This is a genomic window from Williamsia sp. Y721 (assembly GCF_059683565.1).
Genome location: NZ_JCASNH010000004.1, coordinates 459,875 through 517,545, shown reverse-complemented (window position 1 = coordinate 517,545; position 57,671 = coordinate 459,875). Strand labels below are relative to the sequence as shown.

General features: G+C 64.6%; 52 protein-coding genes, 1 tRNA gene and 2 pseudogenes (2 of these 55 running past the window's edge). 26 read left to right on the top strand and 29 right to left on the bottom strand.

The window, feature by feature from the left end; genetic code table 11:
• Both eno and AC56PL_RS21915 read right to left on the bottom strand, forming a co-directional pair.
• Positions 1-66: the 5' end (the start) of a phosphopyruvate hydratase gene (eno, locus tag AC56PL_RS21920; RefSeq protein ID WP_497155145.1), read on the bottom strand. 1,221 nt of this gene lie to the left of the window's left edge; 66 of the gene's 1,287 nt are visible here — the first part of the coding sequence; it begins with the start codon at positions 64-66; its stop codon lies beyond the left edge, outside the window.
• A gap of 145 nt (positions 67-211) precedes the next feature.
• The gene (locus tag AC56PL_RS21915; RefSeq protein WP_495518409.1) at positions 212-901 is read right to left on the bottom strand and encodes a lytic murein transglycosylase; all 690 of its coding nucleotides are present in this window, start codon (positions 899-901) and stop codon (positions 212-214) included.
• A 371-nt stretch (positions 902-1,272) separates the two neighbouring features.
• Between AC56PL_RS21915 and efeU the strand changes: the two genes are divergently transcribed.
• Genes efeU through efeB form a run of 3 tightly spaced genes read left to right on the top strand, consistent with a single transcriptional unit; the run spans position 1,273 to position 4,729 of the window.
• Positions 1,273-2,154: an iron uptake transporter permease EfeU gene (efeU, locus tag AC56PL_RS21910; RefSeq protein WP_497155144.1), complete on the top strand. Its 882-nt coding sequence runs from the start codon at positions 1,273-1,275 to the stop codon at positions 2,152-2,154.
• Between the two features lie 32 nt (positions 2,155-2,186).
• Positions 2,187-3,404 carry an iron uptake system protein EfeO gene (efeO, locus tag AC56PL_RS21905; RefSeq protein ID WP_497155143.1) on the top strand — a complete coding sequence of 406 codons (1,218 nt, stop codon included), beginning with the start codon at positions 2,187-2,189 and terminating at the stop codon, positions 3,402-3,404.
• Positions 3,404-4,729, top strand: coding sequence for an iron uptake transporter deferrochelatase/peroxidase subunit (efeB, locus tag AC56PL_RS21900; protein WP_495517999.1), 1,326 nt, complete (start codon positions 3,404-3,406; stop codon positions 4,727-4,729). Before efeO ends, efeB begins: the two co-directional genes overlap by 1 nt.
• A gap of 78 nt (positions 4,730-4,807) precedes the next feature.
• On the opposite strand, the pseudogene AC56PL_RS21895 reads toward efeB, so the two are convergent.
• Positions 4,808-5,440: pseudogene (locus tag AC56PL_RS21895) on the bottom strand (nucleoside triphosphate pyrophosphohydrolase); the annotation flags it as partial.
• 34 nt (positions 5,441-5,474) lie between these two features.
• A complete protein-coding gene (mfd, locus tag AC56PL_RS21890) occupies positions 5,475-9,095 on the bottom strand; it encodes a transcription-repair coupling factor (RefSeq protein ID WP_495518000.1) in 3,621 nt (1,206 codons plus the stop codon).
• Between the two features lie 120 nt (positions 9,096-9,215).
• On the opposite strand from mfd, the gene AC56PL_RS21885 reads away from it, so the two are divergent.
• The 4 genes from AC56PL_RS21885 (at position 9,216) to AC56PL_RS21870 (ending at position 13,063) form a co-directional block, all read left to right on the top strand.
• Positions 9,216-10,754, top strand: a complete 1,539-nt coding sequence (locus AC56PL_RS21885; protein WP_495518001.1) for an alkaline phosphatase family protein — start codon at positions 9,216-9,218, stop codon at positions 10,752-10,754.
• 57 nt (positions 10,755-10,811) lie between these two features.
• Positions 10,812-11,705 (top strand): oxidoreductase, encoded by an 894-nt coding sequence (locus AC56PL_RS21880; RefSeq protein ID WP_497155142.1) that lies wholly within the window; start codon positions 10,812-10,814, stop codon positions 11,703-11,705.
• Positions 11,702-12,226, top strand: a complete 525-nt coding sequence (locus tag AC56PL_RS21875) for a GNAT family N-acetyltransferase (RefSeq protein WP_495518003.1) — start codon at positions 11,702-11,704, stop codon at positions 12,224-12,226. The genes AC56PL_RS21880 and AC56PL_RS21875 overlap by 4 nt, the downstream gene beginning before the upstream one ends.
• 69 nt (positions 12,227-12,295) lie before the next feature.
• Positions 12,296-13,063 (top strand): DODA-type extradiol aromatic ring-opening family dioxygenase, encoded by a 768-nt coding sequence (locus AC56PL_RS21870; protein ID WP_495518410.1) that lies wholly within the window; start codon positions 12,296-12,298, stop codon positions 13,061-13,063.
• A gap of 11 nt (positions 13,064-13,074) precedes the next feature.
• Here AC56PL_RS21870 and AC56PL_RS21865 read toward each other — a convergent pair whose 3' ends face one another.
• A complete protein-coding gene (locus AC56PL_RS21865; protein WP_495518004.1) occupies positions 13,075-13,746 on the bottom strand; it encodes a TetR family transcriptional regulator in 672 nt (223 codons plus the stop codon).
• A 119-nt stretch (positions 13,747-13,865) separates the two neighbouring features.
• On the opposite strand from AC56PL_RS21865, the gene AC56PL_RS21860 reads away from it, so the two are divergent.
• Positions 13,866-14,090: a hypothetical protein gene (locus AC56PL_RS21860; RefSeq protein WP_495518005.1), complete on the top strand. Its 225-nt coding sequence runs from the start codon at positions 13,866-13,868 to the stop codon at positions 14,088-14,090.
• Positions 14,091-14,109: 19 nt separating this feature from the next.
• On the opposite strand, the gene AC56PL_RS21855 is transcribed toward AC56PL_RS21860, so the two are convergent.
• Positions 14,110-14,181, bottom strand: a tRNA-Gln gene (locus AC56PL_RS21855).
• Between the two features lie 147 nt (positions 14,182-14,328).
• On the bottom strand, positions 14,329-15,084 hold the full coding sequence (gene fabG / locus AC56PL_RS21850) for a 3-oxoacyl-ACP reductase FabG (protein WP_497155141.1): 756 nt from the start codon (positions 15,082-15,084) through the stop codon (positions 14,329-14,331).
• A 157-nt stretch (positions 15,085-15,241) separates the two neighbouring features.
• Here fabG and glmU point away from each other — a divergent pair, with 157 nt between their 5' ends.
• Genes glmU through arsC form a run of 3 tightly spaced genes read left to right on the top strand, consistent with a single transcriptional unit; the run spans position 15,242 to position 18,076 of the window.
• The gene (glmU, locus tag AC56PL_RS21845) at positions 15,242-16,744 is read left to right on the top strand and encodes a bifunctional UDP-N-acetylglucosamine diphosphorylase/glucosamine-1-phosphate N-acetyltransferase GlmU (protein ID WP_497155140.1); all 1,503 of its coding nucleotides are present in this window, start codon (positions 15,242-15,244) and stop codon (positions 16,742-16,744) included.
• Positions 16,741-17,721: a ribose-phosphate diphosphokinase gene (locus tag AC56PL_RS21840; protein WP_497155139.1), complete on the top strand. Its 981-nt coding sequence runs from the start codon at positions 16,741-16,743 to the stop codon at positions 17,719-17,721. The genes glmU and AC56PL_RS21840 overlap by 4 nt, the downstream gene beginning before the upstream one ends.
• Before the next feature lie 13 nt (positions 17,722-17,734).
• Complete coding sequence (arsC, locus tag AC56PL_RS21835) at positions 17,735-18,076, top strand: arsenate reductase (glutaredoxin) (protein WP_497155138.1); 342 nt, start codon at positions 17,735-17,737, stop codon at positions 18,074-18,076.
• A gap of 85 nt (positions 18,077-18,161) precedes the next feature.
• Here arsC and AC56PL_RS21830 read toward each other — a convergent pair whose 3' ends face one another.
• Positions 18,162-18,644, bottom strand: a complete 483-nt coding sequence (locus AC56PL_RS21830) for a limonene-1,2-epoxide hydrolase family protein (RefSeq protein WP_497155137.1) — start codon at positions 18,642-18,644, stop codon at positions 18,162-18,164.
• A gap of 228 nt (positions 18,645-18,872) precedes the next feature.
• Between AC56PL_RS21830 and AC56PL_RS21825 the strand changes: the two genes are divergently transcribed.
• Positions 18,873-19,496 (top strand): 50S ribosomal protein L25/general stress protein Ctc, encoded by a 624-nt coding sequence (locus tag AC56PL_RS21825; RefSeq protein WP_495518011.1) that lies wholly within the window; start codon positions 18,873-18,875, stop codon positions 19,494-19,496.
• 3 nt (positions 19,497-19,499) lie between these two features.
• On the opposite strand, the gene AC56PL_RS21820 is transcribed toward AC56PL_RS21825, so the two are convergent.
• A complete protein-coding gene (locus tag AC56PL_RS21820) occupies positions 19,500-20,501 on the bottom strand; it encodes a DMT family transporter (protein ID WP_497155136.1) in 1,002 nt (333 codons plus the stop codon).
• An 82-nt stretch (positions 20,502-20,583) separates the two neighbouring features.
• Here AC56PL_RS21820 and AC56PL_RS21815 point away from each other — a divergent pair, with 82 nt between their 5' ends.
• The 5 genes from AC56PL_RS21815 to AC56PL_RS21795 all read left to right on the top strand — a co-directional run bounded on the left by AC56PL_RS21815 (position 20,584) and on the right by AC56PL_RS21795 (position 25,272).
• Positions 20,584-21,189: a TetR family transcriptional regulator gene (locus tag AC56PL_RS21815; protein WP_495518013.1), complete on the top strand. Its 606-nt coding sequence runs from the start codon at positions 20,584-20,586 to the stop codon at positions 21,187-21,189.
• Positions 21,186-21,761 carry an aminoacyl-tRNA hydrolase gene (pth, locus tag AC56PL_RS21810; protein WP_495518014.1) on the top strand — a complete coding sequence of 192 codons (576 nt, stop codon included), beginning with the start codon at positions 21,186-21,188 and terminating at the stop codon, positions 21,759-21,761. Before AC56PL_RS21815 ends, pth begins: the two co-directional genes overlap by 4 nt.
• A 99-nt stretch (positions 21,762-21,860) precedes the next feature.
• Positions 21,861-22,877 carry a beta-ketoacyl-ACP synthase III gene (locus AC56PL_RS21805; RefSeq protein WP_495518015.1) on the top strand — a complete coding sequence of 339 codons (1,017 nt, stop codon included), beginning with the start codon at positions 21,861-21,863 and terminating at the stop codon, positions 22,875-22,877.
• 104 nt (positions 22,878-22,981) lie between these two features.
• On the top strand, positions 22,982-24,631 hold the full coding sequence (locus AC56PL_RS21800) for a peptide chain release factor 3 (RefSeq protein ID WP_495518016.1): 1,650 nt from the start codon (positions 22,982-22,984) through the stop codon (positions 24,629-24,631).
• On the top strand, positions 24,631-25,272 hold the full coding sequence (locus tag AC56PL_RS21795; protein WP_497155135.1) for a hypothetical protein: 642 nt from the start codon (positions 24,631-24,633) through the stop codon (positions 25,270-25,272). Before AC56PL_RS21800 ends, AC56PL_RS21795 begins: the two co-directional genes overlap by 1 nt.
• Positions 25,273-25,301: 29 nt before the next feature.
• Here the strand turns inward: AC56PL_RS21795 and AC56PL_RS21790 are convergent, their stop codons facing one another.
• The 12 genes from AC56PL_RS21790 to AC56PL_RS21735 all read right to left on the bottom strand — a co-directional run bounded on the left by AC56PL_RS21790 (position 25,302) and on the right by AC56PL_RS21735 (position 39,832).
• Positions 25,302-27,344 (bottom strand): neutral/alkaline ceramidase, encoded by a 2,043-nt coding sequence (locus AC56PL_RS21790; RefSeq protein WP_497155134.1) that lies wholly within the window; start codon positions 27,342-27,344, stop codon positions 25,302-25,304.
• Positions 27,345-27,368: 24 nt separating this feature from the next.
• Positions 27,369-28,676, bottom strand: coding sequence for a D-arabinono-1,4-lactone oxidase (locus AC56PL_RS21785; protein WP_497155133.1), 1,308 nt, complete (start codon positions 28,674-28,676; stop codon positions 27,369-27,371).
• Entirely contained in the window at positions 28,673-29,917 is a 1,245-nt protein-coding gene (locus AC56PL_RS21780) for an alanine racemase (RefSeq protein ID WP_497155309.1), read from the bottom strand. Before AC56PL_RS21780 ends, AC56PL_RS21785 begins: the two co-directional genes overlap by 4 nt.
• Before the next feature lie 44 nt (positions 29,918-29,961).
• Positions 29,962-30,600, bottom strand: coding sequence for a TetR family transcriptional regulator (locus tag AC56PL_RS21775; RefSeq protein WP_495518412.1), 639 nt, complete (start codon positions 30,598-30,600; stop codon positions 29,962-29,964).
• 210 nt (positions 30,601-30,810) lie between these two features.
• Complete coding sequence (locus AC56PL_RS21770) at positions 30,811-31,455, bottom strand: transglycosylase SLT domain-containing protein (protein WP_495518020.1); 645 nt, start codon at positions 31,453-31,455, stop codon at positions 30,811-30,813.
• 765 nt (positions 31,456-32,220) lie between these two features.
• On the bottom strand, positions 32,221-33,222 hold the full coding sequence (locus AC56PL_RS21765; RefSeq protein ID WP_497155132.1) for an enoyl-CoA hydratase/isomerase family protein: 1,002 nt from the start codon (positions 33,220-33,222) through the stop codon (positions 32,221-32,223).
• Positions 33,223-33,237: 15 nt separating this feature from the next.
• Positions 33,238-35,055 (bottom strand): ATP-binding cassette domain-containing protein, encoded by a 1,818-nt coding sequence (locus AC56PL_RS21760; RefSeq protein ID WP_495518022.1) that lies wholly within the window; start codon positions 35,053-35,055, stop codon positions 33,238-33,240.
• Positions 35,052-35,990: a 4-(cytidine 5'-diphospho)-2-C-methyl-D-erythritol kinase gene (locus tag AC56PL_RS21755; RefSeq protein WP_497155131.1), complete on the bottom strand. Its 939-nt coding sequence runs from the start codon at positions 35,988-35,990 to the stop codon at positions 35,052-35,054. Before AC56PL_RS21755 ends, AC56PL_RS21760 begins: the two co-directional genes overlap by 4 nt.
• Positions 35,991-36,014: 24 nt before the next feature.
• Entirely contained in the window at positions 36,015-36,869 is an 855-nt protein-coding gene (gene rsmA / locus AC56PL_RS21750) for a 16S rRNA (adenine(1518)-N(6)/adenine(1519)-N(6))-dimethyltransferase RsmA (RefSeq protein WP_495518024.1), read from the bottom strand.
• 48 nt (positions 36,870-36,917) lie between these two features.
• Complete coding sequence (locus AC56PL_RS21745) at positions 36,918-38,039, bottom strand: resuscitation-promoting factor (protein ID WP_497155130.1); 1,122 nt, start codon at positions 38,037-38,039, stop codon at positions 36,918-36,920.
• A 46-nt stretch (positions 38,040-38,085) separates the two neighbouring features.
• On the bottom strand, positions 38,086-38,985 hold the full coding sequence (locus AC56PL_RS21740; RefSeq protein ID WP_495518026.1) for a YchF/TatD family DNA exonuclease: 900 nt from the start codon (positions 38,983-38,985) through the stop codon (positions 38,086-38,088).
• 1 nt (position 38,986) lies between these two features.
• Positions 38,987-39,832 (bottom strand): PhzF family phenazine biosynthesis protein, encoded by an 846-nt coding sequence (locus AC56PL_RS21735; RefSeq protein ID WP_497155129.1) that lies wholly within the window; start codon positions 39,830-39,832, stop codon positions 38,987-38,989.
• 148 nt (positions 39,833-39,980) lie between these two features.
• On the opposite strand from AC56PL_RS21735, the gene AC56PL_RS21730 reads away from it, so the two are divergent.
• A complete protein-coding gene (locus AC56PL_RS21730) occupies positions 39,981-40,829 on the top strand; it encodes an alpha/beta fold hydrolase (RefSeq protein WP_497155308.1) in 849 nt (282 codons plus the stop codon).
• A 35-nt stretch (positions 40,830-40,864) separates the two neighbouring features.
• Here AC56PL_RS21730 and AC56PL_RS21725 read toward each other — a convergent pair whose 3' ends face one another.
• The gene (locus AC56PL_RS21725) at positions 40,865-41,296 is read right to left on the bottom strand and encodes a TIGR03668 family PPOX class F420-dependent oxidoreductase (RefSeq protein WP_497155128.1); all 432 of its coding nucleotides are present in this window, start codon (positions 41,294-41,296) and stop codon (positions 40,865-40,867) included.
• 61 nt (positions 41,297-41,357) lie between these two features.
• Between AC56PL_RS21725 and metG the strand changes: the two genes are divergently transcribed.
• From metG to AC56PL_RS21710, 3 genes are read left to right on the top strand one after another with little or no spacing between them, the layout of a single operon-like run.
• A complete protein-coding gene (gene metG / locus AC56PL_RS21720; RefSeq protein WP_497155127.1) occupies positions 41,358-42,911 on the top strand; it encodes a methionine--tRNA ligase in 1,554 nt (517 codons plus the stop codon).
• A gap of 13 nt (positions 42,912-42,924) precedes the next feature.
• On the top strand, positions 42,925-43,497 hold the full coding sequence (locus AC56PL_RS21715) for a methyltransferase domain-containing protein (protein WP_495518030.1): 573 nt from the start codon (positions 42,925-42,927) through the stop codon (positions 43,495-43,497).
• Entirely contained in the window at positions 43,484-44,683 is a 1,200-nt protein-coding gene (locus AC56PL_RS21710) for an aminodeoxychorismate synthase component I (protein WP_497155126.1), read from the top strand. Before AC56PL_RS21715 ends, AC56PL_RS21710 begins: the two co-directional genes overlap by 14 nt.
• Before the next feature lie 43 nt (positions 44,684-44,726).
• On the opposite strand, the gene rsmI is transcribed toward AC56PL_RS21710, so the two are convergent.
• Positions 44,727-45,578, bottom strand: coding sequence for a 16S rRNA (cytidine(1402)-2'-O)-methyltransferase (gene rsmI, locus AC56PL_RS21705; RefSeq protein ID WP_495518032.1), 852 nt, complete (start codon positions 45,576-45,578; stop codon positions 44,727-44,729).
• 97 nt (positions 45,579-45,675) lie between these two features.
• Here rsmI and AC56PL_RS21700 point away from each other — a divergent pair, with 97 nt between their 5' ends.
• Positions 45,676-47,226 (top strand): dolichyl-phosphate-mannose--protein mannosyltransferase, encoded by a 1,551-nt coding sequence (locus AC56PL_RS21700; protein ID WP_497155307.1) that lies wholly within the window; start codon positions 45,676-45,678, stop codon positions 47,224-47,226.
• A 29-nt stretch (positions 47,227-47,255) separates the two neighbouring features.
• On the opposite strand, the gene AC56PL_RS21695 is transcribed toward AC56PL_RS21700, so the two are convergent.
• The 4 genes from AC56PL_RS21695 to AC56PL_RS21680 form a co-directional block, all read right to left on the bottom strand.
• Positions 47,256-48,938 carry a BCCT family transporter gene (locus AC56PL_RS21695; protein WP_495518033.1) on the bottom strand — a complete coding sequence of 561 codons (1,683 nt, stop codon included), beginning with the start codon at positions 48,936-48,938 and terminating at the stop codon, positions 47,256-47,258.
• Positions 48,939-49,048: 110 nt separating this feature from the next.
• Positions 49,049-49,423 carry a GntR family transcriptional regulator gene (locus tag AC56PL_RS21690; RefSeq protein ID WP_497155125.1) on the bottom strand — a complete coding sequence of 125 codons (375 nt, stop codon included), beginning with the start codon at positions 49,421-49,423 and terminating at the stop codon, positions 49,049-49,051.
• Between the two features lie 2 nt (positions 49,424-49,425).
• Positions 49,426-50,646, bottom strand: coding sequence for an arginine deiminase (gene arcA, locus AC56PL_RS21685; protein ID WP_495518415.1), 1,221 nt, complete (start codon positions 50,644-50,646; stop codon positions 49,426-49,428).
• Positions 50,647-50,674: 28 nt separating this feature from the next.
• A complete protein-coding gene (locus AC56PL_RS21680) occupies positions 50,675-51,883 on the bottom strand; it encodes an MFS transporter (RefSeq protein ID WP_497155124.1) in 1,209 nt (402 codons plus the stop codon).
• Between the two features lie 153 nt (positions 51,884-52,036).
• Between AC56PL_RS21680 and AC56PL_RS21675 the strand changes: the two genes are divergently transcribed.
• Entirely contained in the window at positions 52,037-52,870 is an 834-nt protein-coding gene (locus AC56PL_RS21675; RefSeq protein ID WP_495518036.1) for an oxygenase MpaB family protein, read from the top strand.
• 29 nt (positions 52,871-52,899) lie between these two features.
• Positions 52,900-55,050 (top strand): molybdopterin-dependent oxidoreductase, encoded by a 2,151-nt coding sequence (locus AC56PL_RS21670; protein WP_497155123.1) that lies wholly within the window; start codon positions 52,900-52,902, stop codon positions 55,048-55,050.
• An 18-nt stretch (positions 55,051-55,068) separates the two neighbouring features.
• Here the strand turns inward: AC56PL_RS21670 and AC56PL_RS21665 are convergent, their stop codons facing one another.
• On the bottom strand, positions 55,069-56,070 hold the full coding sequence (locus AC56PL_RS21665; RefSeq protein ID WP_497155122.1) for a TauD/TfdA family dioxygenase: 1,002 nt from the start codon (positions 56,068-56,070) through the stop codon (positions 55,069-55,071).
• Between the two features lie 233 nt (positions 56,071-56,303).
• On the opposite strand from AC56PL_RS21665, the gene AC56PL_RS21660 reads away from it, so the two are divergent.
• Positions 56,304-56,786, top strand: coding sequence for a VOC family protein (locus AC56PL_RS21660; RefSeq protein ID WP_495518039.1), 483 nt, complete (start codon positions 56,304-56,306; stop codon positions 56,784-56,786).
• Positions 56,787-56,909: 123 nt separating this feature from the next.
• Here AC56PL_RS21660 and soxR read toward each other — a convergent pair.
• Positions 56,910-57,353, bottom strand: a pseudogene (gene soxR, locus AC56PL_RS21655) (redox-sensitive transcriptional activator SoxR); the annotation flags it as partial.
• A gap of 51 nt (positions 57,354-57,404) precedes the next feature.
• On the opposite strand from soxR, the gene AC56PL_RS21650 reads away from it, so the two are divergent.
• Positions 57,405-57,671 carry the start of an NADPH-dependent FMN reductase gene (locus tag AC56PL_RS21650; protein WP_497155121.1) on the top strand. 267 nt of this gene lie beyond the right edge of the window, so only the first 267 of its 534 coding nucleotides appear in the window; the start codon lies at positions 57,405-57,407; the stop codon falls past the right edge of the window.

Sequence of the window (57,671 nt, the reverse complement as noted above, 5' to 3'; positions counted from 1 at the left end):
CTCGACTGTCGGGTTACCCCGCGAGTCCAGAATTTCGCGGGCTCCGACCTGATCGATGCTGGCCACGGCTCATCTCCTTCAGATGTTGATCACTGCACGTTCACGCCCGCACCGAGAGGTGGCGCGTATCGCCTTAGAGCCTAATGCCCAACGCAGCCAGATAACGATTGACGCACCGACGCCGATGCAGATGCGATCTGCCCGAAAAGCCTCAGTACGCGACGTTCACCGAATAGGCGTTTGCGTGATCTCGGACGTCGAGGACGTACTGCATCGAGTTGTTGTAGACCTTGACCGCTTTCTCCCAGCCTTCGGGCGTGGTCAGGTCGCCGCCGGAGACGCAGAGGTAGCGCGCCGCGGACAGGGCTGCGTCGTCGATGTTGTCGACGTCGACCACACCATCGCCGTTGGCGTCGACGCCGAAGCGTTCCCAGGTTGCCGGGATGAACTGAAACGGGCCCATCGCCCGGTCGAGCCGATCGTCACCGTCGAGCACACCGCCATCGGTGTCGGCGATCTTGGCGTTGCCTGCCGTCCCGTCGAGCGGTACCCCGCGGATCTCCGGCGAGACGTCGCCACTGGCGGCGATCTGCGCACCGCGATATTGACCGTGTTTGCTCTCCACGCCGGCGATCCCGGCGAGTGTTGTCCAGGTGATGCCGCATTCGGGGTGTTGCTGACGTTGGATCTCCGCTGCATTGCCGTAGGCCTCCAGAGCGACCAGCGGGATCCGGCTCTGCTCGGAGATCGGGGTCGCCCACTCACGCACCAGTTCAGCGGTGCGGCCGGGCGCGTTGATGTCGAAGTAGGGCACCGGCGCACCGGGGTTGGGTGGGATGCCGTCCGGGATCACCACCTCTGGCTTGGACGGTAGATCGAGGCATCCGGCACTCGCCGCCATCACGCCGACGATGGCGCCCACGACCGCAACCCGTCGGGCAATCGCTCGCCGACCACTTCGCGGCTCTCGCCGACGCCCACACACCACCGTCATCCTCACTTCGTCACCATCGACCCGCCACGTTGTGCGGGACCACCATTCCACTGTGCCCGACCGGCCCGCGCTTGCTCGGTATCGAATCGCCGAACGACACGCCGACCTTCGATCAGCTTTGTCCGATTTGCCCGAATACGCAGGTCCCAGGGGTGGGGCATAAAGTCCCCAACATGTCCCAACTCCAGAATTACCGCTCTGAGTTCCCCGGATTCCGTTGTACAGTCGCGTCTTAGGCAAACCGACCCTAACCAGACCCAAGCACAGAGGGAGCACAGTTGTACGTCGCTGACGGCAGTTCGGCACCCTCGGTGGCGACCCAGTTGTTCGGGAGCGGACTGATCGGTCTTCGCGAGGGACTCGAGGCCGGGATCGTCGTCATGATCCTGGTCGCGTTCTTGGTGAAGTCGGGCCGGCGGGACGCCCTCAAATGGGTCTGGCTCGGCGTGGGGGCCGCGATCGTGATGGTGCTGACCATCTTCACCGTGATCCATTACGGCACGTCGACGGTGACCGGACTGACCGCAGAAGCCATCGCAGGCGTCACCTCATTGGCAGCAGTGGCCATCGTGACCTTCATGGTGCTGTGGATGCGCACCGCCGCCGCGTCCATCTCCGGCGAACTCAAGGACTCGATGGCGCGCGCGCTCGAGGTCGGCGCGGGTGCGGTGGTGCTGTTGTCGTTTCTGGCCGTGGGACGCGAAGGGGTCGAGACCGCGTTGTTGATGGTCGGGTACGCCGAGAACACATCGGGCAGCAACTGGCCACTCGTGGGATTGGTCCTCGGAGTGGTCGCCGCCGTCGTTGTCACCGTGTTGTTGTACCAGGGCACCGTCCGGATCAACTTCCAGAAATTCTTCACCTACACCGGTGCATTTCTGGTCGTTGTCGCCGCGGGCATGCTGGCGTACGCGATCCGGGCACTGCAGACCGTCGGCTGGCTCCCCGGATTGTCGAACACGGCCTTCGACATCACTGCACATTATGACCAGTCATCCTGGTACGGAACGATTCTCGCCGGCATCTTCAACTTCCGGCCCGACCCGACGGTGCTCCAGGTGATCGGCTGGGCCGCCTACCTGCTGATCGTGATGGCCTACTTCCTCTGGCCCCGTAAACCGGCCGCGACCAGACCGCAACAGGCTCCTGTCACCGTCTGATCCACCACCTTTGAAGAAAGGCTCCACCCCACATGAACCCAACCCGATCCGCGAAGGCCGTGGCGTTGCTGTGCGCAGCCGTCGTCGGCCCCCTCGTCTTGGCGGCCTGTACCGAGAAGGCCGAGGCCTCTGACGGCGATATCGCCGTCACCTCGACGGATTCGAGCTGTGATCTGGCCACCACGGATGCCGAGACAGGGAACGTGTCGTTCAACGTCACGAACAACGGCAACAAGATCACCGAGTTCTACGTGTACGGCAACAACAATCGCGTGCTCGGTGAGGTCGAGAACATCGGACCGGGACTGACCGGCAAACTGACCGTCGAGATCGTGGAGCCGGGCACCTACGAGACCGCCTGCAAGCCGGGCATGGTCGGAACCGGTATCCGTGAAGAGCTGAACGTGACCGGCGAGACCAAGGAGAAGGCGAAGGTTCCGGCCGATGTCGAACAGGCCAAGGCCTCCTATCTCGACTACGTCCGCGGGCAGGTCAACGGTTTTGCCGATCAAACCGCCGTGTTCGTCGCGGCGATCAAGGCCGGCGACCTCGAGGCCGCGAAGGCGCAGTTCGGTCAGACGCGTACCTTCTACGAACGCATCGAGCCGGTTGCCGAGTCGTTCCCCGATCTCGATCCCGCGATCGACATGCGCTGGGATGACACCGAAGACGGCGCACAGCCGTTCACCGGATTCCACCGCATCGAGCGCTTCCTGTGGGCACCGCAGACAAGCGACATCGGCGAGAATCCGGGCGATGTGACCCAGGCCGACTACGACAACGCCCTGGCGACCGACAACAAGGCCGAAGCCGACAAGGCGGCCGATGAATTGCTGGCCAACGTCAACGCACTCAAGGCCGAGGTCGACAAGCCAGACTTCGTCTTCGAGACCGGCTCGTTCGTGAAGGGCCCGCAGGCATTGATCGACGAGGTCGCGGCCACCAAGGTCGGCGGCGAGGAAGACCGCTACAGCCACACCGACCTCTGGGACTTCGCAGCCAACGTCGACGGATCCGAAACCCTCATCGCGGCAATGCAACCCATCATCGCGGCCAAGAACCCCGAGCTGATGGACAAGATCACCGCGCAGTTCGCGGCCGTGCGCGCCTCCATCGAGGAGTACCAGACGGCGGACGGGTATGAGTCCTACGACCAGGTCCCGGAAGATGCCCGCAAGGCGTTCTCCGATCAGATCGATGCACTCTCGCAGTCGCTGTCGCTGGTACCCGGGCTGGTGATGACGCAATAGTGACCGAACCAGAGGGCACCGCACCCACCCCTGATCAGCAGACCGAGCGCACCGGCGTCAGCCGACGCGCGTTGCTCGGCGCTGCCGGTGTGGGTGCGGCCGCCGTTGCTGCGGTCGGGGGTGTGGCCGTCGGCCGCGCCACCGCAGCCGAACCGAGCGCCGATCCGGCCGATCACATCGTCCCGTTCTACGGACCACGCCAGGCCGGCATCGTCACCGAGGCCCAGGACCGACTGCATTTCGCGTCGTTCGACGTCATCACCGACAACCGCGACGAACTGATCGACATGCTCAAACGGTGGACCGCGGCCGCAGAGCGCATGACCAGGGGTCTGGACACCGTCGAAGGCGGTGCGCTCGGGATGGGCGACTACACGCCGCCTGCCGACACCGGCGAGGCCCTGGGTTTGTCGGCGTCATCACTGACGATCACCATCGGGTTCGGACCGGGGCTGTTCGGCCCCAGTGCCGCAAACCCCACCGGTACAGACAGATTCGGCATCGCCGACCGCAAGCCGGCCGCGCTCACCGACCTCCCGGCGTTTGTGGCCGATGCCATCGAGCGTTCTCGCAGCTTCGGGGACATCGGTGTGCAGGCCTGCTCCGACGACCCCCAGGTCGCCGTCCACGCCATCCGAAACCTGGCCCGGATGGGGTTCGGGGTGGTCAGTGTGCGCTGGTCCCAGCTGGGTTTCGGACGTACGTCGTCCACCACCACGACGCAGGCCACACCGCGAAACATGTTCGGGTTCAAGGACGGAACCGCGAACATCAAATCCGATGACACCGAGGCGCTCGACGCTCACGTCTGGGTTGCCGAGCGCGACAACCCTCCGGCCGCCCAGTGGATGACCGGTGGTTCGTACCTGGTTGCCCGGCGGATCCGGATGGACATCGAACCCTGGGACCGGGCGATGCTGCTCGAACAAGAACAGATCGTCGGACGTTTCAAGGGCAACGGGGCCCCGCTGGGCAAGGTCGACGAGTTCGACGAGATGGACTTCAACATCGGCGACGGCGCAGGCCCACTCGTGCCTCGCAATGCCCACGTGCGCCTTGCTCATCCGGACAATCTCGGGGGTGTCCGGATCCTGCGTCGCGGTTACAACTTCACCGACGGTTCCGACGGGTTCGGGCACCTCGACGCGGGTCTGTTCTTCATCGCCTACTGCCGCGACGCCCATACCCAGTTCGTCCCGATGCAACGAGCGCTGGCGTCCAAGGACGCGATGATGGAATATCTCATGCACACCGGCACGGCTCTGTTCGCCTGTCCCCCAGGCCTGTCCGAGGGTGAATACTGGGGCCAGCACCTGTTCGAATAACGCCCTCACACCCCGATTGTGCGCCCTTGTGGCGAGCATTTCCCCAGGTGAGCGCCGCCAAAAGGGCACACTACTGGGTCAGCGAGGGAAGTGTGTGCGCCAGTCGTCAGCGGTCTTCGGGGCGGTGGCCTCGGCGATGCGGATGTCGGCCATGAATGCCAGAACGTTGCGGCGCAACTGATCTTCGACGCTGGGTCCGTCGGCGGTGATTCGCACCTCGGTGACTTCGGTCGGGATCAGTTCTGCTGGAAAGTCCGCCGCGGCAAGCCTTTCGAGAACCTTCTGGGTCAGCGCGAGTGACGGCTGATTGGTGGCGATACCGTCCAGCACCGATCCCCGCGCCTTTTCGGCGGCCTTCCGCGACTCCCACTCGTCGAGCTGGGCCTGCAGATCGATGCGCTCGCCACTGAGTACACCCTGGGTGCGCGCCGACACCTTGTTGGTGAAAGCCCTTGCCACATCGTCGATGTCGAACGGGTCTTCGGCGCGGTCAGCGGCGATCCGTGCATGGAACAGCACCTGCAACAGGATGTCGCCGAGTTCTTCGAGCAGATGATCACGGTCGCCGGAGTCGATCGCATCGAGGAGTTCGTAGGTCTCCTCCACCAGATAGCGACGCAACGACTCGTGGGTCTGATCACGCTCCCACGGACCGTCGAGGCGAAGTCGGTCCATCAACTCGACCGACGCCAGTAACTCCCAGCCGCTCGGTTGCCTGCCGGACGCGTCGACGTCCTTGGCCTGATCAGACATCGGCACCCTGCCCGGCATCGACACGCATGTTGACGCTGCCCGGATTGCGGCCGTCGATGACCAGCAGCAGATCCGCGACCACCTGAACCAGTTCGACGTCACGCACCCGATCGCTGCCCACTCCACCGGTCCGCGGAATCGGGATCCCGACGACCCCGGTGGTGCCGCGGTACGTCGCCGACGGATACAGCCGCTTGAGCCGAACTTGTTGCGAGTCGAGCAGTTTCAGCGGCGAGACCTTGAACTGGTTGCCCGCGATCCCGACCTCGGTGACACCGAGCTGACGTGCCAGCAAACGCAACTTGGCGACCGACACCAGGCGCAGGACCTCTTCGGGCAGCGGGCCGTAGCGGTCGAGCAGTTCCTCGACAACACCGGTGAGCTCTTCGTCGGTGGCCGCCGACGCGAACTTGCGGTAGGCCTCGAGCCGCAGACGATCGGAATCGACGTAGTCGGGCGGGATGTGCGCATCGACCGGCAGATCGACCCGCACCTCTTTCTCTTCCTCCATGGCGATCGGCCTGCCATCGGCCGCCGCGCGGTAGGCCTCGACGGCTTCACCGACCAACCGCACGTACAGGTCGAAGCCGACGCCTGCGACGTGTCCGGACTGTTCGGCACCGAGCACGTTACCGGCACCACGCAACTCAAGGTCCTTGAGCGCCACGGCCATACCCGCGCCGAGGTCGTTGTTCTGTGCGATGGTCGCCAGCCGCTCGTGTGCCGTTTCGGTGAGTGGCTTTTCGCCGTTGTAGAGGAAGTAGGCGTAGCCACGTTCCCGGCTTCGACCGACGCGTCCGCGCAGCTGATGTAGTTGCGACAGGCCCAGGACCTCGGACCGGTCGACGATCAGGGTGTTGGCGTTGGAGATGTCGAGACCGGTTTCGATGATGGTGGTACACACCAAGACGTCGTACTCACGGTCCCAGAATCCGGTGACGGTGCGTTCGAGGAGGTCCTCCCCCATCTGTCCATGGGCGACGATCACCCGGGCCTCGGGGACCATTTCGCGGATCGCGGCCGCCGTCTTGTCGATGGTGCTGACCCGGTTGTGAACGAAGAAGACCTGTCCGTCACGCAACAGCTCACGCCGGATCGACGCCGCGACCTGCTTTTCCTGGTAGGCACCCACATAGGTGAGCACCGGATGCCGCTCCTCGGGGGGCGTCAAGATGGTCGACATCTCGCGGATACCGGCCATCGACATCTCGAGGGTTCGCGGGATCGGTGTCGCCGACATGGTCAGCACATCGACGTGCGTCCGCAACGATTTGATGTGCTCCTTGTGCTCGACACCAAAGCGTTGCTCTTCGTCGACCACCACCAATCCGAGGTCTTTCCAGCGGATTCCGGTTGCCAGCAGGCGATGGGTTCCGATGACGATGTCGACCGTGCCATCGGCCATGCCCTCGACGACCTTGCGAGAATCACCCACGTCGGTGAACCGGGACAGACCGGCGATCGTCACCGGGAACTCCCGCATGCGATCGGTGAAGGTTTGCAGATGTTGTTGCGCCAGAATGGTTGTGGGTACCAGAACCGCGACCTGTTTACCGCTCTGCACGGCCTTGAACGCCGCCCGGACCGCGATCTCGGTCTTGCCGTAGCCGACGTCGCCGACCACGACACGGTCCATCGGGACCGGGCGTTCCATATCCGCCTTGACCTCACCGATGACGGTGAGCTGGTCGATCGTCTCGGTGAACCCGAACGCGTCTTCCATCTCCCGCTGCCACGGGGTATCGGGCTCGAACGCATACCCCGGGGCGGCGTGCCTGGCCGCGTACAGCTGCACGAGCTCGCCGGCGATCTCGCGAACAGCCTTGCGCGCCTTACGTTTTGTGTTCTGCCAATCGGAGCCGCCGAGTTTCGACAGTGACGGCGTCTCGCCACCGACATACCGGGACAGCTGATCGAGCGAGTCCATCGGGACGAACAATCGGTCGCCGGGGTGACCACGCTTGCTCGGTGCGTATTCGATGACCAGGTATTCACGCCGCGCACCGCCGATGGTCCGCTCGATCATCTCGACGAACTTGCCGATGCCGTGCTGATCGTGGACCACCATGTCACCGGCACTCAGTGCCAGTGGGTCGACCTGGTTGCGACGTTTCGCCGGGAGTCTGCGACCGTCCCGGGCCCCGGTGATCCTGGCACCGGTCAGGTCGGATTCGGTGATGATCACCAGTTGCGCATCGGGCAGCACCAAACCCGACGACAGCGAGCCCCGCAGGACGGTGACCACCCCGGGCTCCGGAGTGGCACCCGAATCAGCATGGCGCACCGGGACTTCGGCATCTCCGAGCCGTTCGACGATGCGGTCGGCAGTACCGGCACCGGCCGAGACCACTGCTGCCCGGCCGCCGGTGGCGACGTGCGCCCGCAGCCCGGCGAAGGTCTTGGCGATTTCCTTCTCGTCGCCGCGGGGCGCCGGGCCCGGCGTCAATGGCAGCTCGGTACCGATGCCGATCGAGCTGTACGTCCACCAAGTGCGCTGCGCGGCAAGGGTTTGTTCGTGTACCTCGTCCAGCGAGCGGTAGGAGCTGTCCTCGAGGTGCAACAGACCGAGGTCGATCGGCGCCAGTCCGCCGCCACCGGCTGCGGTCCACGATGCCTCGAGGAACTCCGCACCGGTCCGAGCGAGATCAGAGGCCCGCGTCCGGACCTTCTCGGGATCGAGGATGACCACGTGGGTACCCACCGGCATCACCTCGGTGAGCAGTTGCATCTGACCCGGGACCAGCGCAGGAATGAGCGCTTCCATCCCCTCGGTGGAGACACCTTCGGAGAGTTTTGTCAGCATCTCGACCACCGACGAATCGGCGGCCATGTCGACCGCGAGGTCGGCGGCCCTGGCGCGCACACCGTCGGTCAACAACAGTTCGCGGCAGGGATGGATGTGGACGAGCTTCATGTCGACTTCGGGTTGACTCCGCTGATCGGCCACCGAGAAGGCCCGCTGCTCGGTGATCTCGTCGCCCCAGAACTCCACGCGAACCGGGTAGTCGGTGGTGGTCGGGAAGACGTCGAGGATGCCGCCGCGGACCGCGAACTCGCCACGTTTTCCGACCATGTCGACGCGGGTGTAAGCCAACTCGACCAGCTTCGCGATCACCCCGTCGAAGTCGATCTCGGCACCCTCACGCAAGGTGATGGAGTCCAGGTCACCCAATCCGGGCGCCAACGGTTGCACCAGTGAGCGAACTGTCGTCACCACCACCTTCAGCGGCGGACCGAAACTCTCCTCGTCGGGGTGACGCAGCCGGTGCAGCACCCGCAACCGCTGACCGACGGTGTCCACCGACGGCGACAACCGCTCGTGCGGCAACGTCTCCCACGACGGGAACTGCGTCACCCGCTTGCCGATGATGTCGCGCAACTGTGCGGTCAGTTCGTCCGATTCGCGTCCGGTCGCGGTCACCACCAACAGCGGCTTCGACGCGGCAGCAGCCAGCGCAGAGACGAGGAATGGTCGCGCCGCCGGCGGTCCCACCAGTTCGAGTTCGGGGGTTCCGAGTTGCCCGCTCACCCCCGTGAGCGCAGCGTCAGAGGCCGCGATCTGGGCCAAACCAGATAGCTGTCCGGTGAAAATTGCAGCAGAGGGCCCAGTCACACGAACAGTTTACGGGTGCGCGGAACCAGCGATGACCACGAGCACCCGATGTTCAACTGAACATCGGGTGCGACCGGTCGATCAGACCTAGAGTGAGCGGGCCCCCACAAGGAGATTCCGATGTCGACCAGCCCGTTCGCCGGCATGAACCGGCGCGAGTTCTTCGCCCGAGTCGCCGCGGTCGGCGGCGCCACCTTCCTCGCATCATGGGCCAACCCGATCATCGATCGCGCGTACGCGGCCGATCCCGGCGGGAGCGGATCGCTTGGCGACATCGAACACTTTGTCTTCTTCATGCAGGAGAACCGTTCGTTCGACCACTACTTCGGAACACTCCAGGGTGTCCGCGGCTTCGACGACCCGTCGGATGCCTGGAAACAGCGCGGCTGGGCCCCGGGCGTCGGACCGACAAATACCGGCTACACGATGCCGTTCCGACTCGACACCAACAGCGGCGCGAGCCTGGACGGCGAGTGCATCAACGACCCGGACCATTCCTGGGCGGGCCTGCACGCGGCCTGGAACGGTGGACGCAACGACGGCTGGCTGCCCATGTCCATCAATTCGGTGGGCCCGGGAAATGCACCCGCGTTGATGGGTCACTATTTGCGCGAAGACATCCCGGTCCATTTTCAGATGGCAGACGCCTTCACCATCTGCGACAACTATCACGCCTCGGTGATCGGCCCGACCGACCCGAACAGGCTCTATTGGATGAGCGCGTCGATCGATCCGGACGGTACCCACGGCGGCCCGCTCCTGGAGACACCCACACTGCTCCCGAAGTTCGTCTATTCGTGGCGGACGATGCCGGAGAACCTCGGCGATGCCGGTGTCAGCTGGAAGATCTACAACAGCAAAGACTTCGGTCCCATCTCGTCGGTGTTGCTCGACGGCATGATGGGGTGTTTCACCCAGGCGGCCGATGTCGATTCCGAGCTCAACCGTCGCGGGATCCAGCCGGCCTACCCCGCAGACTTCGCCGCCGACGTCGCGGCCAACAGGCTGCCCGCCGTGTCGTGGGTGGTCCCCAACCTGCTCGAGTGCGAACATCCCGCGCTACCCGCCGCGCTCGGTGCAGTGGGCATCGTGCAGGTACTCGACATCCTGACGTCCAACCCCGCGGTCTGGGAAAAGACCGCCCTCATCATCAGCTACGACGAGAACGGCGGCTTCTTCGACCACGTCACACCGCCGACCGCTCCCCCGGGCACTCCCGGCGAGTACGTCACCGTCCCCGACATCAATGCGGTCTCCTCGTCGCAAGGCATCCGCGGCCCGATCGGGCTCGGGTATCGCGTTCCGGCGCTTGTCATCTCGCCGTACAGCCGTGGTGGCCTGGTGGCGTCGGAGACCTTTGACCACACCTCCCAGCTACGCCTGCTCGAGACCCGGTTCGGTGTCGAAGTTCCCAACCTGACGCCGTGGCGCCGCAGCGTCACCGGCGACATGACCTCGGCCTTCAACTTCGGTGCCAGGCCCGATCCGACCAAGCCCCAACTGATGGACCCGATACCGCGGGTCCAATTGGCGGCGGCACAGTGCGGGCCCAACGTGGCCGCCGGATTCGTCAATCTGGGCACCCCTTACCCGGTGCCGCCCAATCGCATGCCCACGCAGGAACCGGGTTCGCGCCCGGCCCCGAGCGGGTTGGTGTGACCTGTTGATCATCGGAACGTGTGAACCGGCGCCCCGTCGGCCCATTATTGTGACTGCATGAAGTCACGCTGGTCGGCAGCCAAACTACCGCACTTGGACGGCAAGCGAATCGTGGTCACCGGTGCGACAAACGGTCTGGGCTGGGAGACCGCACGGGGTCTGGCGCGTGTCGGCGCCCACGTGGTCCTTGCCGTTCGGGACATCGATCGCGGTAAAGAACGTGCCGCCGAGATCGCTGCCGACACCGCCGGTGCACATGCCGAGGTCATCGAACTCGATGTGGCCGACCTGTCGTCGGTTCGGCGTTGCGCAGACAGCCTCGGTGCCATCGACATCCTCGTCAACAACGCAGGCGTCATGGCCCGGGAACACGGCTTCACGGTCGATGGATTCGAAACATCTTTCGGCACAAACTTTCTCGGCCCGTTCGCGTTGACCAACCTGCTCCTGCCGCAGATCCGCGACCGGGTGGTGATCGTCGGCTCGAGTTCACACAAAACCGGGCAGATCCATCTCGACGATCCGCATTTCGAGCGGCGGGCCTGGAGTCGTCCGGCGGCGTATGCGCAGTCCAAACTCGCGGACATGCTCTGGGGACTCGAGCTCGACCGCCGCCTGCGCAAGTCGGGGTCGCTGACGAGCACCGCGATCTCACACCCGGGATGGGCCACCACCGGGATCCTCGGTGTCACCGGTTTGCGGGCGATCGACAGTGTGATCGCCGGCGCGGGCAGGCTCCTGGCCAACACACCGGCCGAAGGCGCCGCGATCACGCTGCGGGCGCTGACCCCGGACATCCCGTCAGGGTCATACGTCGGGCCGGATGGACCGTTCGGATTGCGCGGCGCCCCGGTGCTGGTCGGTCGATCCACGGCGGCCTGCGACACCCGCACGGCGGGATTGCTGTGGGAACTCGCGGAGTTCGCAACCGACACGAGGTACCCGCTGTGACCATCACCCTGCGGCCGGCCACCGCGCCCGACTGCGTAGATGTCGCCGCCATCTACAAGCACTACGTCGACCACACGGTCGTCACCTTCGACTACGTCGCACCGACCGCTGCCGAGTGGAAGATCAAGCGCGCCAACCTGATCTCCGAGCGCTTTCCCTTTCTGGTGGCCGAGGACGAGAACAGCGTGGTGGTCGGGTTCGCCTACGTGGCCCACTACCGGCCCAAGCAGGCATACGCGTGGACCGTCGAGAACACCATCTACCTGAGCCCGGCATATACCGGCCAGGGCTACGGGGCAACATTGCTGACCGGACTTCTCGACGCGGTGAAAGACTCACCGGCCCATCGGATCGTGTCGGTGATCGCGGACATCCCCGGTTCGGGTTCGGTACCACTGCACGCCAAAGCCGGGTTCTACGAAGTCGGACGCCTGATGCGGATCGGCTTCAAACACGGCTCGTGGGTGGACTGCATCGTGATGCAATACGACGTCGTAGATTCGGACCAGCCACCCGCCTGAGCTGCGACGAGTCCGCCCAGGAACAAAACGGACCGAGGTCCGGTTGGTAGTATCATGTCCGTGACCCGCATGCCTTCCCTGTTTCTGAGCCATGGCGCTCCCCCACTGGTGGACGATGCCCGCTGGGTCGGGGAGCTCGAGCAGTGGTCGGCGGACCTGCCCACGCCCACCGCGATCTTGATGGTGTCCGCCCACTGGGAGTCGGCGCCACTGACCATCGGCGCCACCGATTCCACTGTGCCGCTGACCTACGACTTCGGCGGCTTCCCCGAGCATTACTACCGCGTGCGCTACGACGCCCCGGGTGCCGTCGACCTCGCCGCCCGAATCGAGGCGTTGATGCCCGACAAGCAGGCCGTACGCCACGATCGGGGTCGACGTCTCGATCACGGTGCCTATGTCCCGCTGACCGTGATGTACCCGGAAGCACAGATCCCGGTCTTACAGATCTCCCTGCCGACCCTCGATCCGCAACAGCTCCTCGACCTCGGACGGCGGCTCAAGCCGCTGCGCGATGAGGGCGTGCTGATCATCGGTTCCGGTTTCACCACCCACGGTCTGCCGTTCCTGCGCGACATGCGACCCGAGGCCATCGCGCCGACGTGGTCCAAAGAGTTCGACGCCTGGGCCGGCGAACGTTTTGCCGCCGGCGATGTGGAGTCACTGGTTCGATTCCGCGAGCTGGCACCCGGTATGCCGTATGCGCATCCGACGGTCGAGCACTGGTCACCGCTGTTTGTTGCGCTCGGTGCCAGTGACAACCCGGAACAGAAAGGCGATCAGGTGGTCGACGGTTTCTGGATGGGCCTGAGCAAGCGGAGCCTACAGCTGGCCTGAGGCGACAACGGTCACGTCGAGGGCGGGTCGTTCGGTGTGACCAGGTGTGGCTCGGCCTCCAGATTGACCAGGCCGTTCCAGCACAGATTGACCAGATGCGCGGCAACGACTTCCTTGGAGGGCTCCCGCACACCGAGCCACCACTGAGCAGTGGACGTGACCATCCCGACCAGCGCCTGCGCATACAGGGGCGCCAGCGCCGGATCACGGCCACCTCGTTCGAAATCCTCACCGAGAATGTGCTCGACCTGGCTGATGGCGTCGTTCAGCAGACTCGAATACTTGCCGGAGTCGCCTGCCGTCGACGAACCGCGCATCAAGATTTGAAAGCCGTCGGTGCGGTCTTCCATATAGGTCAGCAACGCCAGCGCCACCTGTTGCACGCGGTACCGCGACCGGTTTTTGCTGAGCGACGACGTGATCATCTCGAGCAGGGTTTCCATCTCGCGGTCGACGATCACCGCATACAGACCCTCTTTGCCACCGAAGTGTTCATACACAACAGGTTTGGAGACACCTGCGCGCTGTGCGATCTCCTCGACAGCGGTTGCCTCGAAGCCCCGTTCGGCGAACAGTCCCCTGGCGACCTCAATCAGCTGATGACGCCGCTGTGGACCGGTCATCCGCGCTCGCGGTACCCGTTGGACCTGATCTGCCTTGGTGGTCGGGCGATCGACTGTCATCGTCGCCTTCCCCTCACAAAAATGGACATCGAGTCCAACTATATGCGGACCCGTTTCAAATCAGTTAGATCCCGGCGCGGTCGGGCCTGCCTCGCCGACCGGACGGATAGATTCGTGCGATGGCATTTGGGCAGAACAAGAACGACAAGATTCGTACCGCTGCACGCGAAGCACGGCACAACAACGAAGTGATCTTCACGCCAGAACTCGGCGGGAACGCGAAGAAGTGGGCCGAGCTGATCACAGCAATCGAGTCCGAGGGCTGGAAACTCGAACACTGGGCGGTGGGACCAACCGGAACGATCGCCTCGATCGAGGCCTACCCACTGTTCCGCGCGCGGTAGTCACCCGGTCAATACGTTGCTCCGCCACCAGGACTCGAACCTGGAATACCTGAACCAAAATCAGGAGTGTTGCCGATTACACCATGGCGGATTGCGCTCACGATTGTGCCATGAGACTCACCGGAACCCACAACCGGCTCGCGGTGCCCGACAACCACCTCGCAGACGCTCCGGGTTTACGAAGACGCTCCACATATTTGTGGAGCGTCTTCGTAGAGGTGGAGCGTCTGGCGGTCGATCAGTCGCGGGGACCGCCTGCGACGTAGATGACCTGGCCGGTGACAAATCCGGCACCCTCGCTGGCCAGGAATGACACGGTGTGTGCGATGTCCTCGGGTTGGCCGACCCGGGCAACCGGGATCTGGGATGCCGCTGCGGCCTTGTAATCCTCGAATGGAACACCGACGCGTTCGGCGGTCGCGGCGGTCATCTCGGTCTCGATGAAACCCGGTCCGATGGCGTTGGCCGTCACACCGAACTTGCCGAGCTCGATCGAAAGGGTCTTGGTGAATCCCTGCATCCCGGCCTTGGCCGCGGAGTAGTTCGCCTGACCACGGTTACCGAGCGCCGACACACTCGACAGGTTGACGATCCGGCCGAACTTGGCCGCGACCATGTGCTGCTGCACAGCCCGCGACATCAGGAACGCACCACGCAGGTGGACGTTCATGACCGAATCCCAGTCGTCGACCGACATTTTGAACAACATGTTGTCGCGGGTGATACCGGCGTTGTTGACGAGGATGGTCGGGGCGCCCAACTCGGCGGCCACCTTCTCGACGGCCGCGGCGACGGCAGCCTCGTCGGCGACATTGGCGCCGACGGCGATCGCTTTGCCGCCTGCGTCGGTGATCGCCTTGACGGTGTCGCCGCAACTCGTCTCGTCGAGATCCAGGACCGCCACGGCATATCCGTCCGCCGACAGGCGTTTCGCAACCGCCGCCCCGATCCCACGTGCCGCGCCGGTGACGATCGCTGTTCTCTGCTCGCTCACAACAACTCCCTTGTCGAAGAACTACGGATGACGATCGCCAGGTGACCGGTCAACAACGGTCCGAGCGGCCTGCCGATGGTCCACCAGTTGTATCAAGTGCCCCCGAAAGGTGCGTAGGATCGGGCCGTTCCCCGCCTCCAACCGCCAAGGGAGTCCTATGTCCGTGGCACCTGAATCCGCGCGCTCGGCCCCCGGGCCAACCGCCGTCCTGATCCTCGCCGCGGGCGCAGGCACCCGCATGAAGTCGGCCACCCCGAAGGTCCTACACGCGATCGGTGGGCGCTCGCTGCTGTCCCATGCTCTGCACGCCGCAGCCGGCATCGCGCCTGATCACCTGGTTGTCGTGGTCGGTCACGATCGCGAGAAGGTCAGCAGCGCCTGCGATGACATCGCCGCCACCCTCGGCCGCGACGTCCACACCGCGGTTCAGGAGCAGCAGAACGGCACCGGCGACGCCGTCCGGGCCGGGCTGGCGGCACTGCCCGACGACTTCGACGGCACCGTTCTCGTCACCGCCGCCGACGTCCCACTTCTCGACGGCCCGACGCTGAGTGATCTCATCGCAGACCACACCAGCGCCCCCGCCGCGTCAGTGACAGTTCTCACGTCAACCGCGCCCGATCCGACCGGATATGGGCGCGTTCTGCGTACCCAGGACGGAGCCGTCACGGCGATCGTCGAGCAGAAGGACGCGACGCCGGAGCAGCGCCGCATCACCGAGGTCAACTCCGGCGTCTACGCCTTCGACGCCACCACATTGCGGAGCGCACTGGCAGAACTGTCCCCCGACAACGCGCAGCACGAGCTGTACCTGACCGACGTCATAGAGATCGCCAACCGGCATTCAGAAGTGGTGCGCGCCAAGCACATCGACGACGCCTCCCTCGTTGCCGGCTGCAACGACCGACTGCAGTTGGCCACCCTTGGAGCCGAGCTGAACCGGCGAATCCTGGCGGGCCACATGCTCGGCGGTGTCACGATCATCGATCCGGCCACCACCTGGGTTGATGTCGACGTCACGATCGGCCCCGACGTCACCATCGCGCCCGGGACCCAGCTGTTGGGGCGGACCAGTGTTGCCACCGGCGCCGAGATCGGCCCCGACACCACCCTGTCCGACGTCACCGTCGGCGCAGGCGCATCGATCATCCGGACCCACGGATCGGAATCAATCATCGGCGCAAACACGCAGGTCGGGCCTTTCGCGTACTTGCGTCCGGGCTCAGTTCTCGGTGAGGCGGGCAAGATCGGGACGTTCGTCGAAACGAAGAACGCGAACATCGGCAAGGGCGCCAAGGTGCCGCATCTGACGTACGTCGGCGACGCCACCATCGGCGAGGGCACCAACATCGGCGCCTCGAGCGTTTTCGTGAACTACGACGGCGTGAACAAGAGCCATACCACAATTGGGGCACATTGCCGAACCGGTTCGGACACCATGTTTGTTGCACCCCTCAATGTCGGTGATGGCGTCTACACCGGAGCAGGTACCGTCTTGACGCAGGATGTGCCCCCCGGAGCCCTCGCGGTCTCTGGTGGGAAACAGAGAAATATCGACGGTTGGGTGCAGGCCAAGCGGCCTGGAACGCCATCGGCACAAGCTGCTGCCGATGCACTCTCCGACACCGAGAACGTGCAACAAGAAAGTGACCCGCTGTGACCTGGACCACCACCCACAATCAGAAGAACCTCATGCTGTTCTCTGGTCGTGCACATCCCGAGCTGGCCGAAGCGGTCGCAAAAGAGCTCGACATCGAGGTGACCCCCCAAACCGCCCGCGACTTCGCCAACGGTGAGATCTTCGTGCGCTTCGAGGAGTCGGTGCGTGGCTCCGACGCATTCGTCCTGCAGAGCTGCCCGTTCCCGCTGAACCAGCACCTGATGGAACAGCTGATCATGATCGACGCGCTCAAGCGCGGCTCGGCCAAGCGCATCACGGCGATCCTGCCGTTCTACCCCTACGCCCGCCAGGACAAGAAGCACCGCGGACGCGAGCCCATCTCCGCCCGCCTGGTGGCCGACCTCCTCAAGACCGCAGGCGCCGACCGCATCATCACCGTCGACCTGCACACCGATCAGATCCAGGGCTTCTTCGACGGACCCGTCGACCATATGCACGCCCAGGGCCAGCTGTCCGAGTACGTCAAGGGCAAGTACGGCACCGCCAACATCACCATCGTCTCGCCGGACTCCGGCCGCGTGCGTGTTGCAGAGAAGTGGGCCGACTCATTTGACGGCGCACCGTTGGCGTTCATCCACAAGACCCGCGATCCGCTGGTGCCGAACCAGGTGAAGTCGAACCGGGTTGTCGGTGACGTCGCCGGCCGCACCTGCGTGCTGATCGACGACATGATCGACACCGGCGGCACCATCGCAGGCGCGGTGCAGGTCCTGCGGGATGCCGGTGCGGGCGACGTAGTCATCGCCACCACCCATGGCGTCTTCTCAGATCCGGCAGCCGAGCGGCTGGCCAACTGTGGCGCCCGCGAGGTCATCGCCACCGATACCCTCCCGATCGGACCGGAGAAGCGGTTCGACAACCTCACCGTGCTCTCCATCGCACCGCTGCTCGGCCGTACAATCCGCGAGGTCTTCGAAAACGGATCGGTGACAAGTCTTTTCAACGGAAGCGCATAGGAGTACAGACGCGATGGCGGCTACGATCTATCACAATCCCAAATGTTCGACGTCACGAAAGACGTTGCAGCACTTGCGTGATGCCGGGGTTGAACCAACCATCGTGAAGTACCTCGAGGAGCCGCCGACGCGGGCCGAACTCGAGAAGATGATCTCCGACGCCGGTATCGAGGTCTCCGCAGCGGTGCGCAAGCGCGAGTCGCTGTACAAGGAACTCGACCTCGCCGGGGCCACCGACGATCAGCTTCTCGATGCGATGGCCGCCAATCCGATCCTGATCGAGCGGCCGTTCGTGGTGACCGACAAGGGCACCCGGCTGACCCGTCCGGTCGAATCCGTCGACGAGATCCTCTAGTCGCAACAAAAAGCACACCGTCCGGTCAAAGGCACACGTTGCAACGTGTGCCTTTGACCGGACGGTGTGCTTTTGTCTGTGCAGCCTAGGTTTCCGTCGGCTTCGGCAGCGGCTTCTGGATCCGCGGAAACGCGATCGCCACCAGTCCGCGCACCGACCCCTTGATGAAGTCGACCAGGTCGAAGTAGTCACGCCAGACCGTGATCAGGCCGTTCTCGACCTCGAATCGGCCACAGACCCAGAACTGCATCCGTAGTCTGCCGAACGCGATTTCGTCGACCCGCTCGGTGATCACAACCGATCCGTTGGCCGTGATGTTGACCCACTTGACGCTGAATCCCATGCGCGTTTTGTGCATCACCTGAAAAAGTCTGGCCAGTCGCTTCTTGCCGCGCATGAAGCTGTAGCCGACATTCGCGTACTCGATCTCCGGATCGACCAGCGCCAACGCCGACACGTGGTCGCCCAGCGCAAGCGCGTCGAGAAACCTCCGGGCCGTGTCCGACGGTGTGGTTGCCACCGGAACGCTCCCCGCCTGCGTGATCTCTGATTCTGTGTTCCCCGTCATGCCGCCCGAGACTACGCCAACAGCCGTGAGAGCGCCGGGGAAACCGCAGGTAGATGAGGCGAAGTGGGATTTGGGGGGAGCTACCGGTATAGTTTGCGCCGTTGTCTCGGCGAGGGTGATCCATGGTCACCGTAATCGGCGCGGCGTGGTTCTCCCTCCAGGGTGCACTGTGGCTGTCATCGATTTCTTGTCGGGCCCGAATCCAGCACCCGATCGAGGAGTCATCTCATGGCAACCGCCAATACCGCCAGCAAGCTCGCCGTCACCCTTCGCACCGAAAAGGGCAAGGGCGCCGCTCGCCGCGCACGTCGCGCCGGTAACGTCCCCGCCGTCCTGTACGGCCACGGCACCGACCCCAAGCACCTGACCGTCCCGGCCCGCGACTTCGCAGCCATCCTGCGTAACAACGGCCTCAACGCCATCATCGAACTCGACATCGAGGGCGAGCTGCAGCTGGCTCTGCCCAAGCAGGTCGACGTTCACCCGATCCGTAACTACATCGAGCACACCGACTTCGTCGTCATCCGCAAGGGCGAGAAGGTCACCGTCGAGGTCGCGATCCTCGTCGAGGGCGACGCCATCCCCGGCAGCCTCGTCACCAACGACGCCAGCAGCATCGAGATCGAGGCCGACGCACTGTCGATCCCCGAGCACCTCGTCATCTCGGTCGAGGGCCTGGGCGCCGGCAGCACCATCACCGCCGCCGACATCGAGCTGCCCGAGGGTGTCACCCTGGTCTCCGATCCCGAGACGCTGATCGTTGCCGTCAACGAGGCACAGACCGCCGACACCACGACGGACGCCGAGGATGCCGCTGAAGCAGCCGCCGAGGTAGCTCCCGCCGCCGAGTAGGGATCACTCCCGCCGCCCGGTCTGCGACAGCTCCGGCGCGCTCTGCAACTTCTCCGGCCCGCACACTTCGGTGTTGCGGGCCGGAGTTTTTTCTCCTGCCCGCTTCTGGCCTGATGCCTTCTTGCCCGATGTGCCGAGCAGTTTGATCGCCACCCCGACCACGCTGACCACCACTCCGACGATCTCCCATTGCCCGAGCGCATCACCGAACATCGGCCAGGCGATCAACATCGTCGCGGGCGGAACCAGCAACAGCAGGGTGCTCGAGAGCACCGGGCCGGCCTCGCGGGTGACCCACAGGTAGGCGCCCCAACCGCCGAACGTCGACAATGCGACAACCCAGACCACCGACCCGGCGAACTCTATGGTGACCGGCGGAATCACGTCGCCCACAACCACATTCACCGACCAGAACAAAACCGCGCCAACCGTGCACTGAACGGCCAGTGCCACCGCCATCGGCTCAGGCGCGTTCAACACTCGTTGCACCAGCGTGCCACCGGTCAGCGCCAACATCCCGAGAACACAGAGCAGGAATGCCCACCACGGCGCTCCGCCGGTGTTCAGCTTTCCGCCGACAACCAGACCGACGCCGACGATGCCGACCACAAGACCGAACCAATCCCGCCGCCCGATCCGCACCCCGAGAACCGGGAAGGCACAGCCCGCGACCACCAGAGGTTGCAGCGAACAGATCAGGGCGGTGATCCCGGCGCTGAGCCCGGCCTGGACGGCAGCACCGATCGCGCTGAGATACATCCCCTGCATCACCACACCCAGCGCCACCTGCCGGGCCACTCCCCTTCGAGTCACCCGCCACGGGTCGAGCTCCGCTCCGCTTCGTCTCCGTAAGTCCCGAACGACGCAGAACCCGATCAGCAGCACCGCGGCGAGTACGAAACGGCAGGCGAGCAACATATGCCACGACGAGTACCTGGCACCGAGTTCAGCGCCGAGATATCCAGAACTCCACATGAGCACGAGCAGGATGGATGCTTTGACCATGCGGGCAGGTAAACACACCGGTCGGTATACTTGCAGTGGATATGTGAGCCACATCTCGTCCCGCTCGGTTCGGAGGAACCCGATGACCACCCTTGCCGCACTGCAACTGCCGACCGAGGCGCCGATGACACCGGCCGCCGACCGGATCCTGACCGCCGCCGGGACCCTGTTCTACAGCCGCGGAATCCACGCGGTGGGGGTCGAATCGATCGCGGAGGCCGCCGGCACCACCAAGAAGACGATCTACGACCGGTTCGGGTCCAAGGACGGGCTGATCGTCGCGTACCTGCGTCGCCGGAGCCTGCACTGGCGGTCCCTGGTGCTCGATGTCATCGCCGAACAGTCTCCCGGTCGCGACCAGGCGCTCGCGGTGTTCGACGCCACCGACCAGTGGATGGGCACCTGGGTCCGCGGCTGCGGTTTCATCAACGCCTACGCGGAACTCGGCGGCACCGAACATCCCGGCGTCGCGGTGATCGTCGAGGAGAAGACGTGGGTGCGCGATCTGTTCGAATACACCTGCACTGCAGGCGGATACGCCGAGCCAGCCGTCCTCGCCGGCCAACTGACACTGCTCCATGAGGGCAGCATCGTCTCTCGCACCGCCGGGGCCCAGAGCGATGCCTGCGAGCTCGCACGCCGGACCGCCGAGGTCCTTCTGACACCGGATGACAGAATGAGCCGGTGACAGATCCCATCGTGATTGTCGGTCTGGGCAATCCCGGCAGCCGCTATGAGAAGACGCGCCACAATGTGGGCGCCATGGCCATCGACCATCTGGCAGGCAAGCTCGGCGAGAAGTTCAAGGTCCACAAGAAGTCCGGTGCCGCCGTGGCTGTGGGCCGGCTGGCCGGGCAACAAGTGGTGCTGGCCAAACCCACCTGCTTCATGAACGAATCCGGGCGTCAGGTCGGACCGCTGGCAGCCTTCTATTCGGCCCCACCACAATCACTGATCGTGGTGCACGACGAACTCGACATCGACTTCGGTGCGGTCCGCCTCAAACGTGGCGGTGGCGAGGGTGGCCACAACGGCTTGCGATCGATCTCGCAGGTCCTGGGAACCAAAGATTACCTGCGGGTACGTCTGGGCGTCGGTCGCCCACCGGGCCGGCAGGATCCCGCCGACTTTGTTCTCAAACCGTTCTCCACCACAGAACGCGCCGAAGTGCCCCTCCTGCTGGAAAATGCCGCCGACGCGATCGAGTTGCTGATTGAGTACAGCCTGGAAGACGCACAGAACCGCGTCCACGCGTGGTGAGGCGGCCTCGATCATCGACATGAACCTGATCTAGCCTGTTACAAGCAGCATGCGCCGGCCGAGACACAGATCGGGCCCGCAACGAAAAGAAGGAAACGTATGCCAGTCATCGCTGACCAGACCGGAATCAACAACGTCGGGATTCTCGGTATCGGCGCCTATCGACCTGATCGTGTGGTCACCAACGAGGAGATCTGCGAACACATCGATTCCAGCGATGAGTGGATCTACACCCGCACCGGCATCAAGACCCGACGTTTCTGCGCTCCCGGCGAATCCGCGACCACGATGGCCATCGACTCCGGTCGCAAGGCCATCGCCAACGCACTGCTCAGCGGGTCCGACATCGACGCCGTGATCGTTGCGACCAACACCCACCTGCTGCTGACCCCGGGCGCGGCCACTGCCGTCGCCACCGCTCTGGGCGCCAACGGCGTCCCGGCCTTCGACGTGACCGTCGGCTGTGCCGGCTTCGGGTACGCCATGGGCATCGGCGCCGACATGATCCGTGCCGGTAGTGCCACGAGCGTTCTCGTCATCGGCTCGGAGCAACTCTCGGTCGCTCTCGACATGACCGACCGCGGCAACTGCTTCATCTTCGGCGATGGCGCCGGTGCCGTTGTCCTCGGTGCCACCAAAGAACAGGGCGTCGGCCCGGTGATCTGGGGTAGCGACGGTTCGCAGTACGACGCCATCCGTCAGGACATCGACTGGCTGACCTTCCTCGAAGGCGACCGCGTGCAGCGTCCGTACCTGCGCATGGAGGGCACCAGCGTCTTCCGCTGGGCCGCGTTCGAAATGGGCAAGGTCGCCCAGCGCGCCCTCGAGGCCGCCAAGATCGACGCGCAGGATCTCGACGTGTTCGTCCCGCACCAGGCCAACTCCCGGATCAACGACCTGCTCGCCCGCGGCCTCAAGCTGCGCGAGGGCGCTGTGGTCGCCAACGACATCGAGCACACCGGCAACACCTCGGCAGCCTCGATCCCGCTGGCGATGGAAGATCTGCTGTCCACCGGCAAGGCCAAGCCCGGCGACACCGCACTGCTCCTCGGTTACGGCGCCGGCCTGAGCTACGCCGCCCAGGTGGTCAAACTCCCGCCCGTCCCCTTCGAATAACCGCGAACGCCTCGTCGACCGCGGCGCGTTTCAGCACGGTCGACGAGGGGTTTGCCGGATGTGGCGATTGGTCCTGCATAGGGCGAGGTCTGTAGCCTTTCCTCGTGAGTTCTGAAGTCAGCACGTCGTCCGGTACCGGTTCTGCACCCAGTCGGGCCGCAGTGGCCCGCGAGGTGGCGCGTCGCCGCACTTTCGCCATCATCTCCCACCCCGACGCCGGTAAGTCGACGATGACCGAGGCGTTGGCGCTGCATGCCCGGATGATCAGCGAGGCCGGTGCTGTCCACGGCAAGGCCGGCCGCCGTTCCACGGTCTCCGACTGGATGGAGATGGAAAAACAGCGCGGCATCTCGGTCAGTTCGACTGCATTGCAGTTCAACTATCGCCTCGAAGGTGCCGACGTCGACGAGGTCAACGTCATCAACCTGGTCGACACCCCCGGTCACGCCGACTTCTCCGAGGACACCTACCGCGTACTGACCGCCGTCGACGCCGCGGTCATGTTGATCGACGCCGCCAAGGGCCTCGAGCCGCAGACCCTCAAACTGTTCCAGGTCTGTCGCCACCGTGGCATCCCCATCATCACGATCATCAACAAGTGGGACCGTCCGGGCCAGACGCCACTCGAACTCATCGACGAGATCACCGAGCGCATCGGCCTGACTCCCACACCGCTGTATTTCCCGGTGGGTATCGCCGGAGATTTCCGTGGCCTGCTCGACCGGCGCACCGGCGAGTACATCCGTTTCACCCGGACCGCAGGCGGCGCCACCATCGCCCCCGAGGAGCATCTGGATGCCGACGCCGCGTTGGCCAAAGAGGGCGACGATTGGACCGCCGCCGTCGAGGAGAGCGAACTGCTCACCGCGATGGGTCAGGACCACGACCAGGAACTGTTCCTGGCCGGACAGACCTCACCGATGATCTTTTCCTCCGCGATGCTCAACTTCGGTGTGCGGCAGCTACTTCAGACCTTGGTCGAGCTCGCTCCCCCACCCGAGGGCCGGGCCGCGATCGACGGCACCGTCCGCGAGGTCACCGATCCGTTCAGCGCCGTTGTCTTCAAGGTGCAGGCCGGCATGGACTCGTCGCACCGAGATCGCCTGGCCTACATGCGAATCGTGTCCGGCGTGTTCGAACGCGGGATGGTTGTCACCCACGCGCAGACCGGTAAACCCTTTGCCACCAAGTACGCCCAGGCCGTGTTCGGCCGCGACCGCTCGACGGTCGACACCGCATACCCGGGCGATGTGGTCGGATTGGTCAACGCCATGGCGCTGGCACCCGGCGACACCCTGTACACCGACGCCAAGGTGCAGTACCCGCCGATCCCGTCGTTTGCTCCGGAACACTTCTCGATCTGCCGGGCCGAGTCGGCAGGCAAGTACAAGCAGTTCCGCAAGGCGATCGACCAGCTCGATTCCGAAGGTGTGGTCCAGGTGCTGCGTAACGAGATTCGCGGCGACGCGGCTCCGGTACTCGCGGCCGTCGGACCCATGCAGTTCGAGGTCGTCGCTGCCCGGATGAAGACCGAGTTCGGTATCGAGGCACGCTTCGAGCCACTGCCGTATACGTTGGCCCGCCGCACCGACGAGGCCAGCGTCGACGAACTGAACCGCCAGCGCGGCCTCGAGGTCTTCACCCGTAGCGACGGCGCCCTACTCGCTCTGGTCAGCGACAAGTGGCGTCTGCAGTACATCGAGAAAGAGCACGCCGACCTCACCCTGGAACCGTTGGTGGCGGCGGCAGACTGATGCGACGGTCGGCTTCTGTCCTGGCCGCCTGCGTTGTCACCGGCGCGGCGATCCTGACCGGCTGCAGCGACGGGTCCAAACCCTCCGACGCCACCGCGACGTCGTCATCGACCACTTCGATGATCGCGTCGTCACCTGCTGACGCCGAAGTGGCGCCTGCTCGGTGTCAGGAGACGTCGCCAAGCGGACCTGTCGATCACACGCTGGAGGGCTTTGCCTTCGATTCGGGCTCGGCCACGGTGTCACTGACCGTGCCGGGGCAAAGCGCCCGTTGCTACAGCTATCCCCGATGGGGCAACGCCGATCCGGCTGTCCCCATCGACAGTCTGCTGTTCCTCTTCAAAGGTCCCGGTTCGGACGGCGTGACCATCGACATGCTCGTCGGTGACCTCATCCAGCGGACCAAGGTCGTCGCCAAGGTGGCGGTGGCGATCGACGGCACCACCTACCAGGGTGACAACTGCTCCATGGACCTCACCGCGCTGTCGAGTGCGGGTGTCGCCGGCGCGTTCTCCTGTCCCACCGTCACCGCGGTGTTCGGCAATCCCCTTGCCCCACTCGATGACCCCGAACCCGAACCGTCGACGTCGGCCCCCCTGCCCACCGCCGCGGTCTCGGGATGGTTCACCGTCGAACCATAGAGTTGCCGACCCGGAAAAGACGTTGCGACTCAGACACCTACGTCGAACGCGGTGGATGTACCCGTGAAGCCGTGGATCTTTCCGGCGCCGGTGCGATGATCGCCGTAGTACCGGATCCGGTACCGACCCGACGTTCCCCCATCGGTGTTCCACAAGATGGTGATCACCGAGGCATCCAGACTTCCCGGTGGCCGCGACCAATGTAATTCCGTCGACCACGCGTTGTCGTCGAGTGTTCGTTGCCACTGCCCGTCGACCCACTCTTCCACCGCCAGATAGGTGTCGGTGCGGCGCAGGTTGTTGTTCGGGTGCGCCCCGACAAACTCGACCGAGACCGTCTCACCCGCACGGTATCCCGACTTCGGCGCTGTGAGCACGTCCCCGTATCTGCGGCCTGCGATTGGTACATCCGGTGGGGGCGTCGGTACCAGGTCTGGCTGGAATCCCGACTTGTTCAGCGGCGCCGGACCATCCGGCAGTCGCCTGCCGGCGGCAAGCGCACCGGCCAGCTTGTCGAAACTCTGCATGTATGCCGGCAACGTCCACCGGCCGAACTGCGTTTCACCACCCTCATACTGTTGCGCCACATACTCTTCGGGTGTTGTCACGTATTGGCTGTATCCATTGGCATAGCCCTGCAGCAGAACATTGTCGATCGAGACCCGCAGCGCACCGGCAACGATCTGCCGGACTCGCAGCCCCGAGACGATCGTGAACTCGGCGGGCGCTGCGGCCAGCACCAGATCACCGATGCGCATGATCTGGATCGGCATCACCTGCGGAATCCACGGCGCGGGCGGGAGTAACCCCAGGGGTGCAGCGATCAGCTTGGGCGCCTGAACATCCCGAATCCACGGCGAGATCGGGGCATCGAGGCCACCGACTGCCGCGACCAGCGGATTGACCTGCCCCTCGAAGAAGAACGGCAGCGGTTGCTCGTAGTTGTCCTCGGTGCTGGTGGCCACCGCTCCGGCACCCATCATCGCAGGCGAGGTCCGGGCGGACCTGCCGTCCGGTGTGTACGAACCGTCGATGGCGACATCGGAGAAGTCGACGTACTGGATCACCGAATCAACACCGGTCCTGGTCATTCCGGAGGCGCCCGCGTGCGCCTGCCGTCCGGCTTGATACTGACGTTCGCCGATGATCGCGCAGTTGGCCCGATTGTCCTTGGTCGGTCCCGACGGCGAAAACGGCACCAGATTCAGGTTGGGCGTCATGTCCCCGGCGTTGGTCTGGGGAAATGCTGCCACCACACCAGGATCGTCCGACTCCCACCGATGGCTGGCGTAACCCTTGTTGTCGACGGTGATCAACTTGTTGTGATCGGCCATCGATGTGCCATGGGTGGAGAACCACGTGATGACACCGATATCGTTGCCGCCCTGGGCCAGACGCAGCACGGTGACCGCCGGATCGATCCCCTCCGGGAACACCCGTTTGTCGGGGTCGGGGTTCAGGTCGAAGGCAGGTCTGGACCGCTGCGCGCTGGCGTTGTGGAGTTCACCGCGACCGAGCCGGATCGTCCCCGGTGCCAACGAATCGTGGGCTCGGCAGATCGAATCGTAGATACCGTCGACCTCGGCCTGGTACGAGTTCTTCTTGAATCCGAAAGCCGCGAGAGAGTAGGCATAGTCCCACGCCGTGCCGCCACACGAGTTGTGGTTGTGTGTGGCATTGAGGTTGACGTTCGTCTCGGTGTAGAGCGAACCGAACCGCGACTTCAGCTTCGCCAATACACCGAAGTGGATCGATTCGAACAGGCACGCCGAATCCGCGGTGACAAAAACGATCCGGTTACCCGTCGCGTTGTCGACGATGATGTAGGCCCGCGCCCAGTACCGCATGTGCAGGCCTTCGGCGACCTGCGCCGGTTGCGAATAGCCCATCATCCCTTGCCCGGCAACGGCACCGGTCATGTCGGCGCGACCGGCCCCGACCAGATATCCGCCTGCCGGATCGGCTCCGGCCATACTTGCGCCGAACGAACCGCTCGCCCCCGCGACCACCGTGCCCGCGGCCATGGTGCCGAGCATCTGACGCCTCGACAGTCGTGGTCCAACACCGTTCATACATCCACCCCTATTCGCTGTTGATCACCCGTCGAGTACCGACTCCAGATACGGATTCACAAAGACTCCATCTGGGTCGAGTTCTCTTCGTACCGACCGGAACTCATCAAATCTCGGATACACCGAGCGGAGATATGCACTGCTCTGCGTGTGCATCTTTCCCCAATGCGGCCGACCGCCATGGGCGACCATGATCTGTTCGACGTCGTCGAAGTATTCGTCCTGCGGGTCACCGTGATAGCGGTGGACGGCAATGTAGCCGCTCTTTCGCCCGGACGCGGTGGACAGCATCAGATCGTCTGCGGCTGCCGCGCGGACCTCGAGCGGGAAGCTGACCCGATAGCGGCGGGCGTCGATCAGCCGGCGAATCTCGCACAGTGCCTGCGGAACCCGCTCGAGCGGTATCGCATATTCCATCTCCCGGAACCGGACGGTACGCGCTGAGACGAACACCTTTGTCGAGATGTCGGTGTATGTACGCGACGACAGGACGTTGCCCGCCAGTGAGTTGAGTTTCGGCACCACCGCCGGGTACCTGGCGCCGAGCGCACACATGCCCCGGAACAGTTGATTGCTGACCAGGTCGTCGTCGATGTGACGCCGCAGCTTTCCCGGACCTGACCGCGGGGTGTCGATCGGTACCCTGGTGTTGGTCTTGGTCAGCGCGAATCCGGTGTGCGGAAACCAGAAGAACTCGTGGTGGTCATATGTTTCGACGTTGTCGAGGAACGAGTCGATGACCTTGTCCACCGACTCGGGCCGTTCGGTCGCCCGCAATGCAAACGCCGGAACGCACTGCAGTGTGATCTCGGTGATCACCCCCAGCGCACCGAGGCCCAGTGCTGCCGCCTGAAGAAGTCGGGGATCATCGGAGCCCACCGTGCGCACGTCGCCGGTGCCGGTCACCAGCGTCAGCCCGACGATCTGGGTGCTGATCCCGCCGAATTCCAGTCCGGTTCCGTGCGTTCCGGTGGAGGTGGCCCCAGAGATCGTCTGGGCATCGACATCTCCGAGATTGGGCATGGCCAACCCGTGCGGCGCAAGCAGAGCCGGGATCTGCTGCAGTGTTGTCCCGGCCCGCAGCGACACCTGCATCGCATCGGTGTCCACGTCGACCAGGCCACGCATCGCCGACATGTCCAGCTGAATCCCCGGTGCCACCGCGACCGCGCTGAAGCTGTGACCCGACCCGACCGGTTTGACGGTCGATCCGCTCGCGCGCGCCTGCGCGATCACCGCGGCGATCTCCTCCGGGCCGCGAGGCCGGACAACCTGTTCGGGAATCACCGATTCCGTACCGCCCCAATTGCGCCAGACCCGGGGGCCGCTCACAGAAACGCTTTCCCTTCGCCGCGATAGCTCGGCAGTTCGCCGACGACCACCCCGTGGTCGACCACCAGAATGGTGTTCACATGTTCACAGAGTTCACCGGACTTCGTGTGCCGCAACCACACCCGATCTCCTACCGACAAGGAATGCGCAGCTTTTCCGCGTAACGGTGTCTGCACCTCACCGGCCGCCTCCTGGCCGAGGTAGCTCAGTCCCGGTGGCCACGTGGGCAGCGGAAGCCGATCGCTTCCCGGCGGTCCCGAGGCGATCCATCCGCCGCCGAGGCAGGTCACCATGCCGCGGGTGGGCATCCGGACCACCGCCAGACCGAACGCCATCGCCGGTGCCGGTTTGAAATGCGAATAGGTGTCGAAGAGATGCCCACCGAAGAAGCCGCTACCGGCAGCGATATCCGTCACCGAGGGATCGGCAGCGGTGGCTTCGATCGAGCCTGTGCCCCCGGCGTTCACGAACTCGAGGTCGGCGATCTGCCTGACCGCTGCGACCACCTGGCATCGGCGGCCGATCAGCTCTTCCATCGAACGACGCTGAAGATCGCTGATGAGGTTGTTACGCAGTCGCTTTCCGGCGATCTCATCGCCGATGCCTGCCACCTGCGCCTCATAGGACATCAGGCCGACAAGCCTCATCCCGGCGCGGTTGACGACTTCGGTGGCCAGGTCGACCGCCTCGGTGACGGTCCGGACCGGAGACCTGCGAACGCCGACGTGCCCGATCAAGGGTGCTTTGTACGAGGCGTCGAGGTCGATGGCGATCCGCAGTGGGCCGGCGGCCCCGGGCAGACCCGATCGGGTTCGGGCCGCTTCGATGAGGTCGAGCTGCGCCACCGAATCGACCAGCAGCGTGACCCGCTCCGCGGCGACCGGATCGGCCGCCAGGCGCGAGATCGCATGCCGACTGCTACTGGGATATCCGACGAGAACATCACCGACGTCACCGGCCGTTGCCAGCCAATGCGCTTCTGCCACATCGTAGGCCAGCACACCGGAAAATCCGTCCGCCGCCAGGACCTGCTCGATGACCGACCTGATCCGCAGCGATTTGGAGGCCACCCGAATCGGCACACCGCCGGCCCGCGACCGCAGATCAGCCAGGTTGTGCCGCAGCGCCGTCAGCTCCAGCACCGCGACCGGGCCATCCGGGTCGCCGTAGTCTCGGACCGCCGTATCGATTGCACCCCAATATGATTCGGGGTCGGCCGCCCATGGCCAATCGGGGCGCATGGTCGACGAGGCCAGATCGAGATCAGGCACGCCCAGATCGATACTCATGACGCAGGCGAATCTGCCAGGTGCCCCAGTAGTGAGGCCACGGTGGCGTCGATGATGCGCTCGGCGACCTCACGGTCGCCGGTGTTGAGATAGGCCAACGTCAAGCCGTCGGTCGCCGCCACCACCAGCGGTGCCAGATACTCCGGATCGGTGGTCCAGGTGGCACCCATCGCGGCAGCCGCCGCCTCCAGCGAGACCTGAGCGATTTCGTAGTACCGGGTGTACAGGCGGGTGGCGAAGTGCTCGAGGCCTTCGGTGCGGCGTGCGTACTGGGCGAGCGTGATCATTGCCGCCTCCCGACCCGGGTCGGAGACCACACTCTCCAGATACGACATCAGACCGGCCTTGATCAACGCGCCGATATCGTCCGGGAGTTTCCATTCACCGGAGTCGACGGCCGCGGACGTTTCCGGTGGCGCCAGGGGTGCGGTGATCGATGCCAGTTCGTCGGATGTACCCCTGGCGACCAGCTCGGCCAGCAGTTCGTCCCTGGAATCGAAGGCGTAGTGGAAGCTGGCCAGCGACATACCCGCCTCGGCACTGATCCGGCGGGTGGTCGCCGCCTCCACACCATGATCGGCGATGACCCGGAACGCAGCGCGCACCAGCAGGTCCCGCCGCACCTCCACAGACATCCGTGCCACGCAGTCCCCCGCCTGCCTCATGTGGGTCAAACGACCCACTGTTTCGTGCGAGGGTAGGCGAATACGACCGAACCCGCTACTGCGGAACCACAAACGCTCCGCCTGTTCGAAGTTGCTCCACGTGCATGCGGAGCGTGTTCGTACAGGCGGAGCGTTTGTGGTCGTCCACTGCTCAGACGGTCAGCCGACCGCCGGTGGTTCTCAGTAAGCGGAGTTGACGTTGTCCATCGAGCCGTACTTGTGCGCGGCATAGTTGCAGGCGGCGACGATGTTGGAGACCGGATCCCAGATGTCGTAAGAGGTGCCTTCGACGTGGTAGGCCGCGTAGGTCGGGTCGATCACCTGGAGCAGGCCCTTGGACGGGATGCCGGCTGCGGCATTCGAGTCGTACAGGTTGATGGCCTGCGGATTGCCGGTCGACTCCCGCATGATGTTGCGCATGATCCCGTCATAGCTCGCCGGGATGTTGTTCGCGGCCAGGATGTCGAGTGACTGACGAATCCAGCCGTCGAGGTTGTTTTCGTAGACCGGGGCAGGCGGCGGCGGGGCCACGACCGGCTCGGGCGCGACTTCCTCGACCACGGGTGCGGGTGCTGCTTCGACCTCCACCGGCGTCTCGGGAGCCGGGGCCGGAGCTTCGGTCTCGGGCGACGACTCGACAACAGCCGAGTGGGTTGCAGACTTTGTGACCGCGGCCGTATCGGCACCGGCGGGCTCATTCGTGATGAACGCCCCGGCGGTCAGCGTCGCGGCGATCGCCAGTGTGGCGGCACCCCCGACGTAGCGGGCGTGCGTGTGTGATGCGCCGCTCCGGGCGTCCTGGAGCAACTTCGAGAAAACGGACATGTAACTGATTCCTAGATGTGATTCGGCCGACTGACGGCAGGCAGCAGACAACCTCGCCAGGTGCCGTGGCACTCCTGGCGATGTGGGGTCATCGCTGTCGATGGATTTGTGAAACAAGGGACGTTGCCGCCCCGGCGCATGCCGCAACCGACCCGTTTGGCTCAGGGTCCAGGCGAGATCCGCTCAGGCGGCCCCAGGTGGCGGTATCAGCCCCCGGTAACCGCAGCGAGACCACGGATTGCGCATGCGGGAAGAATCCGCATGAACTACCAACCTTCTCGTGCTGCAGACGTTGCATCTGCGTTACTGGTTGATAACAGATTGATATACAAACCTGAGAATGTCCAGCAGAAACCGGGCCTAGTGAGGCTAGCAAAGCACTTTTTGCGGCTGTCCAACTATCCAAAACGTGCTATGCGCTGCAGATTTGCTCCCCTACGCTACCGTGACCGGTTTCACAAGGTTCGTTGGCAAAAACGCGCCCGAAGACGCCAAAATGTTACGAAGTGGGTTACTTGGGTACGAAGACGGCGTCAGTCGAGAGCATCGTTTCGGACGATGATCGCCGCGCCGGGCGTTGGTTCACACCACAGGGTGTTGGTTCACACCACAGCGAGAATGGCGCCGCTGGAACGGGGACCGAAGTCCTTGCCACCCTCAATACCTCGTTTAGATATGGCAAATATCACGACATTGCCAGGCGATTCGGTCCGATCGGAGTCCATCGCGGCCCGGTTAGGGGTTATCGAGCCGGTCGGCGCCACATCACCCGATGATGCGGGTGATGAGCTCCAGATCCACATCGGCCAATGCGGCCGGACTGAATGTGGGATTGCGGTCCTTGTCCACCAACACCGCCCGAACGCCTTCGGCGAAGTCGGGGGTCCGCGTGATCTGCTCGGCCGCGTGCAGCTCGCGCTCGAGGCACTCGTCGAGTGTCGAACGCGCACCGAGTTCGAGCAGTGCAGCGGTCACCACCAGGCTCGTCGGTGATGCCGCATCGAGCGCAGCGACCGTCTCGGCCGCCCAGTCGTCACCGACCGCACCCCGCAGGCCGCCGACGATGGCCGCCACCGGATCGTCACTGAAGTATTCGGCGATCTTCGCCAGCGGCAGGTCCGTCGAAGAAACCTTCTCGGTCCGTCCCGACAACGCCTGTGCCAGTGGCATTCCCGACCGGATGTCATCGGCGAGCTCGCCGAACTTGGCGCTGGGCACGTAGTGGGTCGCGAGACCGACGGCCACCGCATCCGCACCATGTACGCGGGCGCCGGTCAAGCCCATCCACAGGCCGACACCTGACGGCAACCTCGGCAGAAAATATGTCGAGCCGACATCCGGCATGAATCCGATTGCCGTTTCCGGCATCGCAATCATCGCTTTCTCGCTGACCACCCGGACCTCGCCGTGCACGCTGATGCCAAGACCGCCGCCGAGCGCAGGCCCGTCGATCAGTGCCACGTACGGCTTCGGAAAGTCCGCAACCAGCTGATCGAGTTCGTACTCTGCACTGAAATATCTTGTCACGCCGGCGAAATCGCCTGCCAGCACCGCATCACGGATGGCCCGGATGTCACCGCCTGCACAGAACGCGCGATCACTCGACGAGGTCACCAGCACCGTCTCGACCTCGGGATTGTCAACCCAGTCCGAAAGGGCCACGAACATGTCGTCGACCATGGTCTGGTCGAGCGCATTGAGGGCCCGGCCACGATCCAAGATGATCTCGCCGACACCGTTGCCGACCTGTGTACGGATGAACGACACCGAATATTCCCCTCGTCAGCCGATCGCTTCGGCGAGTTCCATCCACGACTCTTCAGCCGCTTCACGTTGCGCCACAACCGATTTAAGTTCGGTACCCAGAGCAATGAGCTGATCCGGTGTGGTGGCCGCGTCAGCGAGCTTGCTGTGCAACTCGGTCTCCTGTTTGACCAGACGCTGCACCTGACGTTCGACCTTCTTCAGGGCCTTTTCCATGTCACGCTCGGCGCCAGAGCCTTTGGCGGGCCCGCCACCTGCCGCACCGGCAGCCTTCGCCGGTCCCGACGACTGGACGGCCGACGCCGCGGCGGGTCCGTTGGCCAGCTTCGTCAGATACTGCTCGATGCCACCGGGCAGGTTGGTGAGCTTGCCGTCGCCGAACAGCGCCCAGGTGCTCTCACAGATCCGCTCGATCAAGAACCTGTCGTGACTGATCACCACCAGGGTGCCGGCCCAGTTGTCGAGGAGATCCTCGAGCTGTTGGAGCGTGTCGATGTCGAGGTCGTTGGTTGGCTCGTCGAGCAACAGCACGTTCGGTTGCGCCATCAGCACGCGCGTCAGCTGCAGCCGGCGACGCTCACCACCGGAGAGATCACCGACCGGTGTGCGCTGCCGGGCCGGGCTGAATCCGAGCCGCTCGGCCAGCTGTCCGGCCGACACGTCCTTGCCACCCAGTTCGATATGTCCGGCAACGTCTTCGACGGCCTCGATCACCCGCATGTCGACCGGCAGGTCGTCGAGTTCCTGACGCAGCCAGCCGATGGAGACCGTCTTGCCTTCGATGCGACGGCCCGCCGCGGGCGGCAATTCGCCCGCCAGCGTCCGCAACAACGTCGACTTGCCCGAGCCGTTGACACCGACGAGGCCAATGCGCTCACCGGGGGCCAGACGCCACGTCAGATCGTCGATCAGCACCCGGCCATCGGGGGTGGTGAGCTTGGCGTCTTCCAGTTCGATGACCACCTTGCCGAGGCGACGCTTGGCAAAACTGGCCAGTGCCACCGAATCTCGCGGCGGCGGCACGTCGGCGATGAGCTTTTCCGCAGCCTGAATCCGATACTTCGGCTTCGAGGTCCGTGCCGGCGGGCCACGCCGCAGCCAGGCGAGTTCTTTACGTGCCAGGTTCTGTCGGCGTTCCTCGGCGGCGTCGGACAACCGGGTCCGCTCCGCGCGAGCGTAAACCCAGTCGTTGTAGCCGCCCTCGTAGGTCTCGACCTTGCCGTTCTGCACTTCCCAGGTGGTGGTCGCGACCGTGTCGAGGAACCAGCGATCGTGTGTGACCACGACCAGGGCGCTGCGCCGGTTGACCAGATGATTGCCGAGCCAGGCGATGCCTTCGAGGTCGAGATGGTTGGTCGGCTCGTCGAGGATCAACAGATCCAGGTCCTGCACGAGCGCCGCAGCCAGTGCCACCCGGCGCCTCTGTCCACCGGACAACGACGTGACCGGGGTGTCCAGACCGAGCTCCCCGATACCGATACCCGCCAGCACCGACCGGATCCGGGCGTCGCCCGCCCATTCGTGTTCGGCCACACCGAGCGGTCCCAGGACGATCTGACCGATGGTCTGCTCGGGAGGCAGGTGACCACGCTGGGTCACCACTGCCATCCGCATTCCGGTGGCGCGGGCCACACGGCCTTCGTCGGGTGGCTCGATCCCGGCCAGGATCTCGAGCATCGTCGTCTTGCCGCCGCCGTTGAGCCCGACCACTCCGATGCGGTCGCCCTCTTGGACACCGAGACTGACCGATTCGAGCAGCGGCTTGATGCCGAACGACTTGCTGATCTTCTCGACGGAGATGAGGTTGTTGCCCTGACGCTTTCCCGGTGCGGTCACAGCGCTGCCTCGATCACGCGTGCGCCGCCCACCGGACCGGAAGCGGTCCGGACGGCGCGGCACACACCCGCGCCCGACAACTCGGCAGCGGTGGCCACCGCGGCGGCCTCATCGGCGCATAGGAATGCGCACGTCGGTCCCGACCCGGAAATGATTCCGGACAGGGCGCCGGCGTCGACTCCGGCGCGCAGTGTTCGGCGCAGGGCCGGGCGCATGGACAGCGCTGCCGGTTGCATGTCGTTGTGTAGCAATGTTGCAACTCTCTGTGGGTCACCCGATGCAAGCGCCTGCAGGAGCTCGTCGGGAGATTCGGTGTAGGTGCCGGTGTCGTCCGCGGACGCGTTCGTCTCGCGCAACCGGTCCAGTTCGCGATACACCTGCGCGGTACTGAGACCTTCTTTGGCAACGGCCAGCACCCAGTGGTACTCGCCGCGGGACAGGACTGTGTTGAGCTTCTCACCGCGACCGGTGCCGAGCGCGGTGCCTCCGCGCAGCGAAAACGGTACGTCGCTTCCCAATTCGGCGGCGAGGGCGAGCATGGTGGCGCGGTCGATCTCGAGGCGCCACAGTCGTGACAGCGCCAGCAGGGTACCGGCGGCATCGGCCGAACCACCTGCCATACCGCCTGCGACCGGGATGCCCTTGTTGATGGTGATCGCCACCTCGGGCGGGCGGCCCGCCGCCCGCGACATCACTTCGGCTGCCCGCCACGCCAGGTTGGTGGAGTCGAGCGGGACCTCGCCTGCGTTGTCGCCGGTGACGACGATCGACAGGTTGTCGGCCGGGGCCACCGAGACGGTGTCGGACAATGAAAGCGCCTGGAACACGGTCGTCAATTCGTGATAGCCGTCACGGCGGGGCAGACCGACGCCCAGGTGCAAGTTCACCTTGGCGGGTACCCGAACCGTGACGGGACGTGGGACAACAGACAGCACGATCGCCAATTCTATGCGGACCGACTAATCGAGCTGCGCGGCCAGCGCCACGTAGTCCTCGATGGCCAGGCGCTCACCCCGGAGTTTGGGGTCGATGCCTGCGGCGGTGAGCAGTTCTTCGGCCGCCGGAGCCGAACCGGCCAGGCCGGACAGAGCCGCTCGTAACGTCTTGCGGCGCTGGGCAAAAGCCGCATCGATCACCGAGAAGACTCGGCGACGATGGGTTTCGTCGATCGGCCAGCGTGGCTGTGGGTACCGATTGATCCGGACGAGCCCGGATTCGACCTTGGGTTCGGGCCAGAACACATGACGCCCCACCGAGCCTGCCTGGGAAACCTCACCGAAGAACCGCGCCTTGACGCTGGGAACCCCGTAGATGCGTCCGCCGGGTCCGGCCGCGAGCCTCTGGGCGACCTCCAGCTGCACCATCACCAACGCCGTGCGAATGGTGGGGAACTGCGACATCAGGTGCAGCAACACCGGCACCGCGACGTTGTACGGCAGATTTGCCACCAGTGCCGTCGGCGCGGCAGGCAGATCTTCCACGGTGACGCGCAACGCGTCCTTGGTGACCACGGTCAGTGCATCGGCCTGGTCGGGAGCCCGCTCCGCGACGGTCGTGGGCAGCCGTCCGGCAAGTCGGGGATCGATCTCGACGGCGATCACCTCTTTGGCCACCGCGAGCAGTCCCAGGGTCAGTGAGCCGAGTCCGGGCCCGACCTCGACCACCACATCGTCCGGACCGATACCGGAGGCCGTGACGATGCGCCGCACCGTGTTGGCGTCGTGCACGAAGTTCTGGCCGAGGGTCTTGGTGGGACGGATGTCGAGTTCGGCGGCGAGCTCACGGATCTCCGCCGGCCCGAGGAGTGCAGGCACGTTACTCAGCGCAGCATCCGCCCACGAGTGCAGGCGTGCTGCGGTCGATCAACGAAGTCCGAGTTTGGACGAGCAAGAAGGCCATGCGCCCCATCCTTGCGCGGCCTGGGTCTTGGTTGCAATTGCGATCTGTTCCTCGCGGGTCGCGAGGTCGGCGCGAGGCGCGTATTCCTGGCCACCCCAGCGATTCCAGGTGTTCTGATCGAACTGCACGCCACCGTAGAAACCGTTGCCGTTGTTGATGGCCCAGTTGCCTGTTGCCTCACACTGCGCGAGCTGGTCCCAGACCGAGCCCGGCGCCACATACGGTGCACCCGGCTTGGTACCGACCGAAACGGTCGCCGGTTTCGGTTCGACCTTCACCACGGAATCGAGTTTCTTCTTCTCGGTTTCCTCGCCGTTGACGGTTGTCACCTCATAGGTGACCTCGGCGGAGCCCGGCTGCCCGGGGCTCTTGACCTCGGTGCGACCGGTGGTCAGTGCCGGGTCGTCGACCCTGTTCTCCGGTGGTGCGACCGGTTCGGTCAACGTCACGGTCTCGGTACGGATCCGGGTGACGGTGATGTCCATGTCGTTGGTCACCTTGGCGTCGGCGGCAGGGGTGACCTGATCGGTCGGCGCCAGCGGGTTACCTGTCTCGTCGAGCAGTTCGGCGACCGTCTTCGCGGCGATCTGCGGCGTGGACGTGTGCGGACCGTCGGTGAGTTTGACCTTCTTCGGGAGCACCACGTTCACGGTGCCGCCGGAAACCGGCAGCGCCTCGGTGGTGGGACCCTCGATGTCGTTGGCCGCCGAGTCGAGATCGATCTGCGCCAGCGCCTGCTGGACGGTGGTCGCGGTGGTCTTGACCTCACGGGGTTCTCCGTCGACGTTGACCGTCAGGGTCTTGAGCCGATGCAGCGTGATGGTCTCGCCCTCGCCGACCCGATCATCGGGTGACGGTGACACCAGGTCGCCGTCGGCCGGGTCGTAACCCTGTTCCTCGAGGATGGCGTCGACCGAGCTACGCATGGTGGCGACGTTGACCACCTCGCCATCGACGTCGATCGTGACGTTTTTGTGGGCGACGATCCCCATCACACCACCGGCGACGAGTACTGCGAGCAGTAACGCAATTGCGATGCGTGGGGTACGGGAGGTCGATTCGTTGATACGAGCAAGCACAGACATGATCACAACAAAGTAACGACATGGTGTGGATTGTGCAAAGCTATCGCTAAACGTGCAGGTCCAAGCCGTAAGCGCGGATCGCGTTTTCGGTAACAGCTTGGGCGAGGCGCGCCGGATCCTGCCCCCGCACCTCGGCCAGCGCCCGGGCCGTGTACGGCAGGACGTACGACTGGTTCGGCTGGCCGCGATACGGGTGCGGTGTCAGGAAGGGCGCATCCGTCTCGATCAAGAGCTGATCGTCGGGCACCAGGGCGGCCGCGGCCTGCAAGGTGGTGGAGTTCTTGAAGCTCACCGTCCCGGCAAAACTGAGCAGATACCCGCGCTCGACACACTCCGCGGCGACGCGTTCGTCGCCGGAGAAGCAGTGCATGATCACCGTCTGTGGCGCACCTTCGCGTTCGAGGACGTCGAGGAGGTCGCGGTCGGCCTCACGGTTGTGGATCATCAACGGTTTACCGACCCGCTTGGCGAGATCGATATGCCAGGCAAACGCCTCATGCTGCTGCGGGACGGTCGCGCAGTCGTCCGACTTGCCGGGCCAGTAGTAGTCCAGGCCGGTCTCCCCGACCGACACCACCCGCGGATCGGTCAGCATCTCTTCGAGCTCGGCCTTTGTGGCGTCGTCGAGTTGATGCGCGTGCGTTGGGTGCAGCGCCACGGCGGCATACGCCCGAGAATCCCACCGCGCCGCATCCACGGCCCAGCGCGCGTCGACGATGTCGTCGGCGACGGTCACCACTGCCAGGACGCCCACCGACTCGGCATGGTCGAGGATCTGCCGCACCGACTCGGCATCACGCCCACCACAGGCGGCCAGATGGGTGTGGGAGTCGATCAGTGGTGTCAACGGCTGCGGATCCGGTGGCGGAGTCCGCCGCCGCTCCTTCTTGAGCTCCTTGTTGCTCTTCTCCTGGCCCAGGGGCCCCTGGGTCACCTGATCGGTCATGTCAGAGATCGACCTCGCCGGCGATGACCGTCACACTGCGGCCACCGACCCAGATGTCGGTGTCGTCGTCGTTGATCACGACACGTCCGGACCGGCCCAGCGCCGCCCCCTGCGCCGCGACATAGGACGCGGGCGCGATCTCCAGCCCGCGCAACCAGCACGCGAGACCGGCGTTGAGACTGCCGGTCACCGGGTCCTCCGGCACGCCGCTTCCGGGAGCAAAGGCGCGAACCTCGTAATCCGGGCGATCCTGTGGTCCCGTATCGCCGAGGTAGGGGCCGATGAGGCCGACGTCGAATGACCCGAGCGCGGCAAAATCCGGCTCGACCTCGAGTACCTGTTGGGCCGAGATCAGCAACAGGCCGATCCACCCCGGTCCGTTGTCCACCCAGTTCGCGGCGACGACATCCGAGGGGCGCAGGCCAAGAGCTTGCCGGATCACATCGAGGTCGGCGGCGTCGACAGCGCCGGATCGGATCAGCGGCGGGGCCGCAAAAGCGAGCGCATCGCCGACGGTCCGGATCTTGACCAGTCCGACACCGCACTCCTGAATGATCTTCTCGCCCTTGGGTTCACCACCTGCCTGCAGCCAAGCATGTGCTGAACCGAGTGTCGGGTGGCCGGCGAAAGGCAATTCCCCAGCCGGCGTGAAGATCCGTAGAAGGTAGTCCGCTGCCGGATCCCGCGGCGTGCACAGGAACGTCGTCTCTGACAGATTCGTCCACTGCGCAAACCTGCGCATCTGGTCGTCGGTGAGGTCGTCGGCGTCGAACACCACGGCTACGGGGTTGCCGGTCAGAGGTCCGGACACGAACACGTCGACTTGCTGGAAGCGGCGCAATGACATGTGTGGATTGTGCCTGTCCGTCCCTGCGGTTGGCGAATGGAATTCGCCGAGTGTCGTCGGCAGGTGCACTAAAGTGCGCGATGTGACCGACATCAACCACCGGGTGGGCACCAAGCAGGTCGGCGACATCACGATCGCCTACGAAGACATGGGCAATCCCAACGACCCGGCCGTGCTGCTGATCATGGGCCTGAGCGCCCAGCTGACGTTCTGGCAGACCGAGTTCTGCATGAAGATCGCCGATCAGGGCTACCGCGTCATCCGCTTCGACAACCGCGACATCGGTCTTTCGACCCACCTCGACGACGTGAGGGTCGGCGGTTCACTGCTCAAACGGCTCGCCAACTACGAACTCGGCAAGTCCAGCGAGGTTCCGTACACCCTGGTCGATATGGCCGCGGACGCGATCGGTCTCCTCGACGCCCTCGAGATTCGGCAGGCGCATGTCGTCGGCGGCTCGATGGGCGGCATGATCGCGCAGATCGTTGCGGGCAAATACGCCGACCGCGTGTTGTCGGTTGGCATCATGTTCTCCAGCACCAACCAGGCGTTCCTGCCGCCGCCGGATCCCCGCAAACTCAAGGCTTTGCTGGTGGGGCCGGGTAAGAATGCCACCCGGGAGCAGTACATCGAGAACGCCGCCGCGGCCACCCGCACCATCGGCAGTGCGAAATATGCACTGCCGTGGGAGGAGTCCCTGCGCCGTGCGACCCTCGCCTATGACCGCGCCAACGACCCCGCGGGCATCGTGCGACAGTCCGCCGCGGTGATGGGCAGCGGCAGTCTGCTCCCCTATACCCGCGCGATCTCCGCACCGACCGTCGTCATCCACGGCACCGCGGATGGTCTGATGCGCCCGTCGGGCGGCAAGGCGATCGCCAAGGCGGTCAAGGGGTCGAAGTTCGTGCTGCTCAAGGACATGGCCCACGACATCCCCGAACCCCTGTGGCCGCGGATCATCCTGGAACTGACCCAGAACTTCGCTCGCGCCGCCTAGTCTCGCGCCCGGGTTCCTGGTCTGGCGCTGCCTGGTCAGGCCCGGTCCGATGCGCTCCACCCCGACCACCGGGTCACGTCCACTGCGATGACCGGGCCGTCGAGTGGCACGGTCGCGTACTGGGGATATTTGGCACGCAAGAGCGCATACGCCCGGTCCACCTCGGGGCCTTCGGTGTGGATCGAGGCGTGACCGTCGGCCCGCACCCACCACAACTGTTCCCAGGTCTCGGAGTACTCGTCGACCAGGAGGCAGACCTGGGGATTGCGCTCGATGTTCGCCAGCCGCCGCAGTCGCTGGGTCGATTTCGGTTTGCCGTCGACGGCCATGTGGATCGTCTGCTCGGCGACGGCGAAGACGACCGGGACCAGGTGCGGACCACCGGTGGCCGGGACGGTCGCCAGCCGCGCCGACCGGGCGGCGGCAAATCGCTCGACATGCACTCGCGTGCCGGTGGGGTCACCCATACCGCGTAACTGTAGTGGCCGAATCCGCGCAGGCTCGGCCTGCCGATAAGCTGTCGTCACCATGGCTTCTGCAACAAAACCGCCGTTCTACCTGACAACGGCCATCGCATACCCCAACGGGGCACCGCATATCGGGCACGCCTACGAGTACATCGCCGCCGACACGCTGGCACGATTCAAGCGGCTCGACGGCCACGAGGTGCTGTTCGTCACCGGCACCGACGAGCACGGCCAGAAGATGCAGCAGACCGCCGAGAACGAGGGCGTGCAGACCCGTGCGCTGGCCGATCGCAACTCGGCCGCGTTCCGTGAGCTCCAGGAGATGCTGGGTAGCAGCTTCGACCGGTTCATCCGCACCACCGACGCCGACCACCATGTCGCATCGCGCGCCATCTGGGAGCGGATGAACGCCAACGGCGACATCTACCTGGACAAGTTCTCCGGCTGGTACTCCGTCCGCGACGAAGCCTTCTATAGCGATTCCGAACTGACCGTGCTCGAGGACGGCAGCCGCATCGCCACCGAGTCGGGAACGCCTGTCGAGTGGACCGAAGAGGCCTCGTACTTCTTCCGGCTCTCGGCATATCAGGACAAGCTGCTCGCGCTCTACGACGAGCATCCCGAGTTCGTCGGACCCACCACGCGCCGCAACGAGGTGGCCAGCTTCGTCCGCGGCGGCCTCCGGGACCTGTCGATCTCCCGCACCACCTTCGACTGGGGTGTGAAGGTGCCGGGCGACGACGACCACGTCATGTACGTGTGGGTCGACGCACTGACGAACTACATCACCGCCGCGGGCTTCCCCGACACCGAATCGGAGTCCTGGACGAAGTTCTGGCCCGCCGATCTGCACATCATCGGCAAAGACATCATCCGGTTCCACTGTGTGTACTGGCCCGCGTTCCTCATGAGCGCCGGGATCGAGCTGCCGAAACGGGTGTTCGCACACGGTTTCCTGCTCAACAGCGGCGAGAAGATGAGCAAGTCGGTCGGCAATGTTGTGGACCCCGCCACGCTGATCGGCGAGTTCGGTCTCGATCCGATCCGGTTCTTCTGTCTGCGCGAGGTGCCGTTCGGTCAGGACGGCTCGTACAGCCACGAGGCGATCGTCGCCCGGGTCAATGCCGACCTGTCCAACGAACTCGGCAACCTCGCCCAGCGGACGCTGTCGATGGTCGGCAAATACTTCGACGGTGTGCTCCCGGCCCCGGTGAATCTCACCGACGCCGACAATGCGCTGCTGGCCAAGGCCGACGGACTATTGGACCGCGTTCGCATCGAATTCGACCAGCAGGCAATCCATACCGCACTCGAGGCGATCTGGGAAGTTCTCGGCGACACGAACAAGTACATCACGGTCGCGGAGCCGTGGAAGCTCGCGAAGACCGATCTCGAACGCACCGGCACCGTGCTCTACATCTGTGCCGAGGTGGTCCGGATCGCGGCATTGCTCACCCAGCCGGCCATGCCGGATTCGTCGGCGCGCCTGCTGGATCAACTTGTGGTCAAGCCTGATTCACGCGACTTCGATGCCATCGCGCAGCGGCTCACCGCCGGGACCTCCCTCCCGAAGCCCACACCGATCTTCCCCCGTTACGAAGCACCGAAGAACTGACCTCATGCCGGCCATGTCGCGAATCGAGCGGATCTTCTGCCAGAGCGCGATATGGCGACCGGTGGCAACGGCACTGGTGGGCTGGAGCAGTTCTGATCAGCCCCTGGGTGACAACGTTTTGGAAATCGGCTCGGGCAGCGGCGAAATGGCCGCCCGGCTACTGACCGAACATCCGGACATCACGGTGACGGCGACCGACATCGATCCGATCATGGTCGACGACGCCCGAACCCGGCTCTCCGAGTTCGGCGAACGCGCCCACACGCAGATCGCCGACGTCACAGCATTACCCTTCGACGACAACAGTTTCGACACCGTGCTCAGTTTCCTGATGCTGCATCATGTCATCGAATGGCCTGCGGCCCTGAGCGAAATCGCACGCGTATTGCGTCCCGGCGGCAGCCTCCTCGGCTACGACCTGGTACGCGCACCGGTGACGTCGTTCATCCACCGCTACGACGGATCGCCCCACCGATTGATCACCGTTGACGAACTCCGAGACGGATTCACCGATGCCGGTCTGAGCCAGGTGACCGTCTCGCCGGCAATCCTCGGGCAAGGCATGCGATTCATTGCGCAGCGTTGAACTGGGCAGCGCCGGCGCCCCGGATGTGGTGCGGGCACTCGATTTTCACACCCGACGGCTGGGCCTACCAGGTCCGGCGGCACTGATCGGGGATTGGCTGGGGTTCGATGCCGTCATCGCGCCGTCGATCACGCTGACCGAGGGCACCACGGTTCCGGACCACCCGGATCGATTCTGGTTCGGGTATCTGGGTTTTCCGGATCGCGCCGACGACGGCCCGCTGCCGGCAACGGCGGGTGGGTCGACGGACGCGATCTTGACTCAGGACCGCCTGGGCACCTGGTGGTGGACGTCGGTCACCGATCAGCCATGTCCCGATTGGGTTCTCACCGCCCTCACCGAGCAGCACCGGGACAACTGGTCCGTGCAGTGGTCTCTGCCCCCGAAGCAGCCGCATGTGACGGCAATCGAGCACTGCCTCGACGCCATCGCAGCCGGCGAGGTGTACCAGGCCTGCATCTGCACGCAGTTCACCGGACAGGTCGACGGGTCGGTGGCAAACTACTTCTCCGATGGAGTCGCGCTCACCCGCCCCAGGAAATCAGCATTCCTGCAAGGCGATTGGGGTTCGGTGGTGTCGTTCTCCCCCGAAACCTATCTGCGGCGCCACGGTTCGGTGGTCTGTTCGAGTCCCATCAAGGGAACACTCCCGATCGACCTCGACCCGCAACAACTGCTCGACTCCGCCAAGGACGTCGCCGAGAACATCATGATCGTCGACCTGGTCCGCAACGACCTGGGCCGCGTCGCCGTCCCGGGTACGGTCACGGTCACCGAGTTGCTGCACGTCCATCCCGCCCCAGGCGTCTGGCATCTGGTGTCGACGGTGCAGGCCACGCTCGGCCAGACGGTCACCAACGGCGACCTCATCGACGCAACATTCCCACCGGCTTCGGTCACCGGAACCCCCAAAATCCGTGCGCGCGAACTACTCACGAACTGGGAGCAGCATCCCCGCGGGCTCTACTGCGGCGCCATCGGGGTGGCCTCCCCCGGTGGCGACCTCGACCTCAACGTCGCGATCCGGACGGTCGAGGTCTCACCCGACGGTTCGGCCCACCTCGGTGTCGGCGGTGGCATCACCATCGACTCCGACCCGGCAAGCGAGTGGCAGGAGTGCCTCGACAAGGCTGCCGCGATCATCGGCCTGAGACACGGACCCGAACAAGACCGACGCAGCGGCTGACCAACGCAGGCGACTGACCGGGGCCGAACTCCGGCCCGGGTCACTACTCCTCTGCGCGGGCAGCCAGTACCGCTTCGTAGAGCTCACGTTTCGACGCACCCGACGACGTCGCCAACTGCGCGCAGGCTTCTTTCAGACGGATACCCGACGCCACGAGCTCTTCGGCCTGCGCCACCAGATCGTCGATGTCGGGTTCCCCGGCGACGGCACCCTCGAGCACCACCGTGATCTCACCGCGCACACCGTCGGCGGCCCACAGCGACAACTCCGACAGCGTCCCGCGGCGCACCTCCTCGTACGTCTTCGTCAGTTCCCGGCACACCGCTGCGCGGCGGTCGGGTCCGAGCACCTCCACCGCATCGCGCAGGCATTCGGCAAGACGATGTGGCGCCTCGAAGAACACGGCGGTACGCGGCTCCGCCACATAGGCCGACAACCACTTCTTGCGCTGTCCCGGCTTACGCGGAGCGAATCCGTCGAAGCAGAACCGCTCGACCGGTAGCCCCGAGACCGCGAGCGCGGTGGTGACCGCGGACGGACCCGGCAGGCAGGTGATGGGCAGCGCAGCCTCCACGCAGGCCACCACGAGTCGGTAACCGGGGTCGGACACCGACGGCATCCCTGCGTCGGTGATCAGCAACACAGTCGCGCCGGACCGTACCTCCTCCACCAGAGCCGGCGTCCGCTGCGCCTCCACCTGGTCGTAGTAGCTCACGACCCGCCCGGTGATGGTCACACCGAGCCCCGCGGCCAGGGCCCGCGCGCGGCGGGTGTCTTCGGCCGCGACCACATCGGCGCTGGCCATCGCCTGCCGCAGTCGGGGTGAAGCGTCGTCGAGGTGACCCATCGGGGTCGCTGCGAGTACGAGTTGGCCGTGCGGTTCCGGAGAGTTCATCACTGCACAGCCTACGATTGGCCCCGTGACGTTCTCCCCGCCGCTCGAGATCTCCACGCCGGAGGACTCGATCAACACCCGCAGGCTCCCGGGAGAACTGCCCGGCACACATGCCGAAGACCTCGGCAACACCCCGAATGATGCCCGCGATGTACCCGCACCGATCTTCGGTGCCACCGACCGCAGGCGCGGTTGGATCGTCACTCTGATCCTGACCGCCATCGGGGCGGCGACCCGCTTCATCAACCTCGGCTCACCTACCGACAAGGGCACCCCGGTCTTCGACGAGAAGCACTACGTCCCCCAGGCCTGGCAGGTCCTCACCGGTGACAACTGGCTCGAGGACAACCCCGCCTACGGCCTCGTGGTGCATCCCCCGGTCGGCAAATGGATGATCGCCATCGGCGAGTGGATCTTCGGCTACGACGCGTGGGGCTGGCGCTTCATGTCCGCGGTCTGCGGGACCCTGATGATCCTCATAGTCATCCGGCTGGTCCGGCGGTTGACCCGGTCAACTCTGGTCGGCGCGATCGCCGGGGTGTTGCTGATCTGCGACGGGGTGAGTTTTGTCGCCTCCCGCACCGGACTGCTCGACATCTTCCAGATCTTCTTCGTGGTCGCCGCGCTCTCCTGCATCGTCTGCGACCGCGATCAGATGCGCGCCCGCATGCACAGGGTCCACCTCGAAGGGCGGATGGCCGATTCCGTCTACGGCCCCCGCCTCGGCTTCCGGTGGTGGCGATTCGGCGCGGCCATCCTCCTGGGCCTGGCCTGCGGCACCAAGTGGTCCGGTATCTACTTCGTCGCCTTCTTCGTGGTGCTGTCGCTCGGTTTCGACGTCGCCACCCGGCGCGCATACAAGGTGCGGCGGCCGTGGCGCGGAGTCCTGGTTCGCGATGTGATCCCCACCGGATTCTCACTGGGCGTCACACCGATCCTGGTGTACCTCGCGACTTTTGCGCCGTGGTTCGCATCTGAGACGGCGGTGTACCGATACGAGGTCGGCAAGCAGATCGGCACCGATGGACCGTTTGCCTGGGTGCCCGATGCCCTGCGCTCGCTCTGGTACTACGAGTCCGGTGTGCTCGATTTCCACTCGACCCTGACCAACTCGGCAGGCAACCACCATCCCTGGGAATCCAAACCCTGGACGTGGCCGATGAGCCTGCGCCCGATGCTCTACTACATCGAATACGGGCCCGATAAGTGTGGCGAGTCCGAATGCGTGCGCGCCATGATGTTCATCGGAACGCCGATCCTGTGGTGGCTGGCACTGCCCATGCTCGCGTGGGCCCTGTGGCGGATGTTCATCCGGCGCGACTGGCGATACGCGGTGGTCCTGGTCGGCTACGGCGCGGCATACCTGCCCTGGTTCGCCAACCTCGACCGGCAGATGTACTTCTTCTACGGAACCGCGATGGCGCCGTTCCTGATCATGGGGTTGGCGCTCTGTGTCGGCGACATCGTGTCGGCCAGCCGAAGAAAACGTAAGAACGCCTACGAGTGGCGGCTCGTCGGTGCGGTCGGGGTCAGCGTCTACATCGGACTCGTGGTCCTCAACTTCATGTGGATGTGGCCGATCCTCACCGGATCCCCGATCAGCCGTGAGCTGTGGAACCTGCAGATCTGGCTACCGAGCTGGGCCTGACCCCCGCCACCCGGTCGAGCGGGCGCAGGTCAGTCGTCGAATTTGTCCGGAGTGATTGCGGGAAACTTGTCGGACGGCATGACATCGCTGGAATCGTCCTCGGCGGCAATGATGTTCGCCTTGACGCGCAGTTTCCGATCGATTTCGCCCTTGTAGGTGCGCTGCGCCACGATCAACGGGTCTCGTCGCAGGTCCAGATAGAGCGACACACACATCCCGAGCATCACGATCACAAACGGCAGTGCTGCGATGATGGCCATCGTCTTGATGCCCTCGAGTGCATCGTCGCCACTGAGCCACAACAGCAGCGCAGCGACCGCACCGGTCAGTGTTCCCCAGAAGATCGTGACGGCTTTGCTCGGGTTCTGCGCGCCCTTCTCCGACAGCGTCCCCATCACCAGCGACGCGGCATCGGCTCCCGACACGAAGAAGATCGCCACCAGGACCATCACCAGCACCGACGCGATACCGGTCAATGGCAGGTTCCCGAGCATGTCGAAGAGCAGGCTCTCCTCCGAACCGGCCTCGTCGAGGTTCTTGCCCTGCATCTGCTGCCGGATCGCGGTACCGCCGAAGATCGCGAACCACACCAGCGACACGATCGTGGGTACCAGCATCACACCGATGACGAACTCCCGAATTGTCCTGCCGCGGCTGATCTTGGCCAGGAACATGCCGACAAACGGTGTCCACGAGACCCACCATGCCCAGTAGAAGATCGTCCAGCCGGCGAGCCATTCTTCACCGGCACTGTCCACCGTGGCACCCGATCGCGCCGAGAACGCGGTGAGGTCGTTGAGATATGTGCCGATCGTTGTCGGCAGCACGTTGAGGATGAACACGGTCGGACCCACAACAAACACGAACACCGCGAGGATCAGGGCAAGCACCATGTTCGTGTTCGACAGCCATTGGATCCCCTTGGCCACGCCTGAAACCGCCGAGGCGACAAACGCGGCGGTCAACACTGCGATGATCGCCACCAGCAACAGCTTTGACGGCTCGTTGAGCCATCCGATCTCGACCATGCCCGAGCCGATCTGTGCCGCACCGAGCCCGAGTGAGGCGACGGTGCCGAACAGTGTGGCGAAGATGGCGAGGATGTCGATGAGCTTTCCGCCCCAGCCGTTGGCGCGGTGCCCGAGGATCGGAGCGAATACCGCGCTGACCAACTGACCGCGGCCGCAGCGATAGGTACTGTACGCAATCGCAAGTCCCACAACGGCATACATCGCCCACGGGTGAAATCCCCAGTGGAACATAGTTGTTGCCATCGCAACGCCGAGATCTTCACTGTCGGTCCCAGGCGGGGCATCGACGTAGTGGGCCAACGGTTCCGCGGCGCCGAAGAACATCAGGCCGATACCCATACCGGCGCTGAACATCATCGCGATCCAGCTGATCGTCCGATACTCCGGCTTCTCACCGTCGCGCCCGAGCGGGATCTTGCCGTACTTGCTGATCGCAAGATACAGCGCAAAAAGCACAAAGAAGGTGGCGGACAGGAGGTAAATCCAACCCAGGTTGTCGGTTATCCAGGCGAGCATGTCGTCGGTGATCGACCGCAGTTGCGATCCGTCGACCAGACCCCACACCACGAACGCGATCACAGCCGCCGCGGTCACACCGAAAACCACCAGATCGAGTCGAGGCTTTCCGTTTCCGGAGTCAGGTGGCGGAACTGCGTCAGAACGTTCAGTCGTCAGTACCATGTAGTCCACCAAAGCAGCATCAACCCTGATTGATCAACTTACGCGACCAATTTGCTATCTACGGGTAAGCATGCAGCTGACATCGAACTGGACGCGTCGACTCACGCGATTCACCTGCGCAAAGCCTTGTCCAGCAGCAGTTTGATACGGTCATCGTCGATGCCGAGCTGACGCAGAGCCGAAACATGCTCCACGGTCAGTTCTCCCGCGCGCTGCAGTGTGGAATCTGCATGCGCCTTCACAAAAGAGCCCTTGCGGCCGCGGGTTTCGATGATGTCTTCGGTCTCGAGCTCGCGATACGAACGGGCAACTGTGTTCGGTGCGAGATCGAGTTCCGATGCCAGTGCCCGGACGGTGGGGATCCGGCTACCGGCCAGCAGCTCACCGGAGTTGACCAGTTCGATGACGCCACGGCGCACCTGTTCATACGGCGCCACGTCGGAATCCGGGTCGATCGCGATGCCCAAGCTGATGTCGAAAGACATGACTACAACCGATCCCGTGAGACCGGGCACGACATACAGCGAGGTCCACCGCGGCCCGACCCCAGCTCGCTCCCGGCGATCCTGAGCACTTCGATGCCCGAATCCTCAAGCCGCCGATTGGTTTCGACGTTACGGTCGTACGCGACCACGACTCCGGGCGACAGGGCCAGGGTGTTGTTCCCGTCGTCCCATTGCTCGCGTTCGGCGGTGACCGCATCGAGTCCGGTGTCGATCACCCGGAGCTTGTCGATGCCCATCGCCGTGGCAGCCGCATCGACGAACGGTTCCGGCCCGGTGATCGACACGGTCTCGCCGCTGCGAATAGTGAACGCGGACAGCGAATCCTGGATGGCCGCGTACATCACCACCGCATCGGTGTCGACCATGGTGCAGACGGTATCGAGGTGCATCGAGGCTCGACGTTGCTCGATCGGCACCGCCAGGACCGTATGCGCGAGATCGTCATCGAACAGGCTGCGCGCCAGAGCTTCCGCGCCTGCCGGTGTGGTGCGCTCCCCCACCCCGACCGCCACCACGCCCGGAGCGAGCAGCAGCACGTCGCCGCCCTCGACCGGGGCCGTGTGCGATTCGTATGCCCGGCGGACCCCGAGGAACCGCGGATGGTGCGCGTAGATGAGATCTGTGAGGGACGTCTCGCGGACCCGGGCAGGCAATGCCAGGGACGTGATCGCGAACCTGTCACCGATCCAGAACGAACTGTCACGGGTGAACAACAGGTTCGGTAACGGCTCGATCGCGAACTCGGAACCATGGTGCATCCGCCACACCAGCGAGGACCGCACTGTCGCCGCCGATTCGGGCAATTCGTCGAATGTCATACCGGCCATCAGGACCCGTGCCAGGTCACCGGCAGGCAGACGCCGCAGTTCGGCGGACAGATCTTGGGCCAGATGGTGCCCGAGCCGACGTGGACTGACCGCGGCCGCGATCCCCTGCATCCGCGCCGCACCGCTGGTCTGAACGGTTTCGGTCAGCAGATCGCCGAGCAACAGCACCTCGACCCCACGGTCACGCAGCACGTCCGCAAACGCGTCGTGCTCCTCCTGCGCCCGGTCCACCCAGGGCAGGCCGTCGAACAACAACTGGTCACTGTTCCGTGGCGTGAGCCTGCGCAGTTCGTCACCCGGCCGATGCAGCATCACCGTGCGCAATCGGCCGACCTCGGAGTCCGAACCCAGAACCGGTTGCTCAGCACTTGCCATGTGTGACATGCAGTCAACGGTAATGCGGTCAGGCCTCGTTCGCCTGTAGGTTGTCGGCGATGCGCTTGGGCAAGGTCTCCCGCGCCGCGATCCAGAAGATCGTCGCGATAAACGCCACCGCGGCCGTGACCAGGAATGCCGGACCGAAACCCCATTGCTGTGCGATGAAACCGGCAACGATCGGCCCGCTGATGGCTCCGACGTCCGCGGTCATCTGATAGGTCGCCAGAGCCGGGCCGCCCTGCCCCCGACCGGCGAGGACGTCGGCAAGTGCAGCTTGATGCGTCGGGGCGAAAAGTCCCGAACCGATACCCGCCACAAAGGTCAGTGCGGCCGCGATCCAGATGTTGCCGCTGTACCCGAGAAATGCGGTCGACGTCCCCATCAGCAACAGCCCGGGGAGCATGATCGGGCGTCGCCCGAGAGTGTCCGAAAGCCGGCCCGCGACGATGATCGCGAGCACGTTGCCCGCGGCGTACACCGCCAGCACCACGCCGGTCATGGCGTCCGACTGATCGAGATCCTCCACGATGAACAGCGGGACCAGTGCGACGCGGACGCCCATCGACGCCCAGCCCTGCGTGAAACTCGATGCCAGGATTGCGCGGTATGCGCTGTCGCGTAGGGCGTCCTTCATGGGCATCGAGACGTGGTCGTCGCCGCCGCCGCCGGGCAACGGGCGCCCGCCCACCGATCGAAGCTGCGTGGCAACAACTATGGAGGCCACGATGAGAGCGATGGAATACACCACGAACGGCATCCGCAGCCCGAATCCGATCAGCGCACTGCCGAGCAATGGGCCGGTGATGTTGCCGACGAGGAATCCGGCGCTGAAGAAGCCCGAAACCCGTCCGCGGAGATCGGGCGGGGCCAAGCGGATCATCAACGCTGTCGCCGAGATCGAGAACATCGTCGACCCGATGCCACCGAGTCCGCGGAAGATCAACAGCTGCCAATAGTTCTGCGCAAAAGCGCATGCCAGGGTCGAGGCCGCCACGATCAGCAAACCGGTCAGGTAGATCCGGCGTTCGCCAAGCAATCGCACGAGCCGTCCGCCGACGGGGGCGAACAGCAGCCGCATCACCGAGAAGGCCGAGATGACCACGGATGCCGCGGTGATGCCCACGTTGAAACTGCGCGCGAACATCGGCAGCGCCGGGGCGATCAGGCCGAAACCGAGCGCGATCACGACATTGGCTATGAGCAGAACCCATATCTCGCGGGGTATCTGCTTCACGGGATAAAACTACCGTCGCGCCCGCAGACCGGTCACATCGGACCCACGGATCAGTCGGTGCGATCGACGGAGTCCACCGGCCGACGCTGAATGGAGTTATCATCTGGAAACCGATGTGTGCACATTGCGGTGCACCCGGCCCAGGAGTGCGTGATGCCGAGAAAACCCCGTAGAACCCTGGATCTCATCACCTCGTTGGGCAGCACGATGGCTGCAGCCAACGTGATCATGCAGCTCGCCGCGCCCGGTGTCGGCCATGGTGTCCTCGAGAGCCCCGTCGAACGCGGCAATACGTTCAAACACCCGATCAAGCGAGCGCGCACCACCGGCCAATATCTGGCCGTGGCGATCAGTGGCACCGACGACGACGTCGCCTACGTCCGAGAGCAGCTACGACAGGTCCACAGTCAGGTCACGTCGAGACCTGGTGCCGAAGTCGCCTACAGCGCCAACAGTCCCGATCTGCAGCTGTGGGTGGCTGCCTGCCTGTACCGCTTCTACCTCGACCAGTACGAGTTCCTCTATGGTCCACTCGACTCCGATACCGCCGACGCCATCTACGCCGACGCCGCCCGGCTGGGTACCACCCTGAACGTGCGCCCGACGATGTGGCCGGTCGATCGCGCCGCGTTCGAGATCTACTGGGACAAACAGGTCGCAGACATCCACATCGATCCACCGGTCCGGGAGATGCTGACCTCACTGGCCGATCTCAGCTTCCTCACCGAGCCGCTGGGGGTCGGCGGAAAAGTCCTGCACAAGGCATTCGGCGAATCACAGCTGTTCATGACCAAAGGTGCGCTGCCCGAGCCGTTCCGTGAGGCGATGGGCTGGTCCTGGACTGCCGCGGACGACCGGCGGTACCACCGGGTGCTCACGGCATACCGCCAGACCGACTGGGCTGTGGCACGCCTGATCAAGGGCCTCAACGACGTCATGCTCGCCGACCTGAGAATCCGTCGGAGGTTCGGAATTGCTGTTTTCTGACACCGCGACCAGGCCTACACTCACCACGTATGCCGTCCAGCCATAGCGTCTGCAACCTATGTGAGGCCATCTGCGGTCTGCAGGTGACCCTCGAGGACAACCGCGTCGTCGACATCCGCGGTGACCGCAACGATCCCCTGTCCCGTGGCCACATCTGCCCCAAGGGCACGGCCCTTGCCGACCTGCACGCCGATCCGGACCGGTTGCGGACGCCGCTGCGCAAGACACCCGGAGGCGGATGGGAGTCCATCAGCTGGCAAGCGGCGATCGAATTGGTCACCGCCAAGATCGTCGAGACGCAACAACGACACGGCCGCAACGCAGTTGGACTCTATCTGGGCAATCCCAATGCGCACAGTCTCGGATTTTTCACACATGGTCTGCCGTTTGTGAAGGCGATCGGTACCCGCAATGTCTTCTCGGCAACCTCCGCGGATCAACTTCCGATACAACTCGCGGCGCACCTGATGTACGGGCACCAGCTACAGATCCCGGTCCCCGATCTCGACCACACCGACCATCTGGTGATCATCGGCGCCAACCCCGTGGTGTCCAACGGATCGATGATGACCTCCCCGGACTTTCGCAACCGGATGCGCGAACTACGCCGTCGCGGTGGACAACTCGTGGTGATCGACCCCCGCCGCACCGAGACCGCCGCAATCGCCGACAAACACCATTTCATCCGGCCCGGCACCGATGCGGCACTACTGATGGCCGTGCTGCACGTGCTCGTCCACGAGCGTGGGATCTCGCCCGAACGCATCGAGCACCTCCCGCTGTCCGGCCTCGATGAGGTCCGGGCCGTGTCCACGACGACGACCCCGGAATGGGCCGCGCCGATCACCGGAATGGACATCACCGACATCCGTTCGATCGCAACCTATTTCGGCGCGGCCCCGCGCGCGGTGATCTATGGGCGCACAGGTGTGTCGACGCAACGTTTCGGGACGTTGTGCCAGTGGGCGATCCAGGTGATCAATGCGGTGACCGGCAACCTCGACCGGGTCGGGGGCGCGATCTTGCCAGATCCCGAGATCGATCTTGTGGGCCGGAAACTCAGTGGTCGAGGCCATTTCGACAAGTGGCGCAGCCGGGTCCGGGAGCTGCCGGAATTCGCCGGGGAACTGCCCGTCGCCACGCTCATCGACGAGATCGTCACCGAGGGCACCGGCCAGATCCGGACCCTGATCACGGTCGCAGGCAATCCGGTCTCCTCGGCACCCGGAGGTGGTCATCTGGGGCCGGCCCTCGACGGACTCGACTTCATGGTGTCGGTCGACTTCTACGTCAACGAGACCACCCGCCACGCCGATGTGATCCTGCCGCCGACGATGATCTTCGAACGCGATCACTACGATCTCGTCTTCCACCAACTCGCGGTCCGCAACACCGCCCGATTCTCACCGGCCATCGTCGCCAAATCACCCGATGCCAAACATGACTGGGAGATCTTCGGAGAGCTCACCCGGGGTCTGACACGTACCCGCTCCGCAGACCGGGGAGCGCTCGATCGCCTCCGGCGGTTGCCGAAACAACTGGTTCCGACCGTACGCTCGCTGGCCAGTCCACGACTGTTGCTGAATCTGCTAATGCACACCGGTCCGGGTTCTCTGACGGTGCGCAAACTCCTCGCCACCCCATCCGGTCACGATCTCGGGGTACTGCGTCCCGGGCTGAAACGCAAACTCGTGGCCGCATCGGGTGTGGTCGACCTGGCACCGCCGCTGATCACCGCGGACCTGGACCGGATGCACACAGACCTGGTGGCGACCGCCGAGAATGAGCTGTTGCTGATCGGCCGACGACACCTGCGGTCGAACAACTCATGGATGAACAATTCACCCCGCTTGTCCAAAGGTCACCCGCGCCATCACCTGTTGATGCATCCAGAAGATCTGGCCTCCGGCGGGCTGTGTTCCGGAGACCGGGCGTTGGTGCGGTCAGCGGCAGGCAGCGTGGAGGTGACCGTTGCCGAAAGCGACAGCGTCATGCCCGGTGTGGTGAGTTTGCCCCACGGTTTCGGCCAGAATCAGGATGGCGTTCAGCTGTCGGTGGCCGCGCTCATCGATGCCCCGAGTGTCAACGACGTCACCGATCCCCTTCGCCTCGACGAGATCTCCGGGAATGCGGTGCTGAACGGAGTGCCGGTAACGGTGAGTGCGGCCGTGCCCGGCTGACCCCCGTACATCGAGCCCTCAGCAGCCCTCGATCTCGATGATCGGCGACCGGTCTTCGCGGGCAAACCGCGACACCGCCAGATTGCACAACCCCTGCAGCCGACACAACCATCGGTCGGCTCCGTCCCACCGCGGCGCGAATGAACTACGACCGTGGATGGCCCGACTGTTGTCGATGATGAACAAATCGCCTGGGCGAAGGACGATTTCGTCATGGTGCGCCTGCCACACCGACTTCACGGCGGCCAGGGCGGCGGCGTGTTCGTCGTCGTCCGCGGACATCAGGTCTTCGTCGTAGGTGATCACCGGGTCATCCCACGAACCGCTGAGCACCGGGATGGGCCCACGGGTCTCGTCGGGAACTCCACCGTCGACAAATGATCCGTCCACCCGCGTGTGGAACACCGGATCACGAAGCAGGACGGCGGTCTCGGCGGGAAGCAGATTCTGCAACTTCCGGGCCGAGAGCAGGTAGGTCGCCGCCGTCGGGTCACCTCGCAGACATCCGAGGGCGATGAAATCGGGGCGGGTCCGCAGATTGTGACACTGCTCGGTATGGCTTTCGAGGTTCACCGCACTGCCTGTCGACATCTGCCGCCGCTGATGGCTGCGGATCGGCACCAGTGTCTGAACGAGTTCGCCGCGGCATTCCGGGCGGTAGCCGACCAGGTGCACGATGCTCGAGAGCAGCAACGCAGATTGCCCGGCGATGCTGGTGTGGCGAGTGGGTGCACCGACCGCGGCGGGCGGGGTTACACCGATCTCACCGACGTCGAGCCCTCGCAGCAGCAATCCGCCGTCACCCTCGACGAGGAAATCGAGCAGCAGTTCCCGAATCGGCGCGGGCAGCAGCGCAGCAGCAAGTCGGGCCTGCCTGCTGAAATCTTGCGGATCCGTCAACGAATCTGCTGACACGTTTTGAGCGAGCATGCTGATGACCTGCGCATACTCGCTGATGTCTGCCGTCTGAACTGTCGGCCAGAGCGACCCATGCGGCCCGGGAAGCGATTGTGCACTCATTTTGCTCACCCTCCGATCCATGCCGAGGCGGTATCAACAGGGTAATCCGCGCCACCGGATCTCACAGTGCGAGAAGTGCCGCGAAACGATGGCAACGCGATCACGATTCGGACCTCATCGCGGCCCGGCTCGCACCAACGGCGGCATGTGCGGTGAGTTTCCGGTCGCCGTGCAGTCGATATCTGTGTAGGCAGTCACGTCTGCTCGCCTGTCGAAACCGAAAGGACTTCCACATGCCCGCCATCGTCCCCTCGCTCTGGTTCAACCAGAACATCGAAGAAGCCATGAAGCTCTACACCGCGACTTTTCCCGACTCGACCGTCGACCAGATCTTGTACGTCGGCGAAGACGGGCCGGGACCGGAAGGAAGCATCCTTGCCGCCACATTCACCTTGTCCGGCAACACGTTCGAAGGTATCAATGCCGGCCCGGAATTCCATTTCAGCGAGGCGGTGTCGTTTGTGGTCCGCTGCGAGTCACAGGAGGAGATCGACTACTACTGGAATGCACTGACGGCCAACGGTGGCACCGAATCGGAATGTGGCTGGCTGAAGGATCCGTTCGGTCTCAGCTGGCAGATCGTGCCGACCCGATTGTATGAACTGTTGACCGATCCGGATCGGGCCCGTGCCCGGGGTGCCACCGAGGCGATGATGAAAACCCACGGCAAGCTGGTGATCGCCGATCTGGAGGCCGGCGCCGACTCAGCCGGCTGAATCGATCGAGCCGACTGAGTCGATCGAGCCGCCGGGTCCGGCCGGACCGCCTCGACCGGCCGGACTCCGTGTGGGTTTGGCGCACCCCGCGGACTCGTGACCTTCGAGCTTCTCCTCGCACTCCTGCGTGAGCAACCGGTTGGTTCCGACGCCCTGCTGCGCGAACACGTCACCGGGATTGAGGAGCAGACAGGCCTTCATCGACAAACAGCCGCAGCCGACGCAGCCGTCCATCAGGTCTCTCATCCGCTGCAGCAGCGCGATCCGTTCATCCAGATCCTCCATCCACTGCACCGATGCCTTGTGCCACATCGCCTTGGTAGGCGACTCGTGTTCGCCGAGGACCGCCAGGACCGACCCGATGGTCGCCAGTGGGATCCCGACGGCCTGCGAGGCTCTGATGAACGCGACCCGCCGCAACATCGCCCGGTGATAGCGCCGCTGATTGCCGGAGGTACGGCGGCTGAAGATCAGTCCGCGATCTTCGTAATACCGCACGGCCGACGGCGCCACGCCGGCCCGGATGGCCAACTCCCCTACCGTCAATTCCAACTTTTTGACTGCCATTTTCGCATCGTACCTTGACTTCAAGCGCGCTTGAACTTGAAGACTGGGGCCATGCAACCAACACACCTCGAGTTCGCCCTGATCATCGCCAGCGTGCGCCCCGGTCGCATCGGTCCCAGTGTGGCCGATTGGTTTGTCGACCAAGTCAATCCGTATGGGCTCGACATCGCGGTCATCGACCTCGCCGAGCCCTTTGGACCTGACACCACAGATCTGCTGGCGGCAGCCGACGGATTCATCGTTGTCACACCGGAATACAACCACTCCTACCCGGGGGAGCTGAAGATCCTCATCGATGCCCACCGGTCCGAGTGGAAA

Bases quoted from the DNA above. Each gene is read 5' to 3' on its own strand.
- efeO (WP_497155143.1), top strand. From the start codon at position 2,187: ATGAACCCAACCCGATCCGCGAAGGCCGTGGCGTTGCTGTGCGCAGCC.
- metG (WP_497155127.1), top strand. From the start codon at position 41,358: ATGGCTTCTGCAACAAAACCGCCGTTCTACCTGACAACGGCCATCGCA.
- AC56PL_RS21915 (WP_495518409.1), bottom strand. From the start codon at position 901: ATGGCGGCGAGTGCCGGATGCCTCGATCTACCGTCCAAGCCAGAGGTG.
- AC56PL_RS21675 (WP_495518036.1), top strand. From the start codon at position 52,037: ATGCCGAGAAAACCCCGTAGAACCCTGGATCTCATCACCTCGTTGGGC.
- AC56PL_RS21795 (WP_497155135.1), top strand. From the start codon at position 24,631: ATGCGACGGTCGGCTTCTGTCCTGGCCGCCTGCGTTGTCACCGGCGCG.
- AC56PL_RS21745 (WP_497155130.1), bottom strand. From the start codon at position 38,039: ATGTCTGTGCTTGCTCGTATCAACGAATCGACCTCCCGTACCCCACGC.
- AC56PL_RS21715 (WP_495518030.1), top strand. From the start codon at position 42,925: ATGTCGCGAATCGAGCGGATCTTCTGCCAGAGCGCGATATGGCGACCG.
- AC56PL_RS21830 (WP_497155137.1), bottom strand. From the start codon at position 18,644: ATGACGGGGAACACAGAATCAGAGATCACGCAGGCGGGGAGCGTTCCG.
- AC56PL_RS21860 (WP_495518005.1), top strand. From the start codon at position 13,866: ATGGCATTTGGGCAGAACAAGAACGACAAGATTCGTACCGCTGCACGC.
- arsC (WP_497155138.1), top strand. From the start codon at position 17,735: ATGGCGGCTACGATCTATCACAATCCCAAATGTTCGACGTCACGAAAG.
- AC56PL_RS21815 (WP_495518013.1), top strand. From the start codon at position 20,584: ATGACCACCCTTGCCGCACTGCAACTGCCGACCGAGGCGCCGATGACA.
- AC56PL_RS21665 (WP_497155122.1), bottom strand. From the start codon at position 56,070: ATGAGTGCACAATCGCTTCCCGGGCCGCATGGGTCGCTCTGGCCGACA.
- AC56PL_RS21695 (WP_495518033.1), bottom strand. From the start codon at position 48,938: ATGGTACTGACGACTGAACGTTCTGACGCAGTTCCGCCACCTGACTCC.
- arcA (WP_495518415.1), bottom strand. From the start codon at position 50,646: ATGGCAAGTGCTGAGCAACCGGTTCTGGGTTCGGACTCCGAGGTCGGC.
- AC56PL_RS21660 (WP_495518039.1), top strand. From the start codon at position 56,304: ATGCCCGCCATCGTCCCCTCGCTCTGGTTCAACCAGAACATCGAAGAA.
- AC56PL_RS21820 (WP_497155136.1), bottom strand. From the start codon at position 20,501: ATGGTCAAAGCATCCATCCTGCTCGTGCTCATGTGGAGTTCTGGATAT.
- AC56PL_RS21735 (WP_497155129.1), bottom strand. From the start codon at position 39,832: ATGTCATTGCGCCGCTTCCAGCAAGTCGACGTGTTCGTGTCCGGACCT.
- rsmI (WP_495518032.1), bottom strand. From the start codon at position 45,578: ATGAACTCTCCGGAACCGCACGGCCAACTCGTACTCGCAGCGACCCCG.
- AC56PL_RS21780 (WP_497155309.1), bottom strand. From the start codon at position 29,917: ATGCGCCCCGATTGGCCATGGGCGGCCGACCCCGAATCATATTGGGGT.
- AC56PL_RS21775 (WP_495518412.1), bottom strand. From the start codon at position 30,600: ATGTCTGTGGAGGTGCGGCGGGACCTGCTGGTGCGCGCTGCGTTCCGG.
- AC56PL_RS21725 (WP_497155128.1), bottom strand. From the start codon at position 41,296: ATGGGTGACCCCACCGGCACGCGAGTGCATGTCGAGCGATTTGCCGCC.
- AC56PL_RS21885 (WP_495518001.1), top strand. From the start codon at position 9,216: ATGTCGACCAGCCCGTTCGCCGGCATGAACCGGCGCGAGTTCTTCGCC.
- AC56PL_RS21740 (WP_495518026.1), bottom strand. From the start codon at position 38,985: ATGACCGATCAGGTGACCCAGGGGCCCCTGGGCCAGGAGAAGAGCAAC.
- glmU (WP_497155140.1), top strand. From the start codon at position 15,242: ATGTCCGTGGCACCTGAATCCGCGCGCTCGGCCCCCGGGCCAACCGCC.
- AC56PL_RS21690 (WP_497155125.1), bottom strand. From the start codon at position 49,423: ATGTCTTTCGACATCAGCTTGGGCATCGCGATCGACCCGGATTCCGAC.
- AC56PL_RS21865 (WP_495518004.1), bottom strand. From the start codon at position 13,746: ATGACAGTCGATCGCCCGACCACCAAGGCAGATCAGGTCCAACGGGTA.
- AC56PL_RS21880 (WP_497155142.1), top strand. From the start codon at position 10,812: ATGAAGTCACGCTGGTCGGCAGCCAAACTACCGCACTTGGACGGCAAG.
- AC56PL_RS21870 (WP_495518410.1), top strand. From the start codon at position 12,296: ATGCCTTCCCTGTTTCTGAGCCATGGCGCTCCCCCACTGGTGGACGAT.
- AC56PL_RS21730 (WP_497155308.1), top strand. From the start codon at position 39,981: ATGGGCAATCCCAACGACCCGGCCGTGCTGCTGATCATGGGCCTGAGC.
- AC56PL_RS21790 (WP_497155134.1), bottom strand. From the start codon at position 27,344: ATGAACGGTGTTGGACCACGACTGTCGAGGCGTCAGATGCTCGGCACC.
- AC56PL_RS21825 (WP_495518011.1), top strand. From the start codon at position 18,873: ATGGCAACCGCCAATACCGCCAGCAAGCTCGCCGTCACCCTTCGCACC.
- AC56PL_RS21670 (WP_497155123.1), top strand. From the start codon at position 52,900: ATGCCGTCCAGCCATAGCGTCTGCAACCTATGTGAGGCCATCTGCGGT.
- AC56PL_RS21770 (WP_495518020.1), bottom strand. From the start codon at position 31,455: ATGTCCGTTTTCTCGAAGTTGCTCCAGGACGCCCGGAGCGGCGCATCA.
- AC56PL_RS21805 (WP_495518015.1), top strand. From the start codon at position 21,861: ATGCCAGTCATCGCTGACCAGACCGGAATCAACAACGTCGGGATTCTC.